The organism is Micromonospora sp. LOL_024 (assembly GCF_048060415.1).
Lineage (GTDB): Bacteria > Actinomycetota > Actinomycetes > Mycobacteriales > Micromonosporaceae > Micromonospora.
In genome coordinates this window covers 113110-170780 of the sequence record NZ_JBHMIS010000006.1, presented here as the reverse complement: position 1 = coordinate 170780, position 57671 = coordinate 113110, and the positions used below count along the sequence as shown (strand labels likewise).

General features: G+C 72.2%; 48 protein-coding genes (1 of these 48 running past the window's edge). 30 read left to right on the top strand and 18 right to left on the bottom strand.

Annotation, left to right across the window (positions count from 1 at the left end; translation table 11 throughout):
• Nucleotides 1-40: 40 nt before the first annotated feature.
• From ACFHWY_RS10270 to ACFHWY_RS10250, 5 genes are all read left to right on the top strand, one after another.
• Nucleotides 41-1840, top strand: a complete 1800-nt coding sequence (locus tag ACFHWY_RS10270; RefSeq protein WP_416579884.1) for an AMP-dependent synthetase/ligase — start codon at nucleotides 41-43, stop codon at nucleotides 1838-1840.
• 14 nt (nucleotides 1841-1854) lie between these two features.
• The gene (locus ACFHWY_RS10265) at nucleotides 1855-3549 is read left to right on the top strand and encodes a GAF domain-containing sensor histidine kinase (RefSeq protein WP_416579883.1); all 1695 of its coding nucleotides are present in this window, start codon (nucleotides 1855-1857) and stop codon (nucleotides 3547-3549) included.
• Nucleotides 3550-3556: 7 nt separating this feature from the next.
• Nucleotides 3557-4225: a response regulator transcription factor gene (locus ACFHWY_RS10260; protein ID WP_092382321.1), complete on the top strand. Its 669-nt coding sequence runs from the start codon at nucleotides 3557-3559 to the stop codon at nucleotides 4223-4225.
• A gap of 168 nt (nucleotides 4226-4393) precedes the next feature.
• Nucleotides 4394-5203: an SAM-dependent methyltransferase gene (locus ACFHWY_RS10255; RefSeq protein WP_416579948.1), complete on the top strand. Its 810-nt coding sequence runs from the start codon at nucleotides 4394-4396 to the stop codon at nucleotides 5201-5203.
• 79 nt (nucleotides 5204-5282) lie between these two features.
• Nucleotides 5283-6938 (top strand): putative bifunctional diguanylate cyclase/phosphodiesterase, encoded by a 1656-nt coding sequence (locus ACFHWY_RS10250; RefSeq protein ID WP_416579947.1) that lies wholly within the window; start codon nucleotides 5283-5285, stop codon nucleotides 6936-6938.
• 77 nt (nucleotides 6939-7015) lie between these two features.
• On the opposite strand, the gene ACFHWY_RS10245 is transcribed toward ACFHWY_RS10250, so the two are convergent.
• The 3 genes from ACFHWY_RS10245 to ACFHWY_RS10235 all read right to left on the bottom strand — a co-directional run bounded on the left by ACFHWY_RS10245 (nucleotide 7016) and on the right by ACFHWY_RS10235 (nucleotide 11008).
• On the bottom strand, nucleotides 7016-8146 hold the full coding sequence (locus tag ACFHWY_RS10245; RefSeq protein ID WP_416579882.1) for a glycosyltransferase family 4 protein: 1131 nt from the start codon (nucleotides 8144-8146) through the stop codon (nucleotides 7016-7018).
• Nucleotides 8146-9402 (bottom strand): M48 family metallopeptidase, encoded by a 1257-nt coding sequence (locus ACFHWY_RS10240; protein WP_416579881.1) that lies wholly within the window; start codon nucleotides 9400-9402, stop codon nucleotides 8146-8148. Before ACFHWY_RS10240 ends, ACFHWY_RS10245 begins: the two co-directional genes overlap by 1 nt.
• A 157-nt stretch (nucleotides 9403-9559) precedes the next feature.
• Nucleotides 9560-11008 (bottom strand): NYN domain-containing protein, encoded by a 1449-nt coding sequence (locus ACFHWY_RS10235; RefSeq protein ID WP_416579880.1) that lies wholly within the window; start codon nucleotides 11006-11008, stop codon nucleotides 9560-9562.
• A 127-nt stretch (nucleotides 11009-11135) separates the two neighbouring features.
• Here ACFHWY_RS10235 and ACFHWY_RS10230 point away from each other — a divergent pair, with 127 nt between their 5' ends.
• The 5 genes from ACFHWY_RS10230 (at nucleotide 11136) to ACFHWY_RS10210 (ending at nucleotide 16763) form a co-directional block, all read left to right on the top strand.
• On the top strand, nucleotides 11136-12890 hold the full coding sequence (locus tag ACFHWY_RS10230; protein ID WP_416579879.1) for a DEDD exonuclease domain-containing protein: 1755 nt from the start codon (nucleotides 11136-11138) through the stop codon (nucleotides 12888-12890).
• 132 nt (nucleotides 12891-13022) lie between these two features.
• The gene (locus ACFHWY_RS10225) at nucleotides 13023-14813 is read left to right on the top strand and encodes a RelA/SpoT family protein (protein ID WP_416579946.1); all 1791 of its coding nucleotides are present in this window, start codon (nucleotides 13023-13025) and stop codon (nucleotides 14811-14813) included.
• Between the two features lie 50 nt (nucleotides 14814-14863).
• A complete protein-coding gene (locus tag ACFHWY_RS10220) occupies nucleotides 14864-15406 on the top strand; it encodes an NUDIX hydrolase (protein ID WP_416579878.1) in 543 nt (180 codons plus the stop codon).
• Nucleotides 15403-16257 (top strand): nucleotidyltransferase family protein, encoded by an 855-nt coding sequence (locus tag ACFHWY_RS10215; protein ID WP_416579877.1) that lies wholly within the window; start codon nucleotides 15403-15405, stop codon nucleotides 16255-16257. Before ACFHWY_RS10220 ends, ACFHWY_RS10215 begins: the two co-directional genes overlap by 4 nt.
• Before the next feature lie 218 nt (nucleotides 16258-16475).
• Nucleotides 16476-16763, top strand: coding sequence for an Lrp/AsnC family transcriptional regulator (locus tag ACFHWY_RS10210; RefSeq protein ID WP_416579876.1), 288 nt, complete (start codon nucleotides 16476-16478; stop codon nucleotides 16761-16763).
• A gap of 87 nt (nucleotides 16764-16850) precedes the next feature.
• Here the strand turns inward: ACFHWY_RS10210 and ACFHWY_RS10205 are convergent, their stop codons facing one another.
• The 5 genes from ACFHWY_RS10205 to ACFHWY_RS10185 form a co-directional block, all read right to left on the bottom strand.
• Nucleotides 16851-17525 carry a DUF4142 domain-containing protein gene (locus ACFHWY_RS10205; RefSeq protein WP_416579875.1) on the bottom strand — a complete coding sequence of 225 codons (675 nt, stop codon included), beginning with the start codon at nucleotides 17523-17525 and terminating at the stop codon, nucleotides 16851-16853.
• A 168-nt stretch (nucleotides 17526-17693) separates the two neighbouring features.
• A complete protein-coding gene (locus ACFHWY_RS10200) occupies nucleotides 17694-19319 on the bottom strand; it encodes a cytochrome b N-terminal domain-containing protein (RefSeq protein ID WP_416579874.1) in 1626 nt (541 codons plus the stop codon).
• Nucleotides 19316-20392 (bottom strand): ubiquinol-cytochrome c reductase iron-sulfur subunit, encoded by a 1077-nt coding sequence (locus tag ACFHWY_RS10195; RefSeq protein WP_416579873.1) that lies wholly within the window; start codon nucleotides 20390-20392, stop codon nucleotides 19316-19318. Before ACFHWY_RS10195 ends, ACFHWY_RS10200 begins: the two co-directional genes overlap by 4 nt.
• Before the next feature lie 11 nt (nucleotides 20393-20403).
• On the bottom strand, nucleotides 20404-21243 hold the full coding sequence (locus ACFHWY_RS10190; protein ID WP_416579872.1) for a cytochrome c: 840 nt from the start codon (nucleotides 21241-21243) through the stop codon (nucleotides 20404-20406).
• Nucleotides 21244-21315: 72 nt separating this feature from the next.
• Nucleotides 21316-21915 carry a cytochrome c oxidase subunit 3 gene (locus tag ACFHWY_RS10185; protein WP_416579871.1) on the bottom strand — a complete coding sequence of 200 codons (600 nt, stop codon included), beginning with the start codon at nucleotides 21913-21915 and terminating at the stop codon, nucleotides 21316-21318.
• Between the two features lie 161 nt (nucleotides 21916-22076).
• Here ACFHWY_RS10185 and ACFHWY_RS10180 point away from each other — a divergent pair, with 161 nt between their 5' ends.
• From ACFHWY_RS10180 to trpD, 3 genes are all read left to right on the top strand, one after another.
• Nucleotides 22077-23018, top strand: a complete 942-nt coding sequence (locus ACFHWY_RS10180; RefSeq protein ID WP_416579945.1) for a cytochrome c oxidase assembly protein — start codon at nucleotides 22077-22079, stop codon at nucleotides 23016-23018.
• 168 nt (nucleotides 23019-23186) lie between these two features.
• Nucleotides 23187-23582 (top strand): hypothetical protein, encoded by a 396-nt coding sequence (locus tag ACFHWY_RS10175; protein WP_416579870.1) that lies wholly within the window; start codon nucleotides 23187-23189, stop codon nucleotides 23580-23582.
• 83 nt (nucleotides 23583-23665) lie between these two features.
• On the top strand, nucleotides 23666-24718 hold the full coding sequence (gene trpD / locus ACFHWY_RS10170; protein WP_416579869.1) for an anthranilate phosphoribosyltransferase: 1053 nt from the start codon (nucleotides 23666-23668) through the stop codon (nucleotides 24716-24718).
• 59 nt (nucleotides 24719-24777) lie between these two features.
• On the opposite strand, the gene ACFHWY_RS10165 is transcribed toward trpD, so the two are convergent.
• Nucleotides 24778-25206, bottom strand: a complete 429-nt coding sequence (locus ACFHWY_RS10165; protein ID WP_416579868.1) for a cytochrome c oxidase subunit 4 — start codon at nucleotides 25204-25206, stop codon at nucleotides 24778-24780.
• A 10-nt stretch (nucleotides 25207-25216) separates the two neighbouring features.
• Nucleotides 25217-26188: a cytochrome c oxidase subunit II gene (gene coxB, locus ACFHWY_RS10160; RefSeq protein ID WP_416579867.1), complete on the bottom strand. Its 972-nt coding sequence runs from the start codon at nucleotides 26186-26188 to the stop codon at nucleotides 25217-25219.
• A 194-nt stretch (nucleotides 26189-26382) separates the two neighbouring features.
• Here coxB and ACFHWY_RS10155 point away from each other — a divergent pair, with 194 nt between their 5' ends.
• The gene (locus ACFHWY_RS10155) at nucleotides 26383-27534 is read left to right on the top strand and encodes a cysteine desulfurase family protein (RefSeq protein ID WP_416579866.1); all 1152 of its coding nucleotides are present in this window, start codon (nucleotides 26383-26385) and stop codon (nucleotides 27532-27534) included.
• Nucleotides 27531-27782 (top strand): sulfurtransferase TusA family protein, encoded by a 252-nt coding sequence (locus ACFHWY_RS10150; protein ID WP_416579865.1) that lies wholly within the window; start codon nucleotides 27531-27533, stop codon nucleotides 27780-27782. Before ACFHWY_RS10155 ends, ACFHWY_RS10150 begins: the two co-directional genes overlap by 4 nt.
• 264 nt (nucleotides 27783-28046) lie before the next feature.
• Here the strand turns inward: ACFHWY_RS10150 and ACFHWY_RS10145 are convergent, their stop codons facing one another.
• The 3 genes from ACFHWY_RS10145 to ACFHWY_RS10135 form a co-directional block, all read right to left on the bottom strand.
• The gene (locus tag ACFHWY_RS10145) at nucleotides 28047-29024 is read right to left on the bottom strand and encodes a carbohydrate kinase family protein (protein ID WP_416579864.1); all 978 of its coding nucleotides are present in this window, start codon (nucleotides 29022-29024) and stop codon (nucleotides 28047-28049) included.
• Nucleotides 29025-29207: 183 nt separating this feature from the next.
• Nucleotides 29208-29576, bottom strand: coding sequence for an iron-sulfur cluster insertion protein ErpA (erpA, locus tag ACFHWY_RS10140; RefSeq protein WP_204032725.1), 369 nt, complete (start codon nucleotides 29574-29576; stop codon nucleotides 29208-29210).
• 196 nt (nucleotides 29577-29772) lie between these two features.
• The gene (locus ACFHWY_RS10135) at nucleotides 29773-30912 is read right to left on the bottom strand and encodes a glycerate kinase (protein ID WP_416579863.1); all 1140 of its coding nucleotides are present in this window, start codon (nucleotides 30910-30912) and stop codon (nucleotides 29773-29775) included.
• Between the two features lie 68 nt (nucleotides 30913-30980).
• Here ACFHWY_RS10135 and nadA point away from each other — a divergent pair, with 68 nt between their 5' ends.
• From nadA to ACFHWY_RS10110, 5 genes are all read left to right on the top strand, one after another.
• The gene (gene nadA / locus ACFHWY_RS10130) at nucleotides 30981-32156 is read left to right on the top strand and encodes a quinolinate synthase NadA (RefSeq protein WP_416579862.1); all 1176 of its coding nucleotides are present in this window, start codon (nucleotides 30981-30983) and stop codon (nucleotides 32154-32156) included.
• A gap of 227 nt (nucleotides 32157-32383) precedes the next feature.
• Entirely contained in the window at nucleotides 32384-33739 is a 1356-nt protein-coding gene (gene murA / locus ACFHWY_RS10125; protein WP_416579861.1) for a UDP-N-acetylglucosamine 1-carboxyvinyltransferase, read from the top strand.
• Between the two features lie 93 nt (nucleotides 33740-33832).
• Nucleotides 33833-34435 carry a DUF3043 domain-containing protein gene (locus ACFHWY_RS10120; protein WP_416579860.1) on the top strand — a complete coding sequence of 201 codons (603 nt, stop codon included), beginning with the start codon at nucleotides 33833-33835 and terminating at the stop codon, nucleotides 34433-34435.
• 492 nt (nucleotides 34436-34927) lie between these two features.
• Complete coding sequence (locus tag ACFHWY_RS10115; RefSeq protein WP_416579859.1) at nucleotides 34928-38386, top strand: WG repeat-containing protein; 3459 nt, start codon at nucleotides 34928-34930, stop codon at nucleotides 38384-38386.
• A 246-nt stretch (nucleotides 38387-38632) separates the two neighbouring features.
• Nucleotides 38633-39631: an aldo/keto reductase family protein gene (locus ACFHWY_RS10110; RefSeq protein WP_416579858.1), complete on the top strand. Its 999-nt coding sequence runs from the start codon at nucleotides 38633-38635 to the stop codon at nucleotides 39629-39631.
• Nucleotides 39632-39702: 71 nt separating this feature from the next.
• On the opposite strand, the gene ACFHWY_RS10105 is transcribed toward ACFHWY_RS10110, so the two are convergent.
• On the bottom strand, nucleotides 39703-40494 hold the full coding sequence (locus tag ACFHWY_RS10105; RefSeq protein ID WP_416579857.1) for a site-2 protease family protein: 792 nt from the start codon (nucleotides 40492-40494) through the stop codon (nucleotides 39703-39705).
• Nucleotides 40494-40694 carry a hypothetical protein gene (locus tag ACFHWY_RS10100; RefSeq protein ID WP_416579944.1) on the bottom strand — a complete coding sequence of 67 codons (201 nt, stop codon included), beginning with the start codon at nucleotides 40692-40694 and terminating at the stop codon, nucleotides 40494-40496. The genes ACFHWY_RS10105 and ACFHWY_RS10100 overlap by 1 nt, the downstream gene beginning before the upstream one ends.
• 223 nt (nucleotides 40695-40917) lie before the next feature.
• On the opposite strand from ACFHWY_RS10100, the gene ACFHWY_RS10095 reads away from it, so the two are divergent.
• From ACFHWY_RS10095 to ACFHWY_RS10080, 4 genes are all read left to right on the top strand, one after another.
• Entirely contained in the window at nucleotides 40918-41124 is a 207-nt protein-coding gene (locus ACFHWY_RS10095; protein WP_416579856.1) for a Rho termination factor N-terminal domain-containing protein, read from the top strand.
• A 73-nt stretch (nucleotides 41125-41197) separates the two neighbouring features.
• A complete protein-coding gene (locus tag ACFHWY_RS10090; RefSeq protein ID WP_416579855.1) occupies nucleotides 41198-43192 on the top strand; it encodes a bifunctional adenosylcobinamide kinase/adenosylcobinamide-phosphate guanylyltransferase in 1995 nt (664 codons plus the stop codon).
• Entirely contained in the window at nucleotides 43182-43955 is a 774-nt protein-coding gene (locus ACFHWY_RS10085; RefSeq protein ID WP_416579854.1) for an adenosylcobinamide-GDP ribazoletransferase, read from the top strand. The genes ACFHWY_RS10090 and ACFHWY_RS10085 overlap by 11 nt, the downstream gene beginning before the upstream one ends.
• A gap of 65 nt (nucleotides 43956-44020) precedes the next feature.
• Nucleotides 44021-45310 (top strand): DUF2314 domain-containing protein, encoded by a 1290-nt coding sequence (locus ACFHWY_RS10080; RefSeq protein ID WP_416579853.1) that lies wholly within the window; start codon nucleotides 44021-44023, stop codon nucleotides 45308-45310.
• A gap of 103 nt (nucleotides 45311-45413) precedes the next feature.
• Here the strand turns inward: ACFHWY_RS10080 and gcvT are convergent, their stop codons facing one another.
• The gene (gcvT, locus tag ACFHWY_RS10075) at nucleotides 45414-46538 is read right to left on the bottom strand and encodes a glycine cleavage system aminomethyltransferase GcvT (RefSeq protein ID WP_416579852.1); all 1125 of its coding nucleotides are present in this window, start codon (nucleotides 46536-46538) and stop codon (nucleotides 45414-45416) included.
• A gap of 163 nt (nucleotides 46539-46701) precedes the next feature.
• Here gcvT and ACFHWY_RS10070 point away from each other — a divergent pair, with 163 nt between their 5' ends.
• Nucleotides 46702-48273, top strand: coding sequence for a leucyl aminopeptidase (locus ACFHWY_RS10070; RefSeq protein ID WP_416579851.1), 1572 nt, complete (start codon nucleotides 46702-46704; stop codon nucleotides 48271-48273).
• 120 nt (nucleotides 48274-48393) lie between these two features.
• On the opposite strand, the gene ACFHWY_RS10065 is transcribed toward ACFHWY_RS10070, so the two are convergent.
• Nucleotides 48394-48723 (bottom strand): hypothetical protein, encoded by a 330-nt coding sequence (locus ACFHWY_RS10065; protein WP_416579943.1) that lies wholly within the window; start codon nucleotides 48721-48723, stop codon nucleotides 48394-48396.
• Nucleotides 48724-48902: 179 nt separating this feature from the next.
• Here ACFHWY_RS10065 and lpdA point away from each other — a divergent pair, with 179 nt between their 5' ends.
• The 4 genes from lpdA (at nucleotide 48903) to ACFHWY_RS10045 (ending at nucleotide 54798) form a co-directional block, all read left to right on the top strand.
• Complete coding sequence (lpdA, locus tag ACFHWY_RS10060) at nucleotides 48903-50294, top strand: dihydrolipoyl dehydrogenase (protein WP_416579850.1); 1392 nt, start codon at nucleotides 48903-48905, stop codon at nucleotides 50292-50294.
• A 72-nt stretch (nucleotides 50295-50366) separates the two neighbouring features.
• The gene (gene sucB, locus ACFHWY_RS10055) at nucleotides 50367-52139 is read left to right on the top strand and encodes a 2-oxoglutarate dehydrogenase, E2 component, dihydrolipoamide succinyltransferase (RefSeq protein ID WP_416579849.1); all 1773 of its coding nucleotides are present in this window, start codon (nucleotides 50367-50369) and stop codon (nucleotides 52137-52139) included.
• Nucleotides 52140-52374: 235 nt separating this feature from the next.
• On the top strand, nucleotides 52375-53700 hold the full coding sequence (locus ACFHWY_RS10050; RefSeq protein ID WP_416579848.1) for a low temperature requirement protein A: 1326 nt from the start codon (nucleotides 52375-52377) through the stop codon (nucleotides 53698-53700).
• A 198-nt stretch (nucleotides 53701-53898) separates the two neighbouring features.
• Nucleotides 53899-54798, top strand: a complete 900-nt coding sequence (locus tag ACFHWY_RS10045) for a TIGR01777 family oxidoreductase (RefSeq protein ID WP_416579847.1) — start codon at nucleotides 53899-53901, stop codon at nucleotides 54796-54798.
• A gap of 104 nt (nucleotides 54799-54902) precedes the next feature.
• On the opposite strand, the gene ACFHWY_RS10040 is transcribed toward ACFHWY_RS10045, so the two are convergent.
• Nucleotides 54903-56090, bottom strand: coding sequence for a PHB depolymerase family esterase (locus tag ACFHWY_RS10040; protein ID WP_416579942.1), 1188 nt, complete (start codon nucleotides 56088-56090; stop codon nucleotides 54903-54905).
• Between the two features lie 244 nt (nucleotides 56091-56334).
• On the opposite strand from ACFHWY_RS10040, the gene ACFHWY_RS10035 reads away from it, so the two are divergent.
• Nucleotides 56335-57671 carry the 5' portion of a DUF2079 domain-containing protein gene (locus ACFHWY_RS10035; protein WP_416579846.1) on the top strand. The gene runs 481 nt beyond the window's last position, so the window shows 1337 of its 1818 coding nt (coding positions 1-1337); it begins with the start codon at nucleotides 56335-56337; its stop codon lies beyond the right edge, outside the window.

Genomic DNA, 57671 nt, shown 5'->3' with positions numbered 1-57671 from the left:
CGGCGGCCCAACCGGCCAGCGAAAGCACGAGGGAGTGCAGGTGCGCGAGTTCTCCGTCCCGCCGATCGTCACCGTCGGGGATTCGGCCAACCTCACCGACCCGGTATGGGAGAACGCCGAGAACGCGCCCGAGGCGGTGCAGTTCGTCCGCCGCGACGCGGCGGGCGCCTGGACGGACGTGACCTGCCGACAGTTCCGTGACGAGGTGCTGGCGGTCGCCCGCGGGCTCGCCGCTGCCGGCATCCAGCCGGGCGACCGGGTGGGGCTGATGAGCCGCACCCGCTACGAGTGGACCCTGTTCGACTACGCCATCTGGGCGGCCGGCGCGGTCACCGTGCCGATCTACGAGACCTCCAGCGCCGAGCAGGCCGCCTGGATCCTGGCCGACTCCGGCGCGGTGGCCGCCGTGCTGGAGAGCACCGCGCACGCCACGCTGGTGGCCGGCGTCCGCGACCGGCTCCCCGAGCTGGCCCACACCTGGCAGATCGATCTGGGCGGGGTGGACGAGCTGGTGGCCGCCGGTGCCACGGTGGAGCCGGCGGAGATCGAACGGCGACGCGCGGGGCTGCGCTCGGCGGACGTCGCGACCATCATCTACACCAGCGGCACCACCGGCCGCCCCAAGGGCTGCGTGCTGACCCACCGCAACATGTACGCCGACATCGCCAACGCGGTGCCGGTACTGCCGAACCTCTTCGGGCCCAACGCATCGACCCTGCTCTTCCTGCCCCTCGCGCACGCCTTCGCCCGGCTCATCCAGATCGGTGTGGTGCAGGCGCGGGCCACCATGGCGCACTGCTCGGACACCAAGGACCTGATCGCCCAACTTGAGGAGGTCAAGCCCACCTTCGTGCTCTCGGTGCCCCGGGTCTTCGAGAAGGTCTACAACGGCGCCAAGCAGAAGGCCGAGGCCGCCGGCAAGGGGAAGATCTTCGCCCGGGCCGAGGCGGTCGCCATCGCGTACAGCGAGGCGCAGGAGACCTCCGACGGACCGGGCCTGGCCCTACGCGCCCAGCACGCGCTCTTCGACAGGCTGGTCTACGGCAAGCTCCGGGCCGCTCTCGGCGGGCGGTGCCGCGACGCGATGTCCGGCGGCGCGCCGCTCGGCGCCCGGTTGGGCCACTTCTTCCGGGGCGTCGGTGTGACCGTCTGCGAGGGGTACGGCCTGACCGAGACCTCTCCCGCCGCCTCGGCCAACCTGCCTGGTTCCACCCGGATGGGCACGGTCGGCCGGCCGCTGCCGGGCGTGACCATCCGCACCGACGACGACGGCGAGGTCCTCATCTCCGGTGCCCTCGTCTTCCAGGGCTACTGGCGCAACGAGGCGGCCACCGCCGAGGCGATCACCGCCGACGGCTGGTTCCGCACCGGCGATCTCGGATCGCTCGACGGTGACGGCTACCTGACCATCACCGGGCGGAAGAAGGAGATCATCGTGACGGCGGCCGGCAAGAACGTCGCGCCGGCCGTCCTGGAGGACCAGGTCCGGGCGCACCGCCTGGTCAGCCAGTGCGTGGTGGTGGGCGACCGGCAGCCCTTCATCGCCGCGCTGGTCACTCTCGACGAGGAGGCACTGCCGGCCTGGCTGGAGTCGGCCGGACTGCCCGCCGACGCCGGGATCGAGCAGCTACGCCGGCACGAAGGGCTGCTGGCCGAGATCCAGGCAACCGTGAACCGGGCCAACGAGTCCGTCTCCCAGGCCGAGGCGATCAAGGTCTTCCGGATCCTGCCGCGCGACTTCACCGAGGCGACCGGGGAGCTGACCCCGTCGCTCAAGGTCAAGCGCCAGGTCGTTCACAAGACCTACGCGGCGGAGATCGCCGACATCTACCGCGGCTGACTACGATCCGTCACGTGCCCGCCTCGACATCCGCCCTGGCCCGTTCCCACCCGCTCGCCGCGGCTGCGCGGGTGGTCGTGCTGGCCCTGGTCGCCGTACTGACCCTGTTCGCCACCCACGACGTGAGCCAGCTGTGGTGGATCGTCCTGCTGGCGTTGGCGGGACTGCCCGCGTTGTTGGCCCCCCAGCACCGGCTCGTCGGCCCGCTCAGCCGGGTCGCGGAGGTGGTGGTGCTCGGCCTGGCGGCGAGCCAGGTCGCCGCGGTCGCCACCGTCGGTGGCCAGATCGGTGGGCTGGGCGCCTCCGCGGTGCTGCCCTACCTCGCGGTGCCGGTGACCGTCACCGCGCTGCGTCACCATTTCCGGGAGGGCGCCGCACTGATCGCCGTCGCCGCGGTCACCCTGTTGGCCGCCGGTGCCGTCACCGAGGTCGGCGGAATCCGGCAACTGGGCCAGCCCGGTTACCTCGCCGTCTGCGCCCAGTGGTTGGTCCTGGCGGCGCTGGGCCTGTACGCCGCCGGCACCCTGCACCGGGTGATGCAGGTCCGCCACGACAACAAGCCCCAGCCGTACGCCGAGGCGACCCGGCTGCTGACCCAGCTGCGCACCGTGGCCCGGCAGCTGCCCGGGGCGACGCTGGACCCGGGCGGGATCTCCGAGCACCTGCTGGAGGAGCTGCGAACCGTGGCCCGGGCCGACCGCGCCGCGGTGCTCTCTGCCAGCGGCGGCGGTCGGCTGGTGGTGCTCGCCCAGCTCGGCGCGGACCGGGTCGACTGGGAGACCACCCTCGACGCGGACTCGGCCATCGCCGACGCCTGGGCCAGCCAGCAGTCGCAGACCGCGGCCCGGTCGCAGTCCCGCTCGCACCGCGGCGGGGACGTGTCGGCGTTGATCGTGCCGCTCGTCGCCGGGCTGCGCACGGTCGGTCTGGTGGTGCTGGAGGCCGACGCCGCGCAGGCGTACCCGCCGCCGGTGGTGGCGCAGGTGACCGGGCTGACCGGCCCGGCGGCGCTGCGCCTGGAGGCCGCCCTGCTCTTCGACGAGGTGCGGTCGCTGGCCACCAACGAGGAGCGGCAGCGGCTCGCCCGGGAGATCCACGACGGGGTGGCCCAGGAACTGGTGATGGTCGGCTACGGCATCGACAACGCGCTGGCCACGGTGCACGACGACGCCGAGGAGACCGCCGAGTCGCTGCGCCTGCTCCGCCACGAGGTAACTCGCGTGATCACCGAGTTGCGGCTTAGCCTGTTCGAGCTGCGCAGCGAGGTGGACCGGCACGGTGGACTGGCCGCCGCGATCGCCGAGTACGCCCGGACCGTCGGCGCCTCCGGCGGCCTGCGGGTACACCTGTCGCTCGACGAGTCCACCGCCCGGCTGCCCGCGGCGACCGAGGCCGAACTGTTGCGCATCGCCCAGGAGGCGGTCACCAACGCGCGCAAGCACGCCGGAGCAACCAACCTCTGGGTCACCTGTGAGGTGGACCCACCCTACGCGCAGATCGAAGTGTCGGATGACGGTCACGGCATAGGTGACCAGCGCTCGGATGGGCACTATGGTCTTGCGATCATGGCCGAGAGAGCGGAACGTATCCGGGGCCGGTTGGAGATCAGCCCGCGACAGCCGAGCGGGACGACCGTCGCGGTCGTGGTCGGTTCGTCGCCCCGGCGCGATAACGTTCGCGGTAGCGCCGCCGCAGCAGAAGGGGAGTAACCCGAGGATGACCACAAGCCCGACACCGGCCACACGTACCAAGGTCCTCCTTGTCGACGATCACGATCTGATCCGTAAGGGCCTACGGCACGCCTTCGAGCGCGACCGGCAGTTCGAGGTCGTCGGCGAGGCAGCCACGGCAGCCGAAGGCGTACGGCAGGCCGGCGCGTTGCAGCCCGACGTGGTGATCATGGACCTTCGGCTGCCCGACGGCAGCGGCTTGGAGGCCACCCGGGCGCTGCGCAAGTCCAGCGTGTCGATGGGCATCGTGGTGCTCACCATGTACGCCGGCGACGACCAGCTCTTTGGTGCCCTGGAGGCCGGAGCCAGCGCGTTCGTGCCGAAGACCGCGCCGGCCGACGAGGTCGTGGCCGCCGCCCGGCACGCCGCCTCCTCCCCCAGCGCCTTCACCGCCGCCGACCTCGCCGAGGCGATGAAGCGTCGACTCGCCCCGTCCGGGCCCCAGCTCTCCCCCCGCGAGGGTCAGGTGCTGCGGCTGCTCGCCGACGGGATGAGCGTCGCCGGCATCGCCAAGCAGCTGTTCGTCAGCGAGTCGACCGCCAAGACCCACATCTCCAAGCTCTACGAGAAGCTCGGTGCGGCCAACCGCGCCCAGGCTCTGATGACCGCCCTGCGGCTCGGCCTGCTCGAGGCTCCGGACGCGCCGAAATTCTGAAGCCGCCCGGTACCCTCGCCGAGGATCCGTGTCCCGCCGCCCGCGGGCACGGATCTTTCGCATCGATCACCGTTCACGCAACATCGCTATAGCCTCCTCGGCGAAAACGGGGCACAATACCCGCCGGGGCGCGAGCCGCCCCGACCGGCGGGCGAAGGGGTGATGGCATTGCAGCGGCCGGACTGGGCACCTGAGACCATTGATGTCGAACGTCCCAGCGTCGCCCGGATGTACGACTACTATCTCGGCGGCTCGCACAACTTCGCCGTGGATCGGGCGGCGGCCCGGGCGATAGTGGCCGCGGTGCCGCAGGCACCGCTGATGGCCCAGGCCAACCGTGCTTTCCTGCGCCGCGCCGTGCAGTTCCTCACCGCGGCCGGCATCCGGCAGTTCCTGGACATCGGCTCGGGCATCCCGACCGTCGGCAACGTGCACGAGATCGCCCGGCGGCACGCCCCCGACTCCCGGGTGGTCTACGTGGACGTCGACCCGGTCGCCGTGGCGCACAGCCGGGAGATCCTGGCCGGCGACGCCGGTACGACGGTGGTCCAGGAGGACCTGCGCCACCCCGACAGGATCCTCACCCACCCGGACGTACGCGCAGTGCTCGACTTCTCCCGCCCGGTGGCCGTCCTCGTCGTGGCGGTGCTGCACTTCGTCGCCGACGACGACCGCCCGGTGGAGGTGCTGCGGGCCCTGCGCGCGGCACTGGCACCCGGCAGCTACCTGGTTCTGTCGCAGGCCAGCGACGACGGCCGCGACGAGGCCGAGCGGGCCGAGCCCGAGGAGGTCTACCGGCGTACCGACAATCCGCTGTGGATCCGCAGCCGGGCCGAACTGACCGGCTTCTTCGACGGCTTCGAGCTGGTCGATCCCGGCGTGGTGTGGGTGCCCCAGTGGCGGCCGGAGACCCCGGAGAGCGCCGAGGACGCCGAGCGGGCCGTTTTCGTGGGCGGGGTCGGACGACTCGGTGGTTGAGCCTGCGGACACCTGCTCCAGCGTCGGGGCGTTCGCCCGAGCCTGGGCCAAGGCGGTCTCGGGCACCAGCTACCTGCCAATGACGCACGCCCAACTGGAGACCCTGCTGCAGCGGCTCACCGATCTGCTGTCCGAGGCGCTGCGGGCAGAGCCGCTCGACCTGCGGGTGGGGCACAAGGTCGCCGAGGAACTGGTTGGCGCGCACATCGCCTCCGCCGAGGCGCTCGGCCGGACGGTGGAGGTGATCCAGCTCCGGCTGGTCCGCGACCTCGATCTGGTCTGCGACGACGTCGAGGACCGGATGGCCAGGCTGCTGGCCGCGGTCGCCACCGGGTACGCGCGGGCGCTGCGCGACCGGACACTCGACGAGCAGGAGTCGATCCGGCGGGCCGCGCTGATCGCCCGCGCCGAGGCGGAACAGGCGCTGCGGGCCAGCGAGGCCCGCTTCCGGCACCAGGCCACCCACGACCCGCTCACCGACCTGCCGAACCGCACGCTCTTCGCCGAGCGGCTCGCCGCGGCGGTGGACGGTGCGGCCGGCAGCGGTCGTCGGGTCGGGCTGTGCTTCGTCGACGTGGACCGGTTCAAACGGATCAACGACTCTTTCGGTCACCAGATCGGCGACCGGGCGCTGGTCGCCGCGGCCCGGCGGCTGGGCCGGGCCGTCGAGCCCCACCTGGTCGCCCGGCTCGGCGGGGACGCCTTCGTCGTGTTGGTCGAGCGTTCCACCGGCACCGGGGACGTGGTCGCCGTCGCCGAGGCGGCGCTGGCCGCCCTCTCCGAGGCGGAGGCGGTCGACGGGCACGACGTGACTGTCACGGCGAGCGTGGGCGTCGTGGAGCGGCGGGTCGCCGGTGCCTCGCCGGACGACCTGATGCGGGCCGCGGGCAGCACCCTGCACTGGGCCAAGACGGCCGGCGGTGCCCGGTGGGCGCTGTACGACGCGGAGCGCGACGGCCGGGAACAGGCCCGCCAGGAGCTGAGCGCGGCGATCCCGGCGGGTCTGGAACGCGGCGAGTTCTTCCTCGACTACCAGCCGCTGACCTCCTTGCAGAACGGCTCGCTGCTCGGCATGGAGGCGCTGGTGCGGTGGCGCCACCCGCAGCTGGGTGTGCTGAGCCCGGGCAGCTTCATCGGGCTGGCCGAGGAGACCGGGCTGATCGTGCCGCTCGGCGGCTGGGTGCTCGCCGAGGCGTGCCGGGAGGCGGTCGGCTGGCGGGCCGCCTCGGGCGACCCGCCATACGTCAGCGTCAACCTGGCGGTGCGGCAGGTCCACCGCCCGGGCCTGGTGCAGGAGGTGCAGGCCCTGCTGCGGCGCACCGGCCTGCCACCCGAACGGCTCCAGCTGGAGATCACCGAGAGCACCATGATGACCACCGCCGAGGAGCCGGTACGCGCCCTTCGGGCCCTGGCCGACCTGGGCATCCGGATCGCCATCGACGATTTCGGCACCGGCTACAGCAACCTGGCCTACCTGCGTAACCTGCCGGTGACCGAGTTGAAGGTGGCCGGCGAGTTCGTCCATGGCCTGCGCGCGCCGGAGGCCCGCGCCGATGAGCGGATCCTCGCCTCGCTGGTCTCCCTGGCGCACGCCCTGGACCTGACCGTCACCGCCGAGGGGGTGGAGACCGGCGGGCAGGCGAAACGACTGCGGGCGATCGGCTGCGACGCCGGCCAGGGCTGGCACTTCGGCCACCCCGCCCCCGCCGACCACGTCCTCGCCCGCCTGCAGTGAAGGGGGGCCCGCATTGACGCCTGGGTATAGCAGGGGCCCCGTATCAACACCGTAGCCGGTTACCCGGGGGCGACGGGTCAGCCGGCGAGGAGGGCGGCAAGCCGCCGGGCCTGGGTCTCCCAGCGCCACTCCTGCTCCACCCAGGCGCGGCCGGCGCGACCGAGCTGCCGGGCCAGGTCCCGGTCGGCGAGCAGGACGCCCACCCGATCGGCCAGCTCGGCCAGGTCGTGGCCGTCCACCACGTAGCCGGTCTCGCCCTCGCGTACCGCGTCGGGGGCGCCGCCGGAGTTGCCGGCCACCACCGGCAGACCGGTCGCGGACGCCTCCAGGTAGACGATGCCGAGCCCTTCGACGTCCAGGCCGCGGTTGCGGGTACGGCAGGGCATCGCGTACACGTCACCGGCCGCGTAGTGGGCGGGCAGCTCGGCGGGGGGCACCGAGCCGGTGAAGACCACGTCCCGTTCCACGCCGGACTGCCGGGCCAGCCGGGCCAGCGTGGCCCGGTACGGCCCGCCACCGACCACCAGCAGCGCGGCGTCGGGCACCCGGCGGCGGATCAACGGCATCGCCCGGATCAGCATGTCCTGGCCTTTACGGGGCACCAGACGGGACACGCAGACCACCACCGGCCGGTCGGCGAGGCCGAGGCGGTGCCGCACCGCCCCCCCGTCGACGTTCGGGTGGTAGAGATCGGTGTCCACGCCGGGGGCGAGCCGGCGCAGCTCGGTCAGGCCGTCCAGCGCCCTGGCCAGCCGGCTGCGGGTGTACTCACCCAGGTAGGTGATCACGTCGGCGTCCCGGCCGATACGCCGCAGCGCGGTCCGGGCCACCGGCAGCGCCGCCCAGCCGACCTCGTGTCCGTGGGTGACGGCGACCACCCGGCGCACCTGCGCCCGGCGGCGCAGCCCGGCGGCGAGCAGACCGAGCGGGGCCGCCGCGCCGAAGCAAACCGTGTCGCAGTCGTAGGCCCGGGCCAGCCGCGCGGCCCGACGGGCCACCAGCGGGGTGGGCAGCAGGACCTTGGTGCGTTCGCGTACCACCTCGAACGGCTGGTCGGCGTCGAACTTCTCGGCACCGGGCCAGCTCGACGCGTAGACCACCACCGAGCCCGCCGGCTGGCGTACCGCGAGGTTGTGCACGAACGACTGGATGCCGCCCGCACGCGGCGGGAAGTCGTTGGTCACCAGCAACGTGCGTTTCGTGCCCATCAGCCGGCCCTCCGGGCGTACGCGCGGGCGGCGGCGATCCGCTCCACGGTGGACGGGTGCGAGGCGGAGTAGAGGTACTCCCAGCGGGGCGGATCGGGATCGGAGAGGTTGATCGCGGAGAGGCGGCGCTGCATCGACTCGAACGCGACCGGGTCGCCGGTCAGTTCCAGCGCGTGCGCGTCGGCCCGCGCCTCGACCCACCGCGACATCAGCGCCTGAACCGGCGCGAAGACCAGCGAGGCCACCGTGACCAGGGCGAGCAGCAGCCCGAAGGCGCGGGGTTGGGCGACCGAGTCGACGCCGGCCAGGCGCAGCAGCGGCGGCCAGGAGCCGATCAGGTAGAGCGCCACCACGGCGGCCGCCGCGCCCAGCGCGCCGGTGAGCGTGCCGATCGGTACGTCCCGGTCCCGGGCGTGGCCCAGTTCGTGTGCGACCACCGCGGTCACCTCGGCCGGCGTCGCCTCGCGCAGCAGGTTGTCGTACACCACCACCCGGCGGGTCGGTCCCAGCCCGGAGACGTACGCGTTGACCGCCCGGGTGCGTCGGGACGCGTCGGCGACGAGCACGTCGCGCACCGGGACACCGTCCCGTTCGGCTAGCTCCATCAACTGGGTACGCAGCGGCCCCGGTTCCATCGGGCTGAACCGGTTGAACACCGGCTCGACCAGCACCGGCAGCACGAACGAGAGCACCACCACCAGGGTCGCGGCTCCCGCCGCGCCGAACGCCCACCACCAGCGCGGCGCGAGCCGGATGACCGTGTAGAAGCCGAGCAGCGCCACCGCGCCGATCACCGCACTGACCGCGTACGACTTGAGCAGGTCCACCGCCCAGCCGCCCCAGCCGTTGGTGGCCAGCTCGTAGCGGGTGAGCACCCCGTGGCGCCAGGCGGCGAACGGCAGCGTGACCAGGTCGGCGAGCAGTACCACGGCCAGCCCGCCGAGAACCGCCTGGGCGATCCAGTGGCTGCCGAAGGGGCGCCCGGCCACCTCGATCAGGCGGCTGCCCAGCGGGGTCAACCCGAGCGCCAACGCCACCAGCAATCCGACGCCCAGCGCCGCCCAGCCACCCGGGCGCAGCGCGGAGCGGAACTGCCGGGCCTGCTCGACCTGGTCGGCGGGCAGGTCGCGCAGCGCGGCGAGCTGGTCGGCCCGGGGTGCCGGCGGGCGGTTCCACGGGATCAGCACCAGGGCCGCCAGCACCACGGCCACGCCGAGGCCGGCCAGGGTGAGCAGCGCCCAGCCGCGCGGGCTCACCGCGCCGCCTGGCACTGCTCCGGCGACCTGCCGTCGCGACGACCGGGATCGGCTCCGCCGTGCGCCGTGCGCCTCATACCGCCACTCCTGTCGCCATGGGCGCCCATCCTATTGCCCGAGCCGCTCGCCCCGCGCGAGCCGATCAGAGCAGGGTCGCTCAGGAACGCGCCAACCGCCGCAGCAGCGAATCCGCGCCCAGCGGGTACGCGCCGTGCCGGCGTACCCCGTCGGCGACCTCGCGGTCGGAGGAGACCACCACCACCGGGCGGCCGGGCGGCTCGGCTCGGACGAGCCGGCGGATCAGTTCGTCGGCGGTCTCCCCCTTGCGGGAGAAGAGCACCCGAACGCCCCGCGGGGCGGGCGGCAGGCCGTGCATCCGTTCGGCGCCGTCGAAGACGACGGTGACCTCGTCTCCGGTCTGCGCGGCGATCCCACCCAGACCGGTGATCAGTCGCTTGCGCTGCTGTTCCAGCGACATCTCGCCGAAGCCGCGTTTGGTCACGTTGTAGCCGTCGACGACCAGGTGCGCCCGGGGCAGGGCGAGCAGCTGATCCAGCCGGGCGGGGTCGTCGGTGTCCTGGGCACGGGCCGCGGCACCGGCGGCGGTGGCGGTCGGGGAGTCGGTGAAGGCGTCCGCGACGAAGTCGGCGGGCAGCTTGTCGACCGGGTCCAGTGCCAGCTCCCGGCGCAGCCCGACGGCGGCCCGGCCGATGGTCTCCAGGAGCAGCCACAGCCGTGCGTCGTCGACCGAGCGGGCCTCCTTGGCGCTGCTGCGGGCCACCCCGGCGGCCGCCTCCGCCTCGGCCAGTCTGGCCCGGGACCGGCGCAGCTCGGCGTCCGCGTCGGCGGCGGCCCGGTTGGCTCTCCCCCGCTCGGTGGCCAGCAGCTCACTCGCCCTGCGCTCCCGGGCCTGACTATCCCGGAGGGTACGGTTGAGCTGCCGGGCCTCCTCGCGCAGCTGACCCAGCTCCTCACGTACCCGGGCCAGTTCGTCGCGCAGCTTGTCGGCCTCGACCCGGGCGACCGCCCGATCGTGGTCGGCGCGGGTGGCCCGCTGCTCGGCCTGGCGGACCAGCTCGGCCACGACCGCGGTGTCCGCCTCGGCGCGGACCGCCGCGCCGCTGGCTTCGATCAGGTCCCGCCAGCCGCTCGGCCGGGCCAGGTACGCCAGGGCCGCGACCTCGACCGGGTCCGCCGCGGCGGGAGCCATCCCCTCGATCACCGCGGCGCCCAGGTCACCGGCGTCGGCCAGGGCCCGGGCGGTAACCCGCTGCCGGAACAGGGGGTCGGCGGCGAGTTGGGCGGCGATCACCGGCGCGCCCAGCCGGGCCCGCCGGTTGGGCGCGAACTTGGCGACCCGACGCAGCGGCACCGGTACCTCGTCGAGGGGCAGGCCGGGCAGCGCGGCGGCGGTGAGCGAGACGATGCGCTGCCGGACCGGCTCTGGCAGGCTCGGCTCCGCCTCCGGGAGGCCCGGCTGCGTCGCCACCTCCCGGTCACCGGCGGCCTCCGCCGCACCGGGATGACCCGCCTTACCGACAGCCGGCTTCCCGACGACCTGCTCCTCCCGTGGGAGGTTGTCGTCGTGCGGCTCGGCGAGGGGCATGTGGCAAGTCTCCCACCGCGACCGGGCCCACCGCCTGGTGAGTGAGCCGATCTCTCATCCTAGACCCGGTGGTGACTGCGGGGCCGGTGGGGCGGGACTGTCGCACGGGAGCGCTAGTGTGCCGCCGATGGCACGACAGGAATACCTCCAACCGGCGTTGGCCGGGACCGACCCGGGCGCTGGCGGCACCGATCCGGCGCTGCCTCTGTCCGCGACGACGTTCGTGGTGGTCGATCTGGAGACGACCGGCGGGGCTCCCGACGGCGGCGGCATCACCGAGATCGGCGCGGTGAAGGTGCGTGGCGGCGAGGAGCTGGGGGTGCTGGCGACGCTGGTCGATCCCGGGGTGCCGATCCCGCCCTTCATCACCGTGCTGACCGGCATCACCCAGGCGATGCTGCTGCCGGCGCCACCGATCGAGCAGGTGCTGCCGAGCTTCCTGGAGTTCGTCTCGGATGCCGTGCTGGTCGCCCACAACGCCCCCTACGACGTCGGTTTCCTCAAGGCGGCCTGCGCGAAGCACGGCTACCGCTGGCCGAATCCACGGGTGCTGGACACGGCCGCGCTGGCCCGACGGGTGTTGCTGCGTGACGAGGTGCCCAACCGCAAGCTCGGCACCCTCGCCGCCTACTTCCGGGCCGCCACCGTGCCGACGCACCGGGCGCTGGAGGACGCCCGGGCGACGGTCGACGTGTTGCACGGGCTCATCGGCCGGCTCGGTGGGCACCGGGTCGACACCATCGGCGACGCCATCGAGTTCGCCCGCGCGGTCACCCCGACGCAGCGCCGCAAGCGGCACCTGGCCGAGGGACTGCCGAAGGGGCCGGGGGTCTACATCTTCCGCGCCGCGGACGACCGGCCGCTCTATGTGGGCACCTCCCGGGACGTCGCCACCCGGGTCCGCAGCTATTTCACGGCGTCGGAGAAGCGCGCCCGGATCTCGGAGATGCTGGCTGCCGCCGAACGGGTCGAGGCGGTCGTGTGCGCACACTCGTTGGAGGCCGAGGTCCGCGAGCTGCGGCTGATCGGGGCGCACGCACCGCCGTACAACCGTCGGTCGAAGTTCCCGGAGCGGGTGGTCTGGCTGAAGCTGACCGAAGGGCCCTATCCGCGGTTGTCGGTGGTCCGGGAGATCTCCCCCGACGACCGTGCGTACCTCGGTCCGTTCTCCTCACGCCGGGCCGCCGAGCTGGCCGCCGCCGGTTTCCACGACGCGGTGCCACTGCGCCAGTGCACCCACCGGCTGTCGCTGCGCACCGCCACTCCGGCCTGCGCACTGGCCGAGCTGGGCCGCTGTCCGGCACCCTGCGAGCACCGGATCTCCCCGCAGGAGTACGACCGTCTGGCCGTCACGCCGTTCGCCGCCGCCACCACCGGCGACCCGCAACCGGTGGTGGACGCCCTGCTCGCCCGGATCGAGGCGCTCTCGGCCGGGCAACGCTACGAGGAGGCCGCCGTACTGCGGTCCCGCCTCGCGGCGGTGCTGCGGGCCGCGGTACGCATGCAGCGGCTCGCCGCGCTGAGCGGGCTGGCCGAGTTGGCCGCCGCCCATCCGGCCGCCAACGGCGGCTGGGAGTTGGCGCTGGTGCGGCACGGCCGGCTGGCCGGGGCCGGGGTTTCCCCTTCCGGGGCCCATCCCCGACCGACGTTGGCCGCCATCCGGGCCACCGCCGAGACGGTGCTTCCCGGCTATGGTCCGGTCCCGGCGGCGAGCCCGGAGGAGTCGGAACGGATTCTGTCCTGGTTGGAACGACCGGAAACCCGACTGGTCGAGATGTCCGCCGGCTGGGCGTCTCCGGTGGCCGGCGCGGCGCGGTTTCGTGACCTGCTGACCAAGGCCGAGAGCGCGGCGACCCACCAAAGCTGGTCCGAACGCCTATGAGCAAGTGTCCGATCGGACTACCTCGACTCACTTACTCTGTTAAGGAAGTGCAGTCCTGCCCGTTTCGAGGATCTGCTCCCGGTTGCCGGTGCGACGGCGGTCGCGCGACGCAGATGTGAGGGGGTGTCCCAGGTGGACGTCGACGCCGGACGTGGCGGTGCCCTGGGCGGCGCGCTTCCGACACAGCCGGGCGAGCTGCCCCTGACCCGCCGGCTACGCTCCCTGCTGAGCTGGCCCAGCGCCGAGGCGGAGCCGGTCGGCCAGCTGGTCCGCGCACACCGCGCCATCCACACCGGAGCTGATCCGGCGGTGTTGCGCAGGGCCTACACGATCGCGGAGAACATGCACCGCGGCCAGTTCCGCAAGAGCGGCGAACCGTACATCACCCATCCGCTCGCGGTCGCCCAGATCTGCGCCGATCTGGGGATGGACACGATGACACTGGTCGCGGCACTGCTGCACGACACCGTGGAGGACACCCGCTACACCCTGCAGGCCCTGGCGGAGGATTTCGGCCATGAGGTCGCGCACCTTGTCGACGGGGTGACCAAGTTCGACAAGGCGTTCTACGGACAGGCCGCCGAGGCGGAGACCATCCGTAAGATGATCATTGCGGCCGGCAAGGACGTCCGGGTGCTCATCATCAAGCTCGCCGACCGGCTGCACAACATGCACACCCTGGGCGTCCGATCGGCCGCCTCCCGGGAACGGATCGCCCGCAAGACCCAGGAGGTGCTGGTACCGCTCTGCGACCGGTTGGGCATCCAGACCCTCAAGCGGGAGCTCGACGACGTGGTACTGCTGCACCTGGAGCCCGACGAGCACGCCCGCATCGCCCGACACGTGCACGACCGCCCCGGCTGGGACAGCTACCTCGCCGACGTGGTCACCCAGGCCAAGGCGGCGCTGCGGCGCAGCCGGGTGGACAGCGAGGTGGCCCCCCGACCGCGGCACCTCTACTCGATCTGGAAGGACACCGTCGCAGGCGGTCACGTCGTCCCGTACGACCTGCCCCGCATCACGATCGTGGTGGACGGCCCGACGACCGACACCTACGCGGCACTCGGCGCGATCCACGGGCTCTGGCAGCCGGTGCCAGGCCGGTTCAAGGATTTCATCGCCTCGCCGAAGAACAACCTCTACCGGTCCCTGCACACCAGCGTCTGTGGTCCGGGCAACCGCACGGTGGAGGTGCTGATCCGCACGACGGAGATGCACCGTTCGGCCGAGTACGGGGTGGCCGCCGGCTTCCGTTTCCCCCGATCCGGCACGGCCGCGGCGACCGGCTCAGAGCAGCTCGACTGGCTGCGCCGGGTGCTCAACTGGGAGCAGAACGCCGCCGACCCGGCTCAGTTCCTCCAGTCGCTACGCTGCGACCTGTCGGAGGCGCAGATCCAGGTGGTCGCCGAGGGGCGGCAGATCGTCCTACCGGCCGGTGCCACGCCGGTCGATCTGGCCTACGAGTTGAGCGCCGACCGGGGCGACCGTTGTCTCGCCGCGCGTATCAACGGCCGGCTGGTCCCGCTCTCCTCCGAGTTGGAGGAGGGCGACGTGGTCGAGATTTTCAGCGAGGCCGACGAGGAGGGTGGCCTCGACGCCAAGGTGGCCCCGCGCGGCCCTCGCCGCGAGTGGCTGGGCTTCGTCAAGTCACCGCACGCGCAGATGCAGATCAACCGTTGGTTCGCCGGCCACAGCGAGCCGGGCATCTCGATCAGTGACAAGGTACGGCTCGGTCGGGCCACCATCGGGCTGGCCCTGCGGCAGCACAACCGAGGGCTGGCCAGCGACCTGCCGCTGCTGCGGCTGTCCGAGGAACTCGGCTATCCGGACCTGGAGACCCTGCTGGTCGCGGTCTTCGACCGGGTGATCGAGCCGGACGCAGTGGTACGCCAACTCATCGACCTGGTCGACCATCGGCAATGACCCGCGCTTCCCATGCCGCGAGTACGGCTCACGGCTACTAGCCTGGACTCATGATCCCCCGCACGCGCCGTACTGGACGCGCCGTCGCCTACCAGGTCTTCTACCGGCTACCGCTACCGGTGCGCCGCCGGCTGGTGCGGATGGCCGTCTCCAAGTACATCGTCGGCGCCGTCACCCTGGTCCGCGACAGCGAGGCCGGCGGGGCTGGGCGTCTGCTGCTGCTTCGCCAGCCGCCGGGACGGGGGTGGACGCTCCCTGCCGGGCTGCTGCAACGTGGCGAGAACCCGGCGGTCGGCGCAGTTCGTGAACTCTACGAGGAGTCGGGCGTGCGCCTGCCTCCCGCCCGGCTCAACCCGGCGGTGCCCAACGCGATCGTGCACGCGAAGGGGTGGGTGGACATGGTGTTCACCGCCGAGGTGCCGGCGTCGAGCACCGAGCTGACCGTCGACGGCGCGGAGGTCTTCGAGGCCGCCTGGCACCCACTGGACGACCTGCCGAAGCTGACCTGGCCGACGGCCCGCCTGCTGGGCCACTACGACATCGGCCCGCTGGCCGGTCAGTTCCCACCGCCGCTGCCCGACGCCGCGCCGTGACCGGGCCGGCGGGCGGCGGGATCTGTGCGGTGGTGCTCGCCGCTGGCGAGGGCACCCGGTTGCGTCCGCTGACCGAGCGGGTGCCCAAGGCACTCTGCCCGGTGGGTAACGTCCCACTGCTGGACCGGGCGCTGGCGCGGCTCGCCGGGCTGGGCCTGACCTGCCCGGCGACGGTTGCGGTCAACGCCTGCTATCTCGGCGACCTGGTTGGGCGACAGGTGGATGGCCGGGCTCATCTCTCGGTGGAACCGGGCACCCCGCTCGGCACGGCGGGCGGGGTGGGAAACCTGCGGGACTGGATAGCCGGCCGGGGCGTGCTGGTCGGCAACGCCGACGCGTACCTCGCCGACCCGGAGCGACCACCCGGCCCGGACATCGCGGCGCTGCTGCACGGTTGGGACGGCGAGACGGTGCGCCTGCTCGGCCAACCGGCCAGCGACCCGCGGGCCCCGGGCACCTTCGCCGGGCATCACTTCACCGGCTTCTCGCTACTGCCCTGGCGGCTCGTCCGCGAGCTGCCCGCGGTCTTCGGCGACCTGGTACGCGCCGTGTGGCGTCCGGCCGAGGCCGCCGGCCGGCTGACCGTGGTGGGCTTCCCGGGCACCTTCGTCGACACCGGCACCCCGGCCGACTATCTCGCCGCGAACCTGCACGCCGCTGGCGGCGGTTGCCTGGTCGACCCGGCCGCCACGGTCAGCGGCCGGTGCTACCGATCGGTGGTCGGTGCGGGCGCCGTGGTGCGGGGGACGGTGACCCGCAGCGTCGTCTGGCCCGGTGCCACGGTCGGCTCCGCCGAGCGCCTGTGCGACGTGATCCGGGTCGGTGCCGACCTGACGGTCCCGGCGGGTTGACCCCGGCCCGGCCTTGCCCCCCTCACACCTCACCGACGGTTGCTCTGCGCCGGTGGGCCGCTGGCATGGGGAAACCAGGGGCGTCGGAGCGTCTTCGACGCCCACTTGTCGCCCAGAGCGACGGTCACCGGGAGTTGTCATCCTGGACCGGTCGCGCCACACCGGCCCCGGGCGGTAGCTAGCATGGGCGGCGACACCGACGAACGGAGAGCCCACCAGTGATCACCGCGATCGTGCTGATCGACTGCGCCACCGACTCGATCCCCGAGGTGGCCGAGGCCCTGGCCAACCTGCCCGGGGTGAGCGAGGTCTACTCGGTGGCCGGGCACGTCGACCTGGTCGCGATGGTCCGGGTCCGCGAGTTCGACGAGATCGCCCAGGTGATCGCCGGCAGCATCTCGAAGGTGCCGGGGGTGCTAAACACCGAGTCGCACATCGCCTTTCGCGCGTACTCCCGGCACGACCTGGAGGTGGCCTTCGCCATCGGGTTGGGCAGCACGGACTGAGCCACCGGCTGCCAGCCGGCCACGAGCCGGTCCACCCGTGGGGTGGACCGGCTCGGCACGTGCCGCAGTTCGGCACCTACCGCCAGCTCAGCTCTGCTGCGGCTGCGGGCTCTCGGTGACGGTGCCACCCGGAGCCGGTGCCTCCTCGGTGAAGGTCTCACCGGGGGTCGGCGTGGTGCCACCCGGAGCCGGAGCGGTGCCACCCGGGCTGGCCGTACCGGACGGGCTGGTCTCCGGAACCGGGATGCCGAGATCCTCCGCCAACATCACCAGAGCGTCGTAGTGCGCTTGCAGGACCGGTAGCGCGGTCTGCGCCAGCTGCACCACCTGCGGCTCGGTGCCCTGCGAGATCTCCGTCTGGGTCGCCTGGATGGCCTGGACGTGGCCGGCCAGTTCCTGGGTCACCCAGAGCCGGTCGAACTCCGCACCACTGGCGTTGTTCAGCTGGTCGAGAGCCGACCGCTGATCGCTGGTGGGTTCGCTCGGCAGCTCCACGTTGAGCTGTCCGGCCAGGTCCTGCACCGACTGGTCCAGTTCGGTGTGGTCTGTGACGAACTGCTGCGCCACTTCCTTGACCTGCTCGTTCTGGCCCTTCTCCTGGGCCAGCTCACCGGCGGCGATCTCGTACAGGTTGACCTGGTGGACTGCCTGTAGGTACTGGGTGTCCTGTTCCGACGGCTGCGCCGCCTGCGCCGCCGCGGCGGGTGCGACACCCACCAGCACCAGCGCGGCCAGCAGGCCGAGGCGTTTCATACCCAACATGCTTCCTCCCCCGTTGAGACGTTGGACCGCACGGATACCCGGCTGGCCGGGGTTATTCCTGCGTTACGCCGACGGGTGGGAAGGGAACGACGGACGGGGGGCAACCGGAAACGGCGGTGGCGCCCACCGGAGGTCTCCGGCAGGCGCCACGTCACGCTGTGGCGGACCTCAGCGGCGGGTGTCCCCGCTACCGATCTCCTCGCGGTCGGCGCGCGGCTCGACCGGCGGATGCCCCGGTGAGACCGGCGCCTCGACCGGCTTCTCGATCGGGTAGAAGAAACCTCGGATGGCCGGTCCGAGGGCACCGAGCCGGTTCATCTTCTTCGGAACCACCCAGCCGGCGTAGTCCAGCTCGCCGTGCCCGTTGCCGTCGGCCGCACTCAACGGCTGGTGCACCTCCACGAACCGACCGTCCGGCAGGCGCCGGATGATGCCGGTCTCCACGCCGTGGGCCAGCACCTCCCGGTCGTGCTGTTGCAGGCCGAGACAGATCCGGTAGGTGACGTAGTAGGCCAGCGGCGGAAGGATCAGCAGACCGATCCGGCCGGCCCAGGTCATCGCGTTCAGGCTGAGGTGGAACTTGTCGGCGATGACGTCGTTCGCGCCGGAAAGGGTCAGGACCACGTAGAACGTGACGGCCATGGCACCCAGGCCGGTACGGAACGGCACGTCGCGGGGACGCTGGAGCAGGTTGTGGCTCCGGTGGTCCTTGAGGAAGCGGGCCTCCAGGAACGGATAAAGCGTGGAGAGCCCGACCAGGATGCCGGGTAGCACCACTGTCGGCCAGAACAGCGGTGGAATCACGTACCCGTCGCCGATGGGTATGTAGATCTCCCAGTCCGGCATCAACCGGGTCGAGCCGTCAAGGAACATGACGTACCAGTCGGGCTGACTGGCGGCCGAGACCACCCACGCCTCGTACGGACCGAACAACCAGATCGGGTTGATCTGGAACAGGCCACCCATCAGCGCGATGACCCCGAAGACGACCATGAAGAAGCCGCCCTGCTTGATCGCGTAGCGGGGGAACATCCGCTCGCCGACCACGTTGGCGTTGGTCCGTCCGGGGCCTGGCCACTGGGTGTGCTTCTGCTTGAAGACCAACCCCAGGTGAACGCTGATCAACGCGATCAGCAGGCCCGGGATGAGCAGCACGTGGGCGATGAAGAACCGGCTGATGATGATCGTGCCGGGGAACTCGCCGTTGAAGACCGCCGCGGTCACCCAGGAACCGATCACGGGGATGGACAGCATGATCGCCGAGGCGATCCGCAGGCCGGTGCCGGAGAGTCCGTCGTCCGGCAGCGAGTAACCGGTGAAGCCGGCCAGGAAGCCGACCCAGAACAGCAGCGAGCCGATGATCCAGTTGGTCTCGCGCGGCTTACGGAACGCGCCGGTGAAGAACACCCGCAGCATGTGCACCACGATCGCGGCCATGAACAGCAGAGCCGCCCAGTGGTGCATCTGGCGCATGATCAGGCCACCGCGGACGTCGAAGGAGATGTCCAGGGTTGAGGCGTAGGCGACCGACATCGGCGTGCCCCGCAGTGGTGCATAGCTGCCGTTGTAGATGACCTCGGTCAGCGCCGGCTCGTAGAAGAAGGTCAGGAAGACACCGGTCAGCAGCAGGACCACGAACGAGAAGAGCGCGATCTCGCCGAGCAGGAACGACCAGTGGTCGGGGAAGACCTTGTTCAGCAGCCGGCGTAGGGGGGTCGCCACCTGGAAACGCTCGTCGACGGCCCGCCCGGTGTTGGCGGGTGCCGCTGCAATGTCAAACTTTCGCCGCTTCACGGCCGCTCCCAGAAGTCAGGCCCGACGGTTTCAGTGTAGTCGGACCTCGCCACGAAGTATCCCTCGGCATCCACCTCGATCGGCAACTGCGGCAGCCGCCGGCTCGCGGGACCGAAGATGGGCTTGGCGTTGTCGGTGATCAGGAACTGCGACTGGTGACACGGGCACAGCAGGCGATTGGTCTGCTGCTCGTACAGGCTCGCCGGGCAGCCGGCGTGCGTGCAGATCTTCGAGTACGCGGCGTAGTTGCCCCACATGTAGTCGCCGTGCCCCTCGCGCTCGTTGTTGCGGCGCGATTCCTCGGCGTCGGCGTCCCGCAGGTGGATCAGCAGGGCGGGCGAGTCGGCGTACCGGTTGCTCACGCCGTGCTCCACGCCGGGGAAGACGGTGATCTGGCCGCCGGAGCTGATGTCCGCCGGCCGGATCGGCCGCCCGTCCTCGCGGACCAGCCGGATCCTCTGGCCGTCCTGCGGGGCGAACCCGGTGGTCATCATCTGGTCGTCCTTGTGCGGGTCGGAGATCAACGCACCCACCAGCGGCGCCGCGGCGACCGCGCCCACCGGCGCCAGACCGGCCAGCAGCGACACACCGAGCAGCGGCCGACGCCTAACACCCAGCTCGTCGGTCATGTAGGCCATGGTCTGGCCGGTGATCTTCTGGTCCTCGGTCGAGACGCCCCCGTGCCGGTCCTGGATCGACACCTCCTTCGGCAGCAGCTTCTTGCCCCAGGTGAGAATGCCGAAGCCGACGGCGAGCAGGGCGACACCGAGGGTCAGGCCAAGCAGCGGGGTGTAGAGCTTGTCGCCGCCGCTACCGGGCTGGTACTCCCAGGGCCACCAGATGTAGAGCACCAGGAAGGCGGTCGCCGCCAGACCGGTGAGCAGGAAGAACCCCGCCACCGTACGGACCAGCCGGCGCTCGGCCTTGCTGCCCGCTACCACCTGCGGCTCGTAGTGGACGATCTCGATGTCGTCCCGACGGGCACCCTCCCGGACGATGTCGAACCGGGTCAGCCGGGGGTCGTCCACGTCGAAGGGCTCCTGGCCGGCCGGCTGCTCGGTCTGCCTGCTCATCGTTCCCCCGCTCACGACTTGCCCGCGATCCACAGGCTGGCGAAGACGAGCGCGACGATGCCGACCAGGAAGATCGCGACACCTTCGGTGGACGGCCCGTACCGGCCCAGGTTGAAGAAGCCGCCCGGGTCGCCGTCGTGCTTCAGGGACTGCTGGATGTAGGCGATGATGTCCGCCTTCTGCTCCGGGGTGATCTGGTTGTCCCCGAAGACCGGCATGTTCTGCGGGCCACTCAACATCGCCGCATAGATCTGGCGGTCGGTGGCCGGCGACAGGCTCGGCGCGTACTTTCCGGAGGAGAGCGCGCCGCCGCCGCCGCTGAACGCGTGGCACTGCGAGCAGTTGATCCGGTACAGCTCACCGCCGATCGCGACGTTGCCGTCAGCGTGCAGGTTGTCACCGGCCGGCACGACCGGTCCACCGCCCAGTTCCTGGACGTACGCGGCGAGCTGGTCGATCTCGTCCCGGGTGAACACCTCGGGCTTGCGCGCGGCCTGCGCCTCCTGCCGGGCCATCGGCATCCGGCCGGTGCCGACCTGGAACTCGACCGAGGCCGCGCCGACGCCGATCAGGCTTGGTCCGCGGTCCTCGACTCCCTGCGCGTTGCGACCGTGACAGCTCACACAGCTCACGTCGAACAGCGCCTTGCCCTCTGCGGCGGCACCGCTCAACGGCGGGTTCTCCTGCGCTGACGCGCCGGGGGCGAGGACGGTGTAGGCACCGCCGGCCAGCATCAGCGCGGCGACCAGCCGGACCGCGGCACCCAGCCGACGGCGGCCCCTGCTGCGCGCCACGGGCCGCTCGCGCAGCCGCGCGAGCAGACCGCGTCGGCGGTCGTTGTCAGAAGTCATGACCTGTGTCCTTAACCGGTTGGACCTTGTCTGCGGGGGTGGAGCAGCGGTTAGCCGACTGGCACGCCAAGATCACTGAAGCCAGTAGATCATGGCGTACAGCCCGATCCACACGACGTCGACGAAGTGCCAGTAGTACGACACCACGATCGCCGAGGTGGCCTGCGCCGGAGTGAACCGGCCCATGGTGGTACGGATCATGAAGATCACGAAGGCGACCAGACCACCGGCGACGTGCAGGCCGTGGAAGCCGGTGGTCAGGTAGAACATCGACCCGTAGCCGTCACTATTGATCTTGATGCCGTGATGCACCAGCTCGCGGTACTCGTTCACCTGGCCGAGGACGAAGATCAGGCCCATCACGAAGGTGATCGTGAACCAGCGCCGCAGCGCGTGCACGTCACCCCGCTCGGCGGCGAACACGCCGATCTGGCAGGTCACCGAGGACAACACCAGGATCACCGTGAAGGTGGTCGCGTACGGGATGTTGAGGACCTCGGTGTGCTCCGCCCACTGCTCCGGCGCCGCCGCGCGGATGGAGAAGTACATCGCGAACAGCGCCGCGAAGAACATGAGCTCGCTGGAGAGCCAGACGATCGTCCCGACGCTGACCATGTTGGGCCGCGTCAGAGAGTGGATCCGGCTCTTGTCAATGGCTGGGGCCGCAGTCACGGGGTCATTATTGCCCTTGACCACGGCCGGCGATCAGCGGGGGGCCAAACCGGGGTGCACATGGCCCGATCGGTACCGACCGGTTCGCCTGACCTAGGCTGATTGGCGTGCCGCATCCGATCTTCCTGGCCAGCTCGACCGCACCGCCGCCAACGGCGAGCGTGACCGGCGCGGGCGGGACTGAGGTGACGGCCGGCGCCGGGCCGCTGGCGGCAGAGGCAGCCCCACCGCCGTTCTCGGTCACCTCCGTGTTCACCGAGGCCCGCCTGGACAGCTGGCTCGCTGTGGGCCTGGTGCTCGCCGCCGGCCTCTACCTCTACGGCGTGCACCGGCTGCGGGTACGCGGCGACCGTTGGTCGATCGCCCGGACGATCTTCTTCCTCGGCCCCGGTCTCGGCGGCATCACCTCGGTGACGGTCAGCGGGTTGCACGCGTACGACACCACGCTGCTGTCGGTGCACATGGTCCAGCACATGGTGCTGTCCATGGTCTCGCCGATCTTCCTGGCGCTCGGCGCACCGGTGACGCTGGCCCTGCGCACCCTGCCGACCGGCCCGCGCAAGCGGCTACTCGCGGTGGTGCACAGCCGGGTCGCCCGGGTCTACACCTTCCCGCTGGTGGCGTTCGCCATCTTCGTGGTGAACCCGTTCGCGCTGTACTTCACCGACCTGTACCGCTACACCCTGGAACACGCCTGGGCACACGAGGTGGTGCACGCGCACTTCATCATGACGGGCTGCGTGTTCTTCTGGCCGCTGCTCGGCCTGGACCCGCTGCCGGGGCGCTGGCCCTACCCGGGGCGGGCACTGCTGATGCTGCTGTCGGTGCCGTTCCACACCGTCCTCGGCCTGACCGTCATGCAGAGCACCACCCTCTTCGGCGGCGACTGGTACCCCTCGCTCGGGCTAGGCTGGGCCGACCCGTGGGAGGACCAGATGCTCGCCGGCGGGATCCTGTGGGCCGGTGGCGAGTTCGTCAGTGTGACGATGCTCGCGGTGCTGGTCGTGCAGTGGATGCGCCAGGCCGAGCGGGAGGCCCGCCGGATCGACCGCGAGCTGGACCGCCAGGAAGCCCGCCAGCGCGCCGCGGAATCCGCTGCCTGAGCCGCGGCGGGTTCGACGCGGGGCGGCGCGCCACCCCCACCACGCCGACCGGTACGATCGGCCACGCAGCTACGAGATGAGCGCCGTCTCGCCAGCCATCAGCGGGCGGGTCGACCGACCTGCCGCGGCGGCCGGTTCGGACGGCAGGAAGCGAAGCGGAGTGTCGGCATGAGCGAGCGTCTGTGCACCGTCCTGCTCTACAGCGACGACCCGCAGGTGCGGGACCGGATGCGGCTGGCCGTTGGCACCCGACCGGCGACCGACCTGCGCGTCGAGTTCGTCGAGGCAGCCACCTACGCCGACTGCGTCCGGCTGGTCGACGACTACCAGATCGACCTGATGCTGCTCGACGGCGAGGCCACGCCCGGCGGCGGCATCGGCATCGCCCGGCAGGTCAAGGACGACTACGAGACCGCTCCCCCGACCTGTGTGGTGATCGCCCGCGCCGCCGACCGGTGGCTGGCCTCCTACGCCGAGGTCGACGCCACCCTGGTGTATCCGCTCGACCCGGTGACGACCGCCGCCGCCGTCACCGAGCTGCTGCGGACCCACGCACCCGCCTGACGCCCCACTCCGGCACCGCCACGGCGCCGGGCGAGCCGGCGCCGTGCCCGTCCCACCCGTTACCGTCTGCTCGGGAGGCCCGCATGGGCGATCGGACCTGGCCGCACCTGCTCACCACGCTGCTGCGCGGAACGGAACTCTCCACCGCCGACACCGCCTGGGCAATGGGCGAGATCATGTCCGGCTCGGCGGCCCCGGCCCAGATCGCCGGCTTCGCCGTCGCGCTGCGCGCCAAGGGCGAGACCCCGGCCGAGGTGAGCGGGCTGGTCGAGGCGATGCTCAGCCGGGCCGTCCGGGTCGAGCTGCCCGAGGAGGTACGCGCGAGCGCACTCGACGTGGTGGGCACCGGCGGGGATCTCGCGCACACGGTGAACATCTCCACGATGACCGCGCTGGTCGTCGCCGGCGCTGGCGTGCGCGTGGTCAAGCACGGCAACCGGGCGGCCTCCTCCTCCTGCGGCACCGCCGACCTGCTGGAGTTCCTCGGTGTGCCGCTGGACCTCGGGCCCGACGACGTGGCCAGGTGCGTGGCCGAGGCGGGTATCGGCTTCTGTTTCGCCGCCCGGTTCCACCCCGGCATGCGCCACGCCGGCCCGGTACGCCGGGAACTCGGCGTACCCACGGCGTTCAACTTCCTCGGCCCGTTGACCAACCCGGCCCGTCCTCGTGCCGGTGCCGTCGGCTGCTTCGACGCCACTATGGCACCAGTGATGGCGGCGGTCTTCGCGGCCCGCGGCGACTCGGTGCTGGTGATGCGGGGCGAGGACGGACTGGACGAGTTCACCACCGCCGCCGCGACCCGGTGCTGGATCGCGCAGAACGGTGCCGTCAGGGAGACCGTGGTGGACGCGACCGACCTCGGCGTACCCCGGGCCACCCTCGCCGACCTGCGCGGTGGCGACGCGCCCTGCAACGCCGACGTGACCCGGCGCCTGCTCGCCGGTGAGCCCGGCCCGGTACGCGACGCCGTCCTGGTCAACGCCGCGGCGGCGCTGGCCACTCAGGGCCCGATGGTCGGTGACCTGACCGAGGCGCTGCGCGCCGGCCTGGGCCGGGCTGCCGAGTCGATCGACTCCGGCGCCGCCGCCCGCACGCTCGACCGCTGGATCGAGGTCGCCAACACCGCCTCAGCTTGATCAACCGACGAGAAGGCCCGCCCCCGGTCGGAGGGGCGGGCCTTCGAGTGTCGCGTAGGTCAGTGCTCGGCGGTGCGCCGGGTGCCGGAGTAGTACTCGAACAGCAGGCCGCACGCCGCCAGGATCACCAACAGCAGACCGAGGCCGATCAGCCAGAACTGCCAGAACACCAGACCCAGACCGGCGGTCGCGGCAGCCAGGGCCAGACCGAACGGCCAGTAGCTGCCCGGGCTGAAGAAGCCGATCTCGCCCGCGCCGTCGGCGATCTCGGCGTCCGGCCGGTCCTCGGGACGCAGGTCGATGCGCCGCGAGACGAACCAGAAGAAACCGCCGCACATCGTGCAGAGCAGGAACGACAGCAGCAGAGCCACCGTGCCGATCCACTCGACCTGGCCGCCAGAGTCGGCCGCCGTCCAGCCGCCGTACAGGACGGTCGCGAAGAGCAGGAACCCGGCGATGATCAGGAAGATACGCCACTCGGTCTTCATGCCGGTTACCTCAGCTTCCCGCGCCGGCCGGAGCAGTGTCCGGGTTGAAGTTGCTCTCGGTACGCCGCGTCTCGAACGGCCTCGTGGTCACCGCGTACGGATCCTCGTCGATCACGGTCAGTGCCGCCTGGGTGGAGGCGCCGTCCTGCTTGGCCGCGAGGAACCGGTCGAAGTTCTCCGGCGAGACCACCCGCAGCTCGAAGTTCATGAAGGCGTGGTAGCTGCCACACAGCTCGGCGCAGCGACCCACGTACGCCCCCTCGGACTCCAGCGAGGAGACCTCGAAGACGTTGCGGATGCTGCCCGGCATCACGTCCCGCTTGAACAGCATCTCCGGCACCCAGAACGAGTGGATCACGTCCCGGCTGGTCTCCTCGAACCGGATCGACCGGCCGGTCGGCAGCACCAGGATCGGAACGACCTCGCTGGTGCCGAGGACCGACGCGACGGTGTCCGCCTCGGTGCCCTGCCCGTCGCGGTAGTTGAACTGCCAGTTCCACTTGAAGCCGACGACCTCGACGGTCACGTCCGGGTTCCTGGTGGTCCTCACCACGTCCGTCTGCACGACCGCCGTGTAGTAGAAGAGCACGGAGACGATCAGCACCGGCGCGATGGTGTAGAGGAACTCCATCGGCAGGTTGTAGCGGGTCTGCACCGGCAGTTCGTTGCCGCGCTTGCGGTAGCGCACGACGCACCAGAAGATCAGGCCCCAGACGAGGAAGCCGACCGCGAGAGCCGCGACACACGAGGCGATCCACAGGTCGTACATCCGGCGCGCCTCGGGGGTGATGCCGCCCTGCGGCCAGCCGAAGCCGCCGAACGCCGCCCCGACGTCACAGCCCGTGAGCAGGACCAGCAGCGCGGCGCCACCGAATCCGAGCCCGGCGAGCCGCCCGGCACGACGCCCGCGCCGCCCACCGGCTCCTGGGGATGCGCTGCGTCGCACGGCCTTCGGCCGTACCTCCGAACTCCTTGCGACCACCTGGTCCTGCCTCCCTAGCGCGCCGCGGTGTCTGCTCGTTCTGGCCGGCTCCGTAGCCGGAACCGGCACACCGGCGGCAAAGGCGTCACCGACGGTCGCAGATTACTCGACCATGACGGGCTGGAGCCGGTTGGGGTCGTTGTCCGCACCTGACGGGGGATCCTTTCCCGACCTAGGCGATAGCGTGGGCAAACGTGATTCCTTCCCCGGTCTACCTGGACGCGGCCACCGCCGCGCCGCTGCACCCGGTCGCCCGGCAGGCGCTGCTGGCCGCACTCGACGACGGCTGGGCCGACCCGGCCCGGCTCTACTCCGCGGCGCGGCGCGCTCGCCAGTTGCTCGACGCCGCCCGCGAGGCCACGGCGGAGACCCTGGGCGTACGCCCCGACGAAGTGTCCTTCACCGCCAGTGGCACCAGCGCCGCGCACACCGCCGTGCTCGGTGGCCTGCACGGGCGGAGGCGCACCGGCGGCGCGCTGGTGCACTCGGCGATCGAACACTCGGCCGTGCTGCACGCCGCCGAACACCACGCGGCGCGGGGCGGCACTGCCGTCGAGGTGCCGGTCGACCGGCTCGGCCGGCTGGATCTGGCCGCCTGGTCGGCGGCCGTGGCCGGTCCCGGGGTGGCGCTGGCCGCCCTGATCGCGGCCAGCCACGAGGTGGGCACCGTGCAGCCCGTCGAGGTCGCCGCGACCGCCTGCGCAGACGTGGGTGTGCCGCTGTACGTCGACGCCGCCCAGATGGTGGGCCGGGTGCCGGTGCCGGCAGGCTGGTCGGTGTTGACCGCGAGCGCCCGCAAGTGGGGCGGGCCGCCCGGCGTCGGCCTGCTGGTGGTCCGCAAGGGCGTCCGCTGGGAGTCACCGTGGCCCGCCGACGAGCGCGAGTCGGGGCGTACGCCCGGCACACTGAACCTGCCCGCGGTGGTGGCGGCGGCGGCCGGCCTGCGCGCGGCGGCGGCCGACGCGGCGGAGCACGCGATCCGGCTGTCGCCGCTGGTGGACCGGATCCGCGCCCGGGTGGCCGCCGAGGTGCCGGACGTCGAGGTGGTGGGCGACCCGGAGCGCCGGCTGCCGCACTTGGTCACCTTCTCCTGCCTGTACGTCGACGCCGAGGCACTGCTGCACGCGCTGAACCGGCGGGGCTTCGCCGTGTCGTCGGGCTCGTCGTGCACCTCCTCCACGGTGCGCCCGTCGCACGTGCTGGAGGCGATGGGGGCGCTCTCACACGGCAACGTGCGGGTCTCGCTGCACTCCGGCAACACCGAGGCCGACGTGGACCGTTTCCTTGCCGAACTCCCGCAGATCGTCGCCGAGCTGCGGGAACAGGCGGGGGTGGTGGGGCTGTGACCGCCCCCGGCGGCCCCGTCGCCGACGGCCGGCGCCCCGAGGTACTCGACTGCCTCGGTCAACGCTGCCCGCTGCCGGTGATCGCGCTCGCCCGCCGGCTGCCCGAACTGCCGGTGGGCGCGGTGATCCGGGTGCTGGCCGACGACCCGGCGGCGGGGGTCGACATTCCGGCCTGGTGCCGGATGCGCGACCAGGAGTTCCTCGGCCCCGCGCCCGGCCCCGCCTACGACGTCCGCCGGTCGAGGTGAAAGGAGGGGGACCTTGATAACGCCTGGCGGATAGGCAGGGCCCCCTCTCAGCGGTTCGACGCGGCGTCGATCCACGGCGAGCGCAGCCGACGGCCGGAGCGAGAGAAGGCGTACGGCGCTGTCCGGGCTCCAGAAGCGCCCGGTGAGGGCCCGCGGGTCAACGGCGACGAGACCCGACGCGCCCAGCTCGCGCACCTCGTCTACCAGGGTATGTCGCTCGCAGATCCCAGTTTCCAGATCTGGGTCCGGCTGCGCTCGGTGGGTTCAGGGCAACAGGTGTGGACGGATCTCGTCGGCGGCCTCGTCGCCGTAGGACTCGGCGAGGCGCTTGACGAACAGGTCGTGGCGCACCTGGTACTCCTGGGTGCCCACGGTCTCCAGGACCAGCGCGGCGAGCAGCGAGCCGACCTGGGCGGCACGCTCCAGCCCGACGCCCCAGGACAGCGCCGTGAAGAAGCCGGCGCGGAAGCCGTCGCCGACGCCGGTGGGGTCGACCGCCCGGGCCTCCCGGGCAATCGGCACGTGGATCGGGTCCATGTCCCGCCCGGCGATCTCCACACCGTGCTTGCCCAGCGTGGTGACCCGGACCCGCACCCGCTCCAGCAACTGGTCGTCGCTCAGCCCGGCCTTGCTCTGCAGCAGCGACTTCTCGTAGTCGTTGGTCATCAGGTACTCGGCGCCGTCGATCAGCGACGACACGTCCTCGCCGGCCATCCGGGCGAGCTGCTGGGAGGGGTCGGCGACGAAGGCGTAGCCCCGCTCACGGCACTCGGCGGAGTGGCGCAGCATCGCCTCCGGGTCGTTCGCGCTGACCAGTACCAGGTCCAGCCCGCCGAGGCGCTGCGCGACGGGGTGCAGCTCGATGTTGCGGGCCTCGCTCATCGCGCCCGCATAGAACGACGCGATCTGACACATGTCGGTGTCGGTGGTACAGACGAAGCGTGCGGTGTGCGCCACCTCGCTGGTGTGCACCGAGTCGCAGTCCACCCCGTGCCGCTCCAGCCACGAGCGGTAGTCGGCGAAGTCCGCGCCGACGGCACCGAGCAGCACCGAGCGCAGGCCGAGCTGCCCCATGCCGAACGCGATGTTGGCCGCCACCCCGCCGCGGCGCAGCACCAGATCGTCCACCAGGAAGGAGAGCGAGACCTTGTGCAGTTGGTCGGCGATCAGCTGGTCGGCGAACCGACCCGGGAAGCTCATCAGGTGGTCGGTGGCGATCGAGCCGGTCACGGCGATCTTCATGGCAACCCTCGGGGGTCGGGAGCGGGGCGCGGTCAGCCTACCGGCCCGATGCCACCACGGGCACCGGTCGACTCGACCTGACCGGCCTCCTCCCGTCGACGCCCGGCGGGCGGCCGACGTCGGCCGCGGAAACGACGGCGGGACGGCCGTCTGGCCGTCCCGCCGTCGGTTAGACCGACCGACTCAGCTGAAGGAGTCGCCGCAGGCGCAGGAGTTGCCCGCGTTCGGGTTGTCGATGGTGAAGCCCTGGGCGTCGATCCGGTCGGCGAAGTCGATGGTGGCGCCGGTCAGGTAGGGAGCGCTCATCCGGTCGACGACCACCTCGACACCGTCATAGTCGGTGACGACGTCACCGTCGAGCGAACGCTCGTCGAAGAACAGCTGGTACCGCAGGCCGGAGCAGCCACCCGGCTGCACGGCGATCCGGAGCCGCAGGTCGTCGCGGCCCTCCTGCTCGATCAGGGCCTTGACCTTCTGCGCCGCGACGTCGGTGAGGACGACGGACGTGGGGGCCTTGGCCTCGGTCGACTCGGTCTGCGCTGGCGTGGTCACGTGGAATTCTCCCTGCGCGCGTTCGGTGTGGTCTCCCCTGGCCAACGTCAGCAGCCGGTCGGCGATTCCCACAGTGGTCCAGTTTCCCGATTGTAGGCCGCCGGAGAGCCGGGTGGCCCGGCGGCGTGACCAGCCACTCCAGCGGCCCGCCCCGGTACCTGGTACCCGGGGGACCGGGCGCGACACGCGGTCGGCCTCAGCGGCTCCACTGCCGGGCCAGTCGGGCGCCGAGCGCCCGCAGGCCCTCCGCCGGGCGGTCCAGCGCGGCGGCCAGACCGCCGCGCTCCTCGCCGCCGAAGTGCTCCACCAGGCTGTACGCGTCGGTCACCCCGACCGAGGCGGCCTCCCGCCGGCCGGTGCTCACCTGTCCGGCGAGCACGACGCAGGGTACGCCCCGGTCACGTGCGGCGCCGGCCACTCCGGCGACAACCTTGCCGCGCAGCGACTGATGGTCGAACTTGCCCTCCCCGGTGATCACCAGGTCGACCCTGTCCAGTGCGGCGTCCAGCCCGACGGCCCGGCTGACCAGCCCGATGCCCGACTCGCACCGACCGCCGAGGGCCAGCAGCGCCGCGCCGATGCCGCCGGCCGCGCCACCACCGGGCAGCGTGCCCAACGCGGTGGGGCAGCCAGGCAGATCACGTTCCAGAACCTCGGCCCAGCGGTGCAGCGCGCCGTCGAGCAGCAGCACGTCGGCCCGGTCGGCGCCCTTCTGCGGCCCGAAGACGTTGCTCGCCCCGTGCAGCCCGAGCAGCGGGTTGTCGACGTCGGTGGCGGCGATCAGCCGCGCCTCGCGCAGCCTCGGGGTGCCGCCGAGCGTGGCTACCGCCACCAGCGCCGCTCCGCCGTACGGCAGGGACGAGTCGGTCCCGTCCAGAGGGACCGCGCCCAACGCGGCGAGCATGCCCGCGCCGCCGTCGTTGGTCGCCGAACCGCCCAGACCGACGACCACCGTGCGGGCGCCGACCTCGACCGCTGCGGCGATCAGCAGGCCCAACCCGTACGACGTGGCCGCCTTCGGGTCGCGCTCGGCGGCGTCGAGCAGGTGCAGCCCGCACGCGTGGGCGCTCTCCAGCCACGCGGTCGCGCCGCCGTCGGTGAGTAGGATCTCACCGGCCGCCGGGCGCCCCAGCGGGTCGACGGTCGGCACCGGTACCCGCCGGCCGGACAGCGCCTCGGCGAGCACGTCGAGGAACCCCGGCCCCCCGTCGGCCAACGGCCTGACCATTAGGTCGTCGCCGGGTGCCACCTCCCGCCAGCCGTCGGCCACCGCGGCGGCCACCTGCGGGGCCGGCAGCGTGCCGGCGAACTTGTCCGGGCAGAGCAGTACGCGCATGTCTGGCAGTGTGGCAGCCCACACCGGCGGGGACGGCGCACCGGTCACGTTGTGGGACCATGGTGAGCGTGACGTCGCCCTGGGCTGAACCCTCCAACACCGCCACCGCGCTGCTGCTTCTCGGCCGCGGCAGCGACCCCGCCACCGAACGTGGCGTGGAGTGTCCGGGCGACCTGCCGGCACCGAGCGACCCCGACCTGGTGGCCCGCGCCGCGGCGGCCAAGGCCGCGTTGGGCGCGAAGGTCTTCGTGCTCGGCCACCACTACCAGCGCGACGAGGTGATCCGGTTCGCCGACGTGACCGGCGACTCGTTCAAGCTGGCCCGGGAGGCCGCCGCCCGGCCGGACGCGGAGTACATCGTCTTCTGCGGCGTGCACTTCATGGCCGAGAGCGCCGACATTCTTACCGCCGGCACGCAGCAGGTGATCCTGCCGGACCTTGCGGCCGGCTGCTCGATGGCGGACATGGCGGCGCTGCCGCAGGTGGAGAACGCCTGGGAGGTGCTCACCGAGCTGGGTGTCGCCGAGCGGACCGTCCCGGTTACCTACATGAACTCTTCGGCGGACATCAAGGGTTTCGTGGGGCGCAACGGCGGCGTGGTGTGCACCTCGTCGAACGCGAAGCGTGCTTTGGAGTGGGCGTACGAGCAGGGCGAGAAGGTGCTCTTCCTGCCGGACCAGCATCTGGGCCGCAACACCGCCGTACTGGAGATGGGCCTCTCCCTGGACGAATGCGTGCTCTACGACCCGCACAAGCCGGGCGGCGGGCTGGCTCCGGAGCAGCTGCGCGACGCGCGGATGATCCTCTGGCGCGGTCACTGCTCGGTGCACGGCCGATTCACGCTGGACAGCGTCAACGACGTCCGCGAGCGGGTGCCCGGGGTCAACGTGCTGGTGCACCCCGAGTGCCGGCACGAGGTCGTCAACGCGGCGAACCTGGTGGGCTCGACGGAGTACATCATCCGTACCATCGACGCGGCGCCGGCCGGCTCGGCGTGGGCGGTCGGCACCGAGCTGAACCTGGTCCGCCGGCTCGCCCTGGCCCACCCGGACAAGCAGATCATGTTCCTGGACCGGGCGGTCTGCTACTGCTCGACGATGAATCGGATCGACCTTCCGCACATGGTGTGGGCGCTGGAGGAGCTGGTCGCGGGTCGGGTGGTCAACCGGATCACGGTCGACGCCGAGACCGCACACCACGCCCGGGTGGCGCTGGATCAGATGCTCGCGCTCCCGGGGGCCTGAGCCTTCCCACCGGACATCACCCTCGGTAGTGGCCACAGTACCCAAAAGTGCCGGATCACCGATAAATGCCCTCCGCAGCGGTGTGACCGGATCCATTCTCATCACGGAGGGCTATGCTGCCGGGCGACAACAAACGCGGGCGCGGGAGTTTGCCCGCCACCGCGCCCCGGGTAGCGACCGGTGGTGTCCCCCATCGAAACGGCAGCACGCACGCGCTGGAGGTTGCGTTGACCGACGACATCCTGGTCGTACACGGAGGCACCCCGCTGCAAGGGCGGATCCGCGTGCGCGGCGCGAAGAACCTGGTTTCGAAGGCGATGGTCGCCGCGCTGCTCGGCGACAGCCCGAGCCGACTGTTCGACGTACCGAAGATCCGTGATGTCGAGGTGGTCCGGGGCCTGCTCGGGCTGCACGGCGTGAAGGTCACCGACGGCGAGGAGGACGGCGAACTCGTCTTCGACCCGGCGAACGTGGAGAGCGCCAGCACCGACCAGATCAACGTGCACGCCGGCTCCAGCCGTATCCCGATCCTGTTCTGCGGGCCGCTGCTGCACCGCCTCGGGCACGCCTTCATCCCCGACCTGGGCGGCTGCCACATCGGGCCACGGCCGATCGACTTCCACCTGCAGGCGCTGCGTGAGTTCGGCGCCACGATCGACAAGACCCCGGAGGGGCTGCACCTCTCGGCGCCGAACGGTCTGCACGGCACCAAGTTCGCGCTGCCCTACCCGAGTGTGGGCGCGACCGAGCAGGTGCTGCTCACCGCGGTCATGGCCGAGGGTGTGACCGAGCTGCGCAACGCCGCGGTGGAGCCGGAGATCATCGACCTGATCTGCATCCTGCAGAAGATGGGTGCGATCATCAAGGTGCACACCGACCGGGTGATCGAGATTCAGGGTGTACCGAAACTGCACGGTTACCACCACCGGCCGATCCCGGACCGGATCGAGGCGGCGAGCTGGGCGGCGGCGGCGCTGGCCACCCGTGGACACGTCGAGGTGCTCGGCGCCGAGCAGGCCGACATGATGACCTTCCTGAACGTCTTCCGCTCGGTCGGCGGCGAGTACGAGGTCACCGACACCCGGCCGCCCCGGCTGGGGAACCCGGGCCAGGAGGGCGGCATCCGCTTCTGGCACCCGGGCGGCGAACTCCAGGCCACCGCGCTGGAGACCGACGTGCATCCGGGCTTCATGACCGACTGGCAGCAGCCGCTGGTGGTGGCGCTGACCCAGGCGCGCGGCCTGTCGATCGTCCACGAGACGGTCTACGAGCAGCGGCTGGGCTACACCGAGGCACTGAACACGATGGGCGCGAACATCCAGGTCTACCGGGACTGCCTGGGCGGTACCCCGTGCCGCTTCGGCAGGCGCAACTTCAAGCACTCGGCGGTGATCGCCGGGCCGAGCAAGCTGCACGCCGCCGATCTGGTTATTCCCGACCTGCGGGCCGGCTTCAGCCACCTGATCGCCGCGCTGGCCGCCGAGGGGACCTCCCGGGTGTACGGCGTCGACCTGATCAACCGGGGCTACGAGGACTTCGAGGCCAAGCTCGCCGACCTCGGCGCGCACGTCGAGCGGCCGTAGCCGGGCCGCACCCTCGGTGCTACCGCGGGCCCCGCTCGCGTCCGGTGCACCCGCGATGTGCACCGGACGCCGCGCGTTGGCTACCCTTGCCGCGTGCCGTCGCTGTTTCGCCGCAAGTCCGCTGACCTCGCCGAGCCTGCCACCGAGCCGCTGACCCCGGCGGAGGAGGAGGCCGAGGCCGCCCGTGTCCGTGGCTACACCCCGGGCAAGGGGCGGGAGACGCCCAAGCGACCCGCCACCGGCCGACGCCCGGCCGGCGCCGTGAAGGCGCTGAGCAAGGAGGAGGCCAAGGCGGTACGCCGGCAGCGGCGCGCCGAGGCCTCCGCGGAGTTCCGGCGTGAGGGCGGGCCCCGCGACCGGGGTCCGGAGCGGCTGCTGACGCGCAACGTGGTCGACTCCCGGCGTACGGTCGGCACCTGGTTCTTCGGCGGCGCCCTGGTGGTGCTGATCGGCTCGAACCAGGCGATGCCGCCGGCGATCCGGCTCGCCTCCAACCTGCTCTGGGGCGCGTTGGCCATCGGCGTGGTGATCGACTCAGTGCTCATCTCACGCAAGATCAAGAAGCTGGTACGGGAGCGCTTCCCGAACTCCACCCAGCGCCTGGGCTCGCTCTACGTCTACGCGATCATGCGGTCGATCACCTTCCGCAAGCTGCGTACCCCGGCGCCCCGGGTCGCCATCGGCGACGAGGTCTGACCGGCCCGGCCGCGCTCCCGCCGCAGCAGCCCGGCGACACCACCGGCACCCGACACTCCGGCCCTACCTGGACCTCGGTACGTACCGGCTCGCCAGGGGGCGAGCCGGTGCCAGGAGCTGACTGGCCACGTCCAACCCAAATGTCCGGATCAGTGGGATAATGTTTGGGTCGACGAGGGTGCCGCAGTGGCGGTGACCAAGCTTGCGCCGCTACCCTCCATGCGCAGCCATTCGGTGCCCGGACGAGCGACTTTGCCGGCCCTCGGGTGCCCAGCGCGACCATTTCCGACGAGGTGACATCGCTGTGAGCGAGCGGACGCGAGCCGACCACCGGGGCGCGGCCGTGAGCGGACGGACCCTGGCTCGGGGCGCTGCCACGGCCGGGGCCCGGTGGCGCCGTCCCGCCGGGTCGGCGGGACCGGTCCTCGATCCTCGAGTCGCGGCCGGCGCCGCCTCCCGGCGACGTCCCGGTGGCAGCGACGGGTCCGCCGGATGAGTCGAGGCTACGCCGACCGGTGGCACGATCCCGCCGAGCCGTCCTGGGTCGCCGAGCCGACGGCCGAGTGGCAGCCACAGTTTCCGGGCCAGCGCTACCCGGGCGACGACGGCGTCAACCGCCAGCCACCGGCCGCGCGGGGCCGGGCGAGCGCAGTCGGCCGGGCCGAGGTGCCCCCGCTGGCACCGACCAGGCCCGACGGCACGTACGTGGGTCGATCCTGGGACGAGCAGCCGGACGGGCGGCCGGGCCGGCAGGAGCTACCCGAACCGCGCCGCCCGGGCGGACTGAGCGGTGCTCGGCCCTACGCAAGGTCGGCCGCCGCCGAGCGACCGGAGCAGTCCCGGCAGGACCGCCGGCGGTCACCGCAGGGCGATCCCGACCGTCGACGTGACGGGGTCACCTGGTCGGAGTTCGGTTCTCAGGGGGTGGGCTCAGGCGCGTCGCCCCGACGCGACCCGGACCGGTACGCCGACCGACGCGATCAGCACGACCCTGATCGGTACGACCGCCGCGAACCCGACCGTCGCGAGCCCGACCGGCACGGCCAGCGTCCACGTCGTTCCGACCCGACCGACCGGGACCAGTTCCGCCGGAGCAAGCCGGTGTCATCGGCCGGTCGGCCGGACGCCGGTTGGCCGGACGCCGGCCGGGTGCCGGAGCCGGACGACGACGCACGCCGGTCCCCAGCCACCCGGCGACCGGTGGAGGGTGCTGTTCGGGGACCGTCGGCGGACAATCCCCAACGCCTGCGCTACCAGTGGAGCAGCCATCCCGGGCAGCCGGCGCACGACGACGCACCGGTGGTGGACGGCTACCGGACCGAGTTCGGTGTCGGGGATCCGGACGGCGCCCCGTACCCCGACGGCTACGTCGACGAACCGGTCCGCCCGACCCTCGACGAGAGGTCCCGACCCGACTGGTCGCCGGAGCGGGGCCGCGCGGAGCCGCCGCCGGATCAACAGGCGAAGGCCGCACCGGCCCGTGGTGACCTGCCCTGGCCCCCGCCCGGACCGCTGCGTCCGAGCAGTGGCCGGGACCATCGCGAGTACCAGCGTCCGGAGGCCCCTGAGCAGGGTGCCGACCGGTCGCGGCGGGCGACCGGCGGGCCTGAGACGCCCGGACCGCAGCGATCCGTCGACCGGCCGGCGGCCCAGTTGCCCGGGACCGAGCGACCGGTCTCACCCGCGCCCGACGGTCCATCTCGACGTCACCTTTCGGTGGTCCCCGACCGGCCCGTCTCGCCCGCCGCCGGGCGGGCCCGGCCGGTCTCACCCGCCCCGCGGCGTCTCCAGCCGGACGAGGGGGCAGCACCCCAGCGCTGGTCCGCCGCACCGGCGTCGGACCGGGAACGGACCGACACCCACTCTTCAGGACCGGACCGACCCGCGACCGCACGCCCCGACGAGGGCCGGACCGGCCAGCATCGCGGCCGGCCTGCCGCCGCGGTCGACCGGACACCGGCCGGAGACACGGTCCGACCGGCGCCACTGCACCAGCACGAGGTCCGGTCGGCGCCACTGCAGGAGCACCAGGTCCGTCCCGCGCCACTGCACGACCAGCCGATCGTTGCCACACCGCCGCCTGCAGCCGCCACGCGGCCCGTCTCCGCGCCACCCGACCACCGCCCGGTCTCCGCGCCGCCGGAGCCGACCACACCCGCCCGGCCAACGTCCGAGAGTCCGCCCGGATGGTTCGGAGCACCCGCGCCGGTCCCGGGCAACCCGCCTCGGCAGCCCGAGCCGGCAGCGTCGAAGCCCGGCAGCAGCACGACCAGCACGGACGAGATCCCCCTGAGTGCACCGGGCCAGCCGGTGTCGGGCGGCGCCCCGCCCGCCTGGGCGTCGTCGGACGCCACACCAACAGGTCCGGCGGTGGTGCCCGTCAGTGCTCCACCCGCCGCCACACCCTCGGTGCCGGTCTACGGGCCGCCCGTCCCGGCACCGCTCTCCCCACCCGGCGCGGCATCGCCGGCCGACCCGGCCCTGATCGACCCGCTCTCCGCGGGACCCGTCTCCGCGCCACCGCTCCCCGTGCTTCCCGTCTCCGCCCCACCCGCCGACGCCACGGCCCCCGAGGCTCCCGTCTCCGGACCACCGGACGACGGCGTACAGGTGCCCGAGCCGGCGGAAGACCCCGAGCCGGTACCCGAAGCACCGGCCGATCCCGAGCAGGTGCTGGCGAACTACCGGTGGCGACTCGACCCGGCCACCCTGCGCGAACTCGTGGACGATCCGGAGGAGCTGCGTTCCGTCCGACAACAACTCACCGACAAGCTCGCCACGGCCTTGGACAACCGTTCCCGGGCCCGGTTACTGAGCCTACGCGCGGTCGCCTCGCGGGTGCTCGACGATCTCGATGACGCGCTGGCCGACGGCCGGATGGCGCTGACCTATGCCGAGGCGACCGGAGAGTTGCGGCGCACCGCGCTGGCCCAGGCCCGGCTGGCCCACGTACTGCACTGGCGGGGCGAGTTCGCGGAGGCCGACCGGCTGTTCGCGGAGGCCAACTCGGTCGAGCTGCCCGATCGGCTGCGGGCCGCTCTGCACGAGCACGCCGCCCGCTGCTGCTACGACCAGGGCCGGCTGATCGAGGCCTGCCACCACTTCGAACGCGCTCTCGACCTGCGTGGCGAGGGCGACGCCGAGTTGCTGGACCGGGTCCGGACCGGGCTGGACGCGATCGCCGACCGAGCCGCCGAGACCGGCTTCGGGCCATATCCGCGCAGTTGGGACGCGGTGTTGGAGCGCGACCGGAGCCCGCAGCCCGCCCGCGACGGCGGCCAGGGCCTGTGGGGTTACGCGGACGCCGAGGGCGACATGGTCGTGCCGGCCCGGTACGCCGAGGCACAGCCGTTCCGCGACGGTCTGGCCTGGGTCCGCGGACCGCAGACCGACCGCTGGTCGTTGATCGACCTGGCCGGCGAGACCGTGATCGAGCCGGCCTTCCTCGCGGCCCGCCCGTTCTCCGACGGCCTGGCCTGGGTGGTCCGGGACGAGAGCGGCTGGATGGCGGTGGACACCGCCGGCAAGGTGGCCGTACCGCCCGGCTTCGCCGAGGTGCGGCCGTTCCGTAAGGGCGTGGCGACGGTCCGGCGGGAGGGCTGGGGGGCCGTGGACCGTACCGGCCGGATCGTGGTGCCGACCCAGTACCACGGCTTCCACACCACCCTCGCCGACGGTCGCTACATCGACGGCTTCACCGATGAAGGGCTGGCGGTGGTCGATCTCGCCGGCCGCAAGGGCGTGGTGGACCGTGCCGGGCAGGTGATCGTCGCACCGTCGCACCCAGCGTTGCTGATCCACCCGGTCGCCTTCCTGGCGACCAACAGTGCCGGGAACTGGGGTGCACTGGACCGGCGGGGCGCGGGGCTGATCGACCCGATGTTCCACCATCCGGACGCGGTGGTCACCGAGATCGAAGGGCTGCTCACCGACGCCAACCCGGTACTCTGAGCGGCCCGGGGCAATCGACGGCGCACGGGACGGCCAGGCCGTACGACCCGCCGGTTCGTACTGCTCCTTACTCGAACACCTTGGTCCGACGTCGAGAGGGCCGCCGACGGAGTGTGGTTCTACAACGACCCGGCCCACTACGGCGCGCTCATACACCGACCGAGCTGGCCCGGAGCATGCGACACGCGTTGCTGCCAGCCCGATCGCGGTGCCCGTCGATCCCTAGGCGCGGGCTAGGGTCGGAGGATGGAATTCCGACACCTGGGCCGCTCCGGCCTCCTGGTCAGTGAGATCTCGTACGGCAACTGGATCACCCACGGCTCGCAGGTCGAGGAGGATGCGGCGTTCGCCTGCGTCCGGGCTGCCCTCGACGCCGGCATCACCACCTTCGACACCGCCGACGTCTACGCCGGCACCCGCGCCGAGGACGTCCTCGGCCGGGCGCTGGAGCAGGAACGGCGCGAGGGCCTGGAGATCCTCACCAAGGTGTACTGGCCCACCGGCCCGGGTCGCAACGACCGGGGCCTGTCCCGCAAGCACATCATGGAGTCGATCGACGGCTCGCTGCGCCGGCTGCGGACCGACTACGTGGACCTCTACCAGGCCCACCGGTTCGACTACAGCACCCCGCTGGAGGAGACGATGGAGGCCTTCGCCGACGTCGTGCACTCCGGCAAGGCGCACTACATCGGCGTCTCGGAGTGGAAGGCGTCACAGCTCCGCGAGGCCCACGCCCTCGCCCGGGAGCTACGCATCCCGCTGGTCTCCAGCCAGCCGCAGTACTCGATGCTCTGGCGGGTCATCGAGACCGAGGTCGTGCCCACCAGCGAGGAGCTGGGCATCGGGCAGATCGTCTGGTCGCCGATGGCGCAGGGCGTACTGTCCGGCAAGTACCTCCCCGGCCAGCCGCCGCCGGCCGGTTCCCGGGCCACCGACGAGAAGTCCGGCGCGGGCTTCATCGCCAAGTGGCTGACCGACGACGTGCTGACCCGGGTGCAGCAGCTGCGGCCGCTGGCCGACCAGGCCGGGCTGAGCATGGCCCAGCTGGCCATCGCCTGGGTGCTGCAGAACCCCAACGTGTCGTCGGCCATCATCGGGGCGTCCCGTCCCGAGCAGGTGCACGACAACGTGAAGGCGGCCGGCGTCAAGCTCGACGCCGGTCTACTCAAGGCGATCGACGAGATCGTCGACCCGGTGGCCGAGCGCGATCCCGCGCGTACCGAGTCACCGGCACAGCGGCCCTGACCCCACCGCGCCCGGCCGGTGCGGCACACTCCGGCCGGGCACTGCGGTCCACCGCCGACCGGTGGCCTCGGTCAGCCCTGCCAGAAGCGGATCAACTCAAGACCGGTGGCGTAGAGCCACGGCGGCAGGCCGAGGAAGTCGCCGATCGCGAAGACCGCGTCGAAGAACCAGCCACCGATGCGCGGGTTCCACAGCAGCGCGAAGAGCAGGATGAAGCCGTACGGCGCGAAGAGGTCGTACATCCGGCGGTACTGCGGGCCCAGCCACGGCTGGATCATGTTGCCGCCGTCCAGCCCGGGCACCGGCAGCAGGTTGAGCAGGCTGGCGGTGAGCTGCAGGAAGGCGAGCAGAGCCACGGCGGCCCAGAACTCCACCGGACCGCCGCCTGGCGCGCCGATGCGAAGGACCGCCACCAGCACCAGCGCGAAGACCACGTTGGTGGCCGGGCCGGCGAGGCTGACCACGGTGTGCCGCAGCCGACCCGGGATCACGTGCCGGTCCACCCAGACCGCTCCGCCCGGAAGGCCGATGCCGCCGAGCAGCACCACCGCCACCGGCAGCGCGACGGACAGCAGCGGGTGGCTGTACTTCAGCGGGTTGAGTGTCAGGTAACCGCGGTGGGCCACGCCCCGGTCGCCGAACCGGTACGCGAAAACAGCGTGGGCGTACTCGTGCAGGCAGAGCGAGACCAGCCAACCGCAGACGACGAAACCGAACACGGCGAGCCGGATGTTGCCGATCCCGTGCCAGGTCAGCAGGGCGCAGGTCACCAGCAGCGCGACCAGGGCTCCGAAGACCGGGCTGGGCCGGAACGCCGCCCGGGGGACCTCCAGCGCCAGCGGCTCGGCGTCCCGGGGCGCCATCACTCCGCCACGGGCAGCAGGCTCATCCGGTAATCCACCCGATCGTCCTCGAGCAGCGCGACCGAGGTGACGCCGGACGCAGCGAGATCCCGCCAGGACTGGCCGATCCAGGACTCGGCGTCCGCCTGGCTGCCGAACGACTCGGCCGGGCCATCGACCGGCTCGCCGTTCGCGCCCTCGTACCGCCAACTCCACGCCATGTGCGCGTCTCCCCTCACCGCTGATGTCCCGTGGGACGGACCCCCGCCAGCGTAGTCGCACCACCGGGCCGGCGGCCCGGCCACGGGCGTCGATCGAGCGCCGGCACCCTGCTCGACGCCGGCCCGGGACCCGCGCTCGACGGTCGCCGCGAGCACTGCGAGTAGACCGCCGCCAGGTGGGGTATGCCCGTCGGAGGAGACCGTGCATGACGTGGAGGCGGCGATGACGAAACCCATACCGGACATGGACACGGCGCAGCTACGCCACATCGCGGTGACTGGCGGGATTCAGGGTGCCCCGGAGATGGACCGGCAGGAACTGATCGACGCCCTGCTCGCGCGCCCGGGCGAGGGCGCCTGGCAGGAGGATCCGAAGCCGGCCGACGTCAACCCGAACGACTACCGCTACCAGGCTCCGGAGCAGGACTGAGCCGCACCCGGCAGCGGTCGGCGGCGGCGTACCTGCGATGCCTGGGCCGGCCTCCTGGCCGTAAGGTACGACCATGTCCCTAGACGGGTGGAACACGCTGCTGGTCCTCGGCGGCATCCGGTCCGGCAAGTCGGAGTTCGCCGAGTCCCTGGTCGCCGACGCGGCCACGGTCCGGTATGTGGCAACCGCCGCCGGCGGAGGCGACGACGACCCCGAATGGGCGGCACGCCTCGCCGCGCACCGCGCCCGCCGACCGGCCACCTGGCGCACCGAGGAGACCGCGACCGAACCGCGCCGACTCGCGGACGTGATCGCCGGCGCTCGGTCGGACGAGACGCTGCTCGTCGACGACCTCGGCGGCTGGGTGACCGTCCTGCTCGACCCGGCTCACCAGCCGGCCGACGACTCCGCCACCGTCGACGAGCTGGCCACCGCCGTTCGGGCCTGCGCGGCGCGGCTGGTGCTGGTCAGCCCCGAGGTCGGGCTCTCCCTGGTGCCGACGACGCCGCTGGGCCGGGCGTTCACCGACGCGCTAGGCACGGTCAACCGGGCGGTCGCCGACGCGTGCGACGCGGTGGTCCTGATCGTCGCCGGACAGCCCTGCCGGCTGAAGCCGGTAACCGCCGAACCGGCATCGGCCGCGGTGGCCCCGCCGGCCCGCACCTCCGCCGGCGGCCACGGTGCCACGGTGCCGACGCAGAGCGGCCCCGTCAGCGCGCAGCCGGGCGACGACAGCGGCCCCGCACTGCCCGGCTCCCCGCCGGTGATCACCGCTGGCCCGCCCGCCGACGCCACCAGCGCCGCCGGCCCCCACGCCAGCAGCCCCGGCGGCTCGACGGCGCCCGGCACCGTACACCCGGCAACCGCCGCCGACGTGGACATCCAGCCCGGTATGCAGCTGCCGATGCCGGACGAGCACGCCGGGGCGCAGGCCGTGGAGCGGCTGGCCACCCTCGATGTGCCGGGCACCGGCCTCGGCGTACTGGAGCAGGTGGTCTCGTTTGCCGCCGCCACCCAGGGCACCCCCAGCCCGGCAGCCTGGCAGTCGGTGCGGGTGCTGCTGCTGCACGGCGATCACGCCGGGGGCGTCGCCGCCGGTACGGTGGCCGGCGAGTCGGCCCGACGGGCCGACCAGGCCCGCGCCGGCCAGGGCGTACTCGCCCGGCTGGCCGGCGCAAGCGCGGCGAGCCTGCAGGTGGTGGACACCCCCGCCGCCGCACCCATCGAGCTCGGACCGGCGCTGAGCGACGAACAGGTCGAGGCGTCCCTGCGCGCCGGCTGGCGGCTCGCCGAGGAGGCCGCGGACGCCGGCGTACAACTGCTGGTGCTGGCCGCGTGTGGTGCCGGCACCGAGGCCACGGCCGCCGCGGTGCTCGCCGCGACCGCAGGCGCCGAACCGCCCGCGGTGCTCGCCCGGGTGGTCACCGGCGGCGGCGAGATCGACGACATCGCCTGGATGGCCCGCTGCGCGGCGGTCCGGGACGCGCTGCACCGCACCCGCGGGTCCTCCCGCGACGCCCGGAACGTGCTGGCCGAACTGGGCGGCGGGGACATCGCCGCCGCCACCGGCGTCCTGCTCGGCGCGACCGCGCGCCGGATCCCGGTGCTGCTGGACGGGCCTGTCGGCGTGGCCGCCGGGATGGTCGGCCGGGACCTGGCCGGGCAGACCCGGCACTGGTGCCTCCTGGCCGACCATGGCGGGCACCCCGCCGTGGCGCTGGCCGCCGACGTGCTCGGCCTGACGCCGCTGGCGGAGCTGCGGCTCGACCTCGGTGAGGGGGCGAACGCGCTGACCGTGCTGCCCTTGCTGCGCTCGGTGCTGGCGCTGGCCGCCGCGCTGCCGCCCCGACCGACCGGCGCGGACGGGCCGCCGCCGGGTGCCGGCGAGGACGGACCCACACCGGGCGAAGGTCTGGACGGCCCGGCACCGGGCGTTGGCGCGCCGGCGCCGGATTCCGTCGACGGGACCGAGCCCGACGTCCGCGAGCCTGAGCCCCACGGACCGGGGCCGGCGTCCACCCAACCGGCGCCCCGACCGGCGGACAGCTCCGCCTCGCGTGCCGGCTGAGCGACGCCTGCGCGACGGGGCGCGGCTGGCACTGACCGTCCTCACCGTCGCGCCGGTGCGCGCCGGCCGGGTAGACCGGGTCACGGCCGGCACCGCGATGGCGCTCGCCCCGGTGGTCGGCGCGCTGCTCGGCGTACCGCTGGCGGGTGTGCTGCTGACGCTCGGCACGGTCACCGCGCCGCTGGTCGCCGCCGCGGTGACTGTCGCCGTCGCCGCCCTGCTGACCCGTGGGCTGCACCTGGACGGGCTGGCCGACACCGTGGACGGGCTCGGGTCGTACCGGCGCGGCACGGCCGCGCTGGAGATCATGAAGAAGCCCGACATGGGGCCGTTCGGCGTGGTCGCGCTGGTGCTCGTCCTGCTGGTGCAGGCCGCGGCGCTGGCCGAACTGGTCGGCCGGTCCTGGCCGGCGACGCTGGCGGCCGTGGTGACGGCGGTCGCCGCCGGCCGGCTGGGCGTGCCGCTCGCCTGCCGGCGGGGCGTTCCGGCGGCCCGCCCGGTGGGCCTCGGCGCGCTGGTGGCCGGCACCGTCGGGCCGGTTGCGCTGGCCACCGGGACGATCGCCGTCGCGCTGCTCGCGGTCGCGGCGGTGCCGGAGCGACCCTGGCAGGGGCCGGTCGCCGTGCTCGGGGCGCTCGCCGTCGCGGCCGGGCTGCTCAGGCACGTGGTACGCCGCCTCGGCGGCATCACCGGAGACGTGCTCGGCGCGACGGTCGAACTGGTCACCACGCTGGTCTACCTGGGTCTGACCCTGTCCGGCTGAGCCGGCCGGTCGACGGCGGGTAGCGTTCTCCCACGACAGCACCGGCGCGGCCACCCGGGGGAACCATGCTCATCACCGACGACTTCCTGCCCGTCCCGGTCCCGGAGTCGCTCAGCGCGACCTACCTGGTGCCGACGGTGGGACTGCCGTCGGTGACCGCGCGGACAGCGGTGAGCGGGCTGGCCGGCCGGCTCGCCGATCCGGTACAAGGGTTGGCCCGGCAGATGCTGGACAGCCCGTTGATGAGCGTCGACATCCGGCCGATCGGCGAGTTTCCGGCGCTACCGCCCGACCTGCTCAGCGCGTTCGGGGCGGGGTCGTCGCAGCTGGACCGGCTGGCCGCGGCGAGCCACCTGGTGGTGGTGCAGGCCGAGTACCGGCCAGGCTGGCCGCCCGCGCACGAATGGTCCGCCCGGGCAGTGGCCGCCGCGATCGCGGAGGCCGTCGGCAGCGACGTGGTGGACGTCTTCGGTCTGCAGTTCCTGGACCCGGCGGCGGCGCTGCGTACGCTGCCCGACGCCCAGGGACGGGTCCGGTTGGTCGACTGGGTGCTCGTGCCCTACTCGTCGGACGCGGAGGGGCTCTGGTTCACGACCAAGGGGCTGCGCCGCTTCGGGTTGCTGGAATTGCAGACCCAAGGCGTGCCCGACCACCTCACCCGGGCCTGGGGTGCGGTGATGACCGGCGCCGCCCGGCGGCTGCTACGCGACTGGACCGACGGACTGACCGGCGACGACGTGCCGGCATTCGTCCAGTTGCCGGTGCTGGCGACGGTGACCGGGCACGACATCGCGGTGGCGTACGGCAATCCGGAGCAGCACGGGGCGACCGCGCCGGTGCTGCTGCGGCTGGAGCTGGATCCGGCCACCGACCCGGAGGCCGACTCGTTTCTCAGCCTGCGCCCGCCGGCCGGGCACGCCGGGCCGGCCGGACGCTACTTCGCCGCCGCCTGCGCCACGCTCTTCGCCGGCATCCAGCCCGACGTGCGCTACGCCCGCGCGGACGACGCGATGAGCCGGGCGGTCGCCACCGCCCGCGCCGGACTCGACGACATCCGGGCCCGGTTCCGTGGCGGGCACCTGCCCGCCGAGACCCAGCTGGTGATCAAGTACGGCCTGCCGGGCGTCGACGGCCCCGAGTACGTCTGGGCCGGCGTCACCTCCTGGGACACCCCGGAGCGGATCGTCGGCGCCAGCGCCAGCGACTCGAACACCGACGCCACGGTGCGGATCGGCTCCCCCGTCGTGGTGGAAGCCGCCGACGTGGTCGACTGGGCCGTCCTCGATTCCACCGGCGTCATCGAGGGCGGCTGGACCCAGGCCGTCCTAGACGCCGGCACCCCTCCCACCCCCTAACCCCCCACCCCAACCTCTGTTGATCATGAGGTTAGCGGCGCAGTCGATCTCCGGAACTGCCGCCAGCCTCATGATCGACGCCACGGTGTGGGTGGGGGGTAGGTTACTTGACGGAGGCTTGGGTGAACGGGGGGCGCCTCAGGCGGACGGGGGCGCGGCGGTTGCGGATGTCGACGTGCAGCTCGGCGCCGTCGGGGAGGGCGGGGGCCGTGTCGATCAACGCTAGGGCGATGCCCTGCTTCAACGTGGGACTGAAGGTGCCGCTGGTGACGGTACCGACCCGATCGTCGCCGGAGTACACCGCCATGCCCGGACGGGGAATCGCCCGCTCGACGGCCACCAGGCCGCGCAGCGTACGGCGGGGGCCGACGGATTTCTCCGCGAGCAGCGCGTCGCGGCCCCAGAATGCCGGCTTGTCCCAGCCGACCGCCCAGCCCGACCGGCCCTGCACCGGCGTGATCTCCAGCGACAGGTCCTGGCCGTGCAACGGGTACCCCATCTCGGTGCGCAGCGTGTCCCGGGCGCCGAGCCCACATGCCTGTGGGGCTGGCTCGGCGGCGAACAGGGCGTCCCAGACCGCGGCTCCGGCACCGGTCGGCAGCACCAGCTCGTAGCCCAGCTCGCCGGTGTAGCCGGTCCGGCACACGGTCAGCTCGACACCGTCGAGCGTCGCCGCCGAAAAGCTCATGTACCCGTGCTCGGTGGGCAGGCCCAGGCCGCTCAGCAGCTGCGACGACCGGGGGCCCTGCACCGCCAGCACGGCGTACTCCTCGTGCTCGTCGGTCACCGTGACCCGCGGTGGCGCGGCGGCGCGCAGCCGGCGCACCACCTCGGCGGTGTTCGCGGCGTTCGGGATGAGGAAGACATGGTCGTCGGAGTGCAGGTAGGCGATGATGTCGTCCACCACGCCGCCAGTGGCCTGGTCACAGCAGAGGGTGTACTGCGCCCTGCCCGGCCCGATCCGGCCCAGGTCGTTGCTGAGGCAGGCGTCGATGAACCGGGCCGCTCCCGGGCCGGTCACCCGCACCTTGCCCAGGTGCGAGACGTCGAACACGCCGACCCCGGTACGCACCGCGGCATGTTCCCGGAGCACCCCGCCGCCGGCGTACTCCAGCGGCATCTCCCAGCCGCCGAACGGAGCGAACTTGGCGCCGAGCGCGGTGTGCCTCTCGCCCAGCGGAGAACGACGCAGCCGGGTCACGGCGGCGTCGGTGGTCACGTCGGTCATGGGTGCCAACTTACCGGGATGCCCCGGGCTGGTTAGCATCGGCGAGAACCGTCGGATCACCCGGCGGGGCAGCAACGACGTCCGGCGGGTAAATAATCCGCCGGGGAACCTAACCGCCGGTACGCCACCCGCGACCGGCCCGGCCCGCCCGGGAGCAGCCTCCGTGACATCGCCCAGCACCACCCTGAGCCTGGTCGACACCGACCCCGCCGAGCTCGCCGTCGACGCGATCGTGATCGGCGTACACGCTACGACCGGCGAACTGGACGCCACCAGCGGCCTCGCCGGCACCCTGCTGCTCGCCAGCGGTGCCGAGAGCGTCGCCGCCGCCTTCGACGGCAAGCTGACCGAGACGCTCGCCCTGCTCGGCGCGACTGGCGGCCCAGGCGAGGTGATCAAGCTGGCGACGCTGGGTACCGTGTCCGCCCCGGTGATCGCCGCGGTGGGACTGGGCGCGGAGCCCAGCGGCGCGGAGCCCGCCCCGGAGACGCTGCGCCGGGCGGCGGGAGCCGGGGTGCGGTCCCTGGCCGGCGCCCTCCGGGTGGCCGTCGCGCTACCGCTGCCCGACGACGCCGACGCCACCGCCGCGCTGCGCGCGGTCGCCGAGGGCGCGCTGCTCGGCGGGTACCGCTTCGCCGGATACAAGACCCGTCCGCAGCCGGCCCGCCGGGAACCGGTGGCCGAGGTGCTGGTGGCCGTGCCGGACGCCGCGGACGCGGCAGCCCAGGCCGAGGTCGCCCGGGCCGCGACGGTGGCCGGCGCGGTCCGGCGTACCCGGGACTGGGTCAACATCGCCCCGAACGAGCAGCGCCCTCCGGCCTTCGCCGACGTGGTCGCCGAGGCCGGTCGCGCGGCGGGCCTGAAGGTGGAGGTGCTCGACGAGGTCGCACTGCACGAAGGCGGGTACGGCGGAATCATCGCCGTCGGCCAGGGCTCGGAGGCCCCGCCCCGGATGGTCAAGCTGACCTACCTGCCCGACGGCGGCGGGACCGGCAAGCGGGTCGCCCTGGTCGGCAAGGGCATCACGTTCGACACCGGCGGCGTCTCGATCAAGCCGGCGCAGGGCATGTGGGAGATGAAGTCCGACATGGCCGGCGCGGCGGCGGTGGCCGCCACCATGCTCGCGGTGGCCGAACTGAAGCCGCCGGTCGCGGTGACCGCGTACGTGCCGATGGCGGAGAACATGCCGTCCGGGACCTCGTACCGGCCGGGCGACGTGATCACCATGTTCAACGGCAAGAGGGTGGAGGTTCTCAACACCGACGCCGAGGGCCGGATGATCCTCGGTGACGCGATGGCGCGGGCCTGCGCGGACGGCTGCGACTACCTCTTCGAGACCTCCACCCTCACCGGCGGGCAGGTGGTCGCGCTGGGCAAGCGGATCTCCGGCGTGATGGGCACCACGGAACTGTGCGAGCGGGTCCGCACCGCCGGCGACACGGTCGGTGAACCGGCCTGGCCGATGCCGCTGCCGGACGACGTACGCAAGGGCATGGACTCCGACGTCGCCGACATCTCGCAGGTCAACGCGGGCATGGATCGGGCCGGCCACATGCTTCAGGGCGGGGTCTTCCTGCGTGAGTTCGTCACCGACGACGTCTCGTGGGCGCACCTCGACATCGCCGGGCCGTCGTACCACCCGGGCGAGGCCACCGGCTACTGGACCAAGGGCGGCACCGGCGTACCCGTCCGCACCCTGCTCCAGCTGATCGACGACGTCGCCACCAACGGCTGACGTGCAAGGAGGGGCCCCCTGTTGACGCCTGGCGTATAGCAGGGGGCCCTGTTGACGTCCGGCCCGACCGGTGGGCGCGCAAGCGCCTGGCCGCCGCGCAGTGCGGTGCGGGGCTCTGTCTCAGTACAGCTCGGGGCGGCGCTTGCGGCGCTCGTTGTAGTCGCGCATCCGCTGCGGGTAGCCCATCAGCGCCACGTCGTAGATCGGGATGCTCAGCCGGTACGCGAAGCGCCGTGCCCCGTCCGGCCCGTCGATGCGGCGGCGGGTCCACTCGCCGTCGTCGGCGATCAGGATGACGGTGGTCTCCGTGACCGTGGTGCGCGGCTCGATGAACGCCTCGACGCCCTTACGGCTGCGGACAAAGTCCTCAAGGTGCTCCAGGTCGGCACGATTCACCGTACGGTCGGGGTCAGCCGCGCCTACCCGCTTGCGTCGCCGGAACAGTCCCACCGAGCCGTCTCCCCACCGATACGTCATCGAAAGCAGTGCCAAGGGTACGTGGCCGGGACGTGTCGTTGGGCACCTCGGTACGCGGGTGCCGCGCGGTGGTGACAAGATGACCGGGGTGGGGTGTGTCCCTGTTACCCCGCCGTGACCCCCGATGCAGCGAAGCGACCTGGGAGTTGGACGTGAGCGAGCCGAACGACGCAACCTTCGACATCGTCATCCTCGGAGGTGGCAGCGGCGGCTACGCGACCGCCCTGCGTGCCGTCCAGTTGGGCCTGACCGTCGCGTTGGTCGAGAAGGGCAAGCTCGGCGGCACCTGCCTGCACAACGGCTGCATCCCGACCAAGGCACTGCTGCACGCCGCCGAGATCGCCGACCAGACCCGCGAGTCGGAGCAGTTCGGCGTCAGGGCCGAGCTGGTCGGCATCGACATGGCGGGGGTGAACTCGTACAAGGACGGCGTGGTCTCCCGGCTCTACAAGGGCCTCCAGGGCATGCTCAAGGGCAACAAGTCGATCACCATCGTGGAGGGGCACGGCCGGCTGGTCGCCCCGAACGCGGTCGAGGTGGACGGCAGGCGGTACACCGGCCGCAACGTGGTGCTGGCCTCCGGCTCGTACGCCAAGAGCCTGCCCGGCCTGGAGGTCGACGGCGAGCGGGTCATCACCAGCGACCACGCCCTGACGCTGGACCGGGTCCCGGCCTCGGCGATCGTGCTCGGCGGCGGCGTGATCGGCGTCGAGTTCGCGAGCGTGTGGAAGTCCTTCGGGGTGGACGTGACGATCGTCGAGGCGCTGCCCCGGCTGGTCGCCGCCGAGGACGAGGAGTCGTCGAAGGCGCTGGAGCGGGCGTTCCGCAAGCGGAAAATCAACTTCAAGGTCGGCAAGCCCTTCGAGAAGGTCGAGAAGACCGACGGCGGCGTCAAGGTGACCATCGCCGGCGGCGAGACCGTCGAGGCCGAGCTGCTGCTGATCGCCGTGGGTCGTGGCCCAAGCACCGCCGACCTCGGCTACGAGGAGCAGGGCGTGAAGCTCGACCGGGGTTACGTGCTTACCGACGAGCGGCTGCGTACCGCCGTACCCAACGTCTACGCGGTCGGCGACATCGTGCCCGGCCTCCAGCTCGCCCACCGCGGCTTCCAGCAGGGCATCTTCGTCGCCGAGGAGATCGCCGGCCAGGGCCCCGCGGTCATCGACGAGGCGGGCATCCCCCGGGTGACCTACTGCGACCCGGAACTCGCCTCTGTCGGCCTCACCGAGGCGAAGGCCAAGGAGCAGTACGGTGCCGACAAGGTCAAGACCTACAACTACAACCTCGGCGGCAACGGCAAGAGCCAGATCCTCAAGACCGCCGGCTTCGTGAAGCTGGTGCGGGTCGAGGACGGGCCCGTGGTCGGCGTGCACATGGTCGGTGCCCGGGTCGGCGAGCTGGTCGGCGAGGCGCAGCTGATCTACAACTGGGAGGCGTACCCGGGCGAGGTGGCGCAGCTCGTGCACGCCCACCCCACGCAGAACGAGGCACTGGGCGAGGCACACCTCGCCCTGGCCGGCAAGCCGCTGCACGCCCACGCCTAACCACGACGTACCCGCGGCGTCCGGCGACGGGCGATGATCCCCCCACCAGGGAAATGAAGGAGTCTGGAGAACATGCCGGTATCGGTCACCATGCCCCGGCTCGGTGAGAGCGTCACCGAGGGCACCGTCACGCGCTGGCTCAAGCAGGAGGGTGAGACCGTCGAGGTCGACGAGCCGCTGCTGGAGGTCTCCACCGACAAGGTCGACACCGAGATCCCGTCTCCCGCGGCCGGCGTACTGACCCGGATCGTGGTGGGCGAGGACGAGACGGCTGAGGTCGGCAGCGAGCTGGCGGTGATCTCCGGCGAGGGCGAGTCGGCCGGCGGCCAGGCCGCCCCGCAGCAGCAGGAGGAAGCTCCGGCGGAGCAGGCGCCGGCCGAGGTGGAGCAGCCGGCCGCCGAGCAGCCGGCCCAGGCCGCCACCGCGGCCTCGGGCGAGGGCACGCCGGTGCAGCTGCCCGCGCTCGGTGAGAGCGTCACCGAGGGTACGGTCACCCGCTGGCTCAAGCAGGTCGGCGAGACCGTCGAGGTCGACGAGCCGCTGCTGGAGGTCTCCACCGACAAGGTCGACACCGAGATCCCCTCGCCGGTCGCCGGCACGGTCCTGGAGATCAGGGTCGCCGAGGACGAGACCGCCGAGGTCGGCGCCACGCTGGCCGTGATCGGCGCTGCCGGCGGAGCCCCGGCCGCCGGCAAGCCCGAGCCGAAGGCGGAGGCCGAGCCGAAGGCCGACACCAAGGCCGAGCCGCAGGTGTCGGAGCCGACGCCTGGCATGTCGTACAACGAGCCGGCGGCGGAGGCCGAGACCTCGCCGGAACCGGTCAAGGCCGAGCAGTCCGCACAGCCACCGGCGCCGGTCCCGCAGCGCGCCGCCGCGCCCACCGCACCCGCCGCGAATGGCGAAGTGGCCGGTTACGTCACCCCGCTGGTCCGCAAGTTGGCCGGCGAGCACGATGTGGACCTGGCCTCGCTCAACGGCACCGGCGTCGGCGGCCGGATCCGCAAGCAGGACGTGCTGGACGCGGCCGAGAAGGTTAGAGCCGCAAAGGCCGCTCCGGCTGCGGCGCCGCAGCCGGCCGCGGCGGCCCCGGCCCGGGCCGCCGAGAAGCCGCAGCCGAGCACCAAGCGCGGCACCACCGAGAAGCTGCCGCGGATCCGGGCGGCCATCGCCAAGCGGATGCTCCAGTCGCTGCACGAGATGGCGCAGCTCACCACCGTGGTCGAGGTGGACGTCACCAAGGTCGCCAAGCTGCGGGCGCAGGCAAAGGACTCGTTCCTGCAGCGGCACGGTGTCAAGCTGTCGTTCCTGCCGTTCTTCGCCCTCGCGGCCATCGAGGCGCTCCAGCGGTACCCGATCCTCCAGGCCACCATGGATCTGGACGCTCAGACGATCACCTACCCGGACGCCGAGAACCTCGGCATCGCGGTGGACACCGAGCGGGGCCTGCTGGTGCCGGTCATCCACAACGCCGGTGACCTCAACCTGGGCGGCATCGCCAAGCGGGTCGCCGACCTGGCCGACCGCACCCGGACCAACAAGATCGGCCCAGACGAGATCGCCGGTGCGACCTTCACGCTGACCAACACCGGCAGCCGGGGTGCCCTCTTCGACACCCCGATCATCCCGTCGCCGCAGTCGGCGATGCTGGGCACGGGTGCCGTGGTCAAGCGGCCCGTGGTGGTCAACGACCCGGAGCTGGGCGAGGTGGTCGCGGTGCGCCAGATGGTCTACCTGGCCCTGTCCTACGACCACCGGCTGATCGACGGCGCCGACGCGGCCCGCTTCCTGACGGCGGTCAAGGAGCGGCTGGAGGCCGGCGCCTTCGAGGCCGAACTGGGGCTGTAACTCTCCGCCTCGACGAAGGGCGCCTCGGGTGGACCCGAGGCGCCCTTCGCACTTCCGCCGCGCCCTCACGGGCACCGCGATCCTGCACTCTCGGTTGTCCCCGGTTAGCGGCGGACAGGGGCAGCGTGACAGGCACGACGGCTGCTCGACCCGCTGACGGGACACCTGCGGTTCCGCCCGCTGGGCTGATCCGAAACGCGCCTCCCGCCCGGCTGGGCGCTGCCAGACTCAGGCGATGGGCGACAGAGGCTGGCGGGGACGGCTGGGGCCGTCGGTCAGCATCGCGCCCGCCACCCGGGTCGACAAGTTCGAGATCTTCTTCGACCTGGTCTTCGTCTTCTCGTTCTTCATCATCACTCGGGCCACCGCCGCGAACATCAGCGGACGGCAGTTGCTGCACGCGCTGCTGGTACTCGCGGTGCTCTGGTGGTGCTGGGTGGTGCACACCGTGGTGGCGACCCGGGTCCGGATCGGGGAAGGCTTCGTGCCGGTGCTGATGGTCGTCGCGATGGCCGCGCTGTTCTGCTTCGCGCTCGCCCTGCCGCAGGCGTTCATGGACCCGCGGACCAGCGAGGCCGGTCCGATGGTGGTGGCGGTCAGTTACGTGGTGATCCGGGCCGTGCACCTGACCATGTTCCTGCACATCGTCCGCGCCAACCCGGTGGAACGCCGGCAACTCATCCGCTACGCCCCCGAGATGCTGTTGAGCACCGCCCTGCTGCTGGTCGCCGCCCTGCTACCCGCGCACATTTCCAACACCGGGATGGCCGAGTTCGTCCGGGACGCGCTCTGGGTGAGCGTCGTCCTGCTCCAGTACGGCACCGGGTTGCTCGCCCGGACGTGGGGCTGGGAGGTGACCTCGGCGGAGCACTGGACCGAGCGGTACGACCTGATCCTGATCATCGCCCTGGGCGAGTCGGTGATCTCGGTTGGAGTCGGCAGCAACCTGCTGGGCCAGGAACCGACCCTGCCGGGGGTGACCGCCGCCGTGTTCGGGATCGTCTTCACCGCCGCCCTCTGGTGGGCGCACTACGACCTGGTGGGCCCCGCCGCCCGGATCGCCCTGCACGCCACCCTGGGTAGACGTCGGATACTGATGGCCCGCGACGCGTACGCGTACCTCTACCTGCCGATGATCGCCGGCATCATCATGTTCGCTCTCGGTGCCGAGGGCATCGTGCACGACATCGCCGAGCCCGGCGTGCCGGTCGCCGAGCGGGCGCACGGGCCGGACGTACCGCTGCTCTTCGGCGGGGTGTTCCTCTACCTGGCCGGGAACATGCTGTTCCAGCTGCGCACCCTGCACACACTGTCCTGGCTGCGGGTCGGCACGCTGGGCGTACTCGCCGCCAGCGTTCCGGTCGCCATGCCGCTGCCCGGGCTGGCCGCTCTCGGCCTGCTCACCGCGATCTGTGTGGGCCTGATCACCGCCGAGGTGGTGCTGATGTCCCAGGCCCGGCACGCGCTGCGCGCAGCCGTGCTCGAAGAACGCATCGCCTACGAGGCCTACGAAGCGCAGTACCGGGCCCGCTGGCACGGCATGCCGCCCGGCAGCACCTGACGGTCCGGCAGAACCATCGGTCCGCTCCAGGGGTTGCGATCGAGATGCGAGAGAGAGGCCGGTCGGCACGAGCAGGTGATGCGGGACGACGCCCACGCCAAGATCGAACTGCTTCTGTCGGACCTGCGTCCGGCCCGAGGCGGCGGCATAACCGACTCGACGCGGCCGGGCCGCCGCGCGTACCCCAGGATGTAGGGCATGCGGATCCTCATGGCCGGCGCGTCCGGCTTCCTCGGCACTCGGCTGGTCGACCTGCTCGTCGCCGACGGGCACCAGGTGACCCGGCTGGTGCGGGGCTCGCCACGCGCTGGCGACGAGCGGCATTGGTCACCGTCGGCGGCGCAGTTGGACCCGGCGGTGGTCGCCGGGGCCGACGCGGTGGTCAACCTGGCCGGCGCCGGGGTGGGCGACCGGCGCTGGAACGACCGGTACAAACAGCTGATCCGGTCGAGTCGGGTGGACACCACCAGCACCCTGGCCACCACGATCGCCGGGTTGCCGGCGGCCGACCGGCCCGAGGTGCTGGTGAATTCCTCGGCGATCGGCTGGTACGGAAACACCGGCGACCGGGTGGTCGAGGAGGACGCGCCAGCCGGTGAGGGCTTTCTCGCCGACGTGGCCCGGGTGTGGGAGGCGGCCACCCGGCCGGCCGAGGACGCCGGGGTGCGGGTGGTGCGGCTGCGTACCGGGCTGCCGCTGCACCGCGACGGTGGGCTGCTCAAACCGCAGCTGCTGCCGTTCAAGCTGGGTATCGCCGGCCGACTCGGCAGCGGCCGGCAGTGGATCCCGTGGATCTCGATGACCGACTGGCTGAACGCCACCACTTTCCTGCTGGCCCGGGCGGACCTCGCCGGGCCGGTCAACGTGGTCGGTCCGGCGCCGGTCACCAACGCCGGGTTCACCCGCGAACTGGCCCGCCAACTGCACCGTCCAGCGGTTATCCCGATCCCGGCGCTGGCCCTGAAGGTGGCCCTCGGCGGCTTCGCCCAGGAGGCCCTGACCAGCACCCGCGTCCTCCCCGCCGTGCTGAACCGCGCCCAGTTCACCTTCCGCCACCCCGACCTTCCCACCGCCCTGCACGCCGCCCTCCACGACTGACCCCACCCCCCTGCACACGTGTTGATCATGAGGTTAGCGGCGAGAACGATCTCCAAGCTGCCGCCAACCCCATGATCAACGAGCGTTCCCGGGTGTGATCCGGATCAGCAGCCGATGACCCAGTGGTTGGGGGCGGTCTGGCGCAGGGTGCTGGTGTAGAAGGTGTTGTAGAGGCCCATCCGCTGCTGGGAGCCGTTGGCGTAGGCGTAGCCGCCGGAGTGGTAGGCACGACCGGCGCTCACGTGAGCGTAGTTGCTGGCGGTGACGCAGGTAGGGACGCCGGTGGGGCTCGGCGAGGCCGTCGGGGTGGGGATCGCGGTCGGGCTCGGCGAGGCCGTGGGGGTGGGGGTCGCGGTGGGGGTCGGGGTGACGCCGCCGTTCAGGCCGAAGAAGACCGCGTCGTGGTAGGTCGAGCAGATGGTGTCCAGGAAGTACGCGGCGGCGGTGCCGCACTGGTCCGCGCCGGAGCCCGGGTCGACGGGGGTGCCGTGCCCCATGCCCGAGACCCGGTGCACCCGGACCACGTCGTTGCCGTACACCTCGACGCTGGTGCCCGCCGGCAGTTGCCGGATGCTGGTGGGGGTCTGTGAGACACCGAGCACGTTGGTCCACTGGTCGCGGGACTCGGTGGCGTTCGCCGTGGCCACCGTGTAGTCACTGGCGCCGTGCCAGATGGCTACCTTGGGGCGGACGCCGGAGTAGCCGGGGTGGGCGTTGCGGACCAGGTCACCCCACTGCCCCGGGGTCTTGTCCACGCCGGGGCTCATGCAGGAGAAAGCGTTGACCATGCTGGTGGCACAGCGGTGCGGCATGCCGGCGATGACCGAGCCGCCAGCGAAGACGTCCGGGTAGGTGGCGAGCATCGTGGCGCTCATCGCCCCACCGGCCGACAGCCCGCTGACGTAGACCCGGTTGGCGGCCGTGCCGTACGTCGACCGCGCGTGGTCGACCATCTGCTTGATCGACAGTGCCTCGCCCTGGCCACGGGCGGTGTCGCCGGTCTCGAACCAGTTGAAGCAAGCGCTGGAGTTGTTGGCGGACCGTTGCTCGGGCACGATCAGGGCGAACTTCCACTGGTCGGCGTACTTCCGCCACCCGGAATTGGTGAAGTAGCCGGTGGCGTTCTGGGCGCAGCCGTGCAGCAGCACGACGGCGGGGGCGCCGGAGGGCAGGCTGTCCGGCCGGTAGGCGTACATCGCGAGGTTGCCGGGGTTGGAGCCGAAGCTGCTGACCTGGGTCAGCGAGGCGGCCTGGGCGGGGGCGGCGACGGCCACGAGTGCTGTGCCGGCCATGACCAGCCCGGCCAGCACGCCGGCGAGCCGGCCGGAAACGGTGCGAGTGCGGCGCACAGGGAACCTCCTGGAAGGTGTGAGCTGGGTCACCGATTATTGCCGCGACATTACGCAGGTGTGTCACACCTATGACATGGGGGCGATTCACACATTCGTCGATGTCCAGGTGTGGGGCTCCTCGACCGTCAGCGCACACACCGGGAAGGTGCGAGCCTGTCCGGGTACGGTTGGTAACGTCCGCTAGGTGCCCACCTCTGCGTCCGTGGCCTCCGGGCCCGCCTCGCCGCCACGCGTCACCCGTGACCGTCGCGCCGACCTGACCGTGGCGCTGGTCTCGCTGGCACTCGCCGGCTGGGTGACCAGCGGGCTCTGGATCGACCCGAACGGCCGCGCGATCACGGTCAACTCCAGCGACCAGGCACTCTTCGAATGGTTGCTGGCCTTCGGCGGCCACGCGGTGACCCACGGGGAGAACCCGCTCTTCACCACCCTGATCAACTTTCCGGACGGGGTGAACCTCGCGGTCAACACCTCGATCACGGTGTACGCGGTGGCCTTCGCCCCGTTGACGTACCTGATCGGCCCGCCGGCCACCTTCCTGGTGATCCTCACCCTCAACCTGGCCGCGACCGCCGTCGCCTGGTACTGGCTGCTCTCCCGGCACCTGGTCGGCAGCCCGCTCGCCGCCGCGGTCGGCGGGCTGTTCATCGGCTTCTCCCCCGGCATGATCTCGCACGCCAACGCCCACCTGAACTGGACCGCCGGCTGGCTGGTACCGCTGCTGGTGTGGCGGGTCTTCGCACTGCGCCGGCCGGGACACGCGAGTCGCGACGGCGTGGTCCTCGGCGTGCTCGTCGCGATCGCCTTCTCCATCGCCGCCGAGGGCCTGTTCTTCACCGCGCTGGCGCTCGGCCTCTTCGTCGCCGGGTGGGCGCTGCACCCCGCCAACCGGGTGGAGGCCCGGGCCGTGTTGCCGTCGTTCCTGCGCGGGCTGGCGGTGACCGCGGTTGTCGCCGGGGTGTTGTTGGCCTATCCCCTCTGGCTGCACTTCGTCGGGCCGCAGCGGTTCCACGGCACCGGCTTCGACGCGGTGATCCACTCCGAGGACATCGCGGCGTACGCCGCCTATCCACGCCGCTCGCTGGCCGGCGAGGCGGGGTTCGGCACCTCCCTGGCGCCGAACCCCACCGAGGAGAACTCCTTCTTCGGGCTGCCGCTGCTGGTTCTCGCCGTCGGCTGCTTCGTGCTGGTGTGGCAACGCGCCGACACCCGCCGCCGAGCCACCCTGTGGGCGCTGGGGATCGTCGCGCTGGTCTTCGCCGCGCTCTCCTTCGGGCCGGTGGCCAAGCTCGACGGGGACCGTACCGACCTGCCGATGCCCTTCGACCTGTTCGGGCAGCTGCCGGTGGTGAACGCCGCGCTGCCCGCCCGGTTCGCGCTGGTGGTGACGCCGGTGATCGGCCTGCTGCTGGCGTACGCGGTGGACCAGTTGCGCCGACGCCCACCGTCGGCGAAGGTCGCGGTGGCCTGGACGATCGGCCTCGCGTTGGCGCTGGTACCGCTGATCCCGACGCCGCTGCT

Bases quoted from the DNA above. Each gene is read 5' to 3' on its own strand.
- ACFHWY_RS10260 (WP_092382321.1), top strand. From the start codon at position 3,557: ATGACCACAAGCCCGACACCGGCCACACGTACCAAGGTCCTCCTTGTC.
- ACFHWY_RS10250 (WP_416579947.1), top strand. From the start codon at position 5,283: ATGACGCACGCCCAACTGGAGACCCTGCTGCAGCGGCTCACCGATCTG.
- ACFHWY_RS10245 (WP_416579882.1), bottom strand. From the start codon at position 8,146: ATGGGCACGAAACGCACGTTGCTGGTGACCAACGACTTCCCGCCGCGT.
- ACFHWY_RS10235 (WP_416579880.1), bottom strand. From the start codon at position 11,008: ATGCCCCTCGCCGAGCCGCACGACGACAACCTCCCACGGGAGGAGCAG.
- ACFHWY_RS10230 (WP_416579879.1), top strand. From the start codon at position 11,136: ATGGCACGACAGGAATACCTCCAACCGGCGTTGGCCGGGACCGACCCG.
- ACFHWY_RS10220 (WP_416579878.1), top strand. From the start codon at position 14,864: ATGATCCCCCGCACGCGCCGTACTGGACGCGCCGTCGCCTACCAGGTC.
- ACFHWY_RS10205 (WP_416579875.1), bottom strand. From the start codon at position 17,525: ATGTTGGGTATGAAACGCCTCGGCCTGCTGGCCGCGCTGGTGCTGGTG.
- ACFHWY_RS10195 (WP_416579873.1), bottom strand. From the start codon at position 20,392: ATGAGCAGGCAGACCGAGCAGCCGGCCGGCCAGGAGCCCTTCGACGTG.
- ACFHWY_RS10190 (WP_416579872.1), bottom strand. From the start codon at position 21,243: ATGACTTCTGACAACGACCGCCGACGCGGTCTGCTCGCGCGGCTGCGC.
- ACFHWY_RS10175 (WP_416579870.1), top strand. From the start codon at position 23,187: ATGAGCGAGCGTCTGTGCACCGTCCTGCTCTACAGCGACGACCCGCAG.
- trpD (WP_416579869.1), top strand. From the start codon at position 23,666: ATGGGCGATCGGACCTGGCCGCACCTGCTCACCACGCTGCTGCGCGGA.
- ACFHWY_RS10165 (WP_416579868.1), bottom strand. From the start codon at position 25,206: ATGAAGACCGAGTGGCGTATCTTCCTGATCATCGCCGGGTTCCTGCTC.
- ACFHWY_RS10145 (WP_416579864.1), bottom strand. From the start codon at position 29,024: ATGAAGATCGCCGTGACCGGCTCGATCGCCACCGACCACCTGATGAGC.
- ACFHWY_RS10135 (WP_416579863.1), bottom strand. From the start codon at position 30,912: ATGCGCGTACTGCTCTGCCCGGACAAGTTCGCCGGCACGCTGCCGGCC.
- ACFHWY_RS10115 (WP_416579859.1), top strand. From the start codon at position 34,928: ATGAGTCGAGGCTACGCCGACCGGTGGCACGATCCCGCCGAGCCGTCC.
- ACFHWY_RS10110 (WP_416579858.1), top strand. From the start codon at position 38,633: ATGGAATTCCGACACCTGGGCCGCTCCGGCCTCCTGGTCAGTGAGATC.
- ACFHWY_RS10105 (WP_416579857.1), bottom strand. From the start codon at position 40,494: ATGGCGCCCCGGGACGCCGAGCCGCTGGCGCTGGAGGTCCCCCGGGCG.
- ACFHWY_RS10100 (WP_416579944.1), bottom strand. From the start codon at position 40,694: ATGGCGTGGAGTTGGCGGTACGAGGGCGCGAACGGCGAGCCGGTCGAT.
- ACFHWY_RS10095 (WP_416579856.1), top strand. From the start codon at position 40,918: ATGACGAAACCCATACCGGACATGGACACGGCGCAGCTACGCCACATC.
- ACFHWY_RS10090 (WP_416579855.1), top strand. From the start codon at position 41,198: ATGTCCCTAGACGGGTGGAACACGCTGCTGGTCCTCGGCGGCATCCGG.
- ACFHWY_RS10080 (WP_416579853.1), top strand. From the start codon at position 44,021: ATGCTCATCACCGACGACTTCCTGCCCGTCCCGGTCCCGGAGTCGCTC.
- gcvT (WP_416579852.1), bottom strand. From the start codon at position 46,538: ATGACCGACGTGACCACCGACGCCGCCGTGACCCGGCTGCGTCGTTCT.
- sucB (WP_416579849.1), top strand. From the start codon at position 50,367: ATGCCGGTATCGGTCACCATGCCCCGGCTCGGTGAGAGCGTCACCGAG.
- ACFHWY_RS10050 (WP_416579848.1), top strand. From the start codon at position 52,375: ATGGGCGACAGAGGCTGGCGGGGACGGCTGGGGCCGTCGGTCAGCATC.
- ACFHWY_RS10045 (WP_416579847.1), top strand. From the start codon at position 53,899: ATGCGGATCCTCATGGCCGGCGCGTCCGGCTTCCTCGGCACTCGGCTG.
- ACFHWY_RS10040 (WP_416579942.1), bottom strand. From the start codon at position 56,090: ATGGCCGGCACAGCACTCGTGGCCGTCGCCGCCCCCGCCCAGGCCGCC.